This window comes from Chryseobacterium sp. TQ-BC-N36 (assembly GCF_058382295.1).
In genome coordinates this window covers 2595218-2650590 of sequence record NZ_CM178175.1, presented here as the reverse complement: position 1 = coordinate 2650590, position 55373 = coordinate 2595218, and the positions used below count along the sequence as shown (strand labels likewise).

Below are 55373 nucleotides of genomic sequence, written 5' to 3'. Positions count from 1 at the left end.
TCAAGGGCTTTGATTCCTTCCTGGGTGAGGTAAGGTTTTATTTTATCAAAAATACTGTCCAATATTTCAAGCTCGCTTTTATCCAACGGAGCTCCTACATCTCCTTCCACACAACATGCACCTTTACATTTTGTAAGGTTGCAAACAAATTCTTCGGAAAAAATTTCCTCGGAAATCAATTTATCGTCTATCTGAATCATAATTTCTTAAAATAAATCAAAAACTGTACCTGCCTTAAAGGTAAGCAGGCTAATAATAATAAGCCATACACTGGCTTCACGCATCCAGTATTTAGGTAAAAATCTCATCATTCTGCTCAGGATAATGCTTGAAGGAAATGCCAGAAGAAGCAGGTATTCATAGCTTTTATTCATGTACAGGATAATAGAAATAAGCTGTGCTACAGAAAAGACCAATAGAAAGGTATATTTATACCTGCTTATCGGACTCTTCTTATTATAATTTTTAAAATGGTCATATACAGCATAAATAAGCATCAGAACCACGGGAATTAATGGCAGAAGTTCTGTGTAATCCGTTACCGGTTTCATTTTTCCAAATGGAAAATAATCGATATTCCATGATGTGAACTGTACAAAATACATGACAGAAAAATAACTGAATATAATCAAAACAATTCCCAGCAGAAATCTGAAAAGATTCAGCCCGATCTTGGCAGAGGTGGCAATCACGTGGATGATCACAAAAACAGCCATCGGCCAGGTAGTAGGGAGAAAAATAAAATTCAAAGCTACTATAGAGCCTACCAACACATAAGATTTTTTTCTGATATCCTCATCTGCACTGGTCAGAAGAAGGATAAGAAAAGAGTTGGTAAGCAGTGAAACGGCGATTCCTATATCCAGGTTCCCGGGGTATAGCCCGAAAATAAAAAAGGTATATAAGAATAAAGGCAGATGGGTCTGATAATTAAGAGCGATACTGTGAAAACAAAAATATCCCAAAGCAATTCCCAGAAAAGTTATTCCGGCAACAATAGCTTCGTAAGTGTTGAAATTCAGTATGTTAAATATTACGACTACTAAAAGAAGAAAACCAATATAAACAGGAATTGAAAAAATATTGCTTTCTTTTGAAAGTAATTTAAACATTTTTTATAAATTTGTACAAAGTTAATTTAAAAAAGGAAAATAATGACGTCTTTCTTTCTATTCTTAAGCAAAGTTTTCAAATGGTCTTTCGGTTTCTTTGATGCTTTCGGTAATGTTTTAAACTGGATTCTGTTTATCGTTTGCTGTGTACTGTTCACTTATTGGTGTTATGTACTGGTGGTTACACTAGGTGGTGACAAAGATAAAGACTATTATTCTCCAACGGAAGGTAAGCATCCTTACTACGATCCGAATATCTACAAAAAAGAAGGTTAATTAATTGGTTATATAGTAAAAAACCGATCAAACAATATGCTTTGATCGGTTTTTTTATTACTAACGATTAAAATTTTCTTTTCTTAGTCGTGAATCGGAAGTACCAGAACAGGAATGCTTGAACTTTTCGTAATTCCTTTTGTTAAACTTCCCACGAATACATCATAGATTCCGCTTCTGCCATGTGATCCCATCACAATATAGTCTGCATTTTTTTCTTTTGCATGTTCCAGAATAATATCTTTTGCAATTCCCTGTTTCAAAAGGTGTTCACAATCAATATCATGGCCGATGATTCTTTGCTCAATTTTATTAAGCTGTACCAGCTCTTCTCTGATTTCGTTGGCTTCCACTTCCGGAAAATATTGAAATCCCATATCACCAATGGCAAAGCCGATATCTGATGGCGCTACGTGGATCAGGTAAATTCTGCCGTTAAGCTGTTTTGCAAATTTTATGGCACCGTCTACCAGTTGGTCTGTCTTGTCCCCAAAATCTACGGGTAATACAATATTTATCATAACCTCTAATTTTGTTACCTAAAGGTATGAAAAATTTGTCATATTCTGATGTTAAATACTTATAATATTCGGATATCAAGGATTTTTTCTTCTTCAAGATAAGCTTCCAGGATATCATTTTCATTTACCTTTCCAACCCCTTTCGGAGTTCCTGTGAAAATAAGGTCTCCTACTCTTAACGTAAAGTATTGGGAGGCAAAAGCAATAATGTCGTCAAAGTTGAACATCATATCTTTTGTATTGCCATCCTGTACTTTCTCTTTGTTTTTTAATAATGAAAACTGAAGGTTCTCCAGACTGAAATTTTCTTTTTTAAAGAAGCTGCTTACCACAGCAGAACCGTCAAAACCTTTGGCAAGCTCCCATGGAAGCCCTTTTGATTTCAGTTCGCTCTGAAGATCTCTTGCCGTAAAATCTATTCCCAAACCTATTTCTTCATAATGCTTGTGTGCTGTTTCTTTCTGAATATATTTTCCTCCCTTTGAAATTTTTAATACCACTTCAAGCTCGTAGTGGATATCATTTGAAAATTCAGGAATGTAAAAATCATTTCCCTTTAAAACAGCGGTATCCGGTTTCATAAAGATAACTGGATTCTCGGGAATTTCATTTCCCAATTCTTTCGCATGCTCACTGTAATTTCTTCCTATGCAGATGATTTTCATAATTCTTTTATTTTATTTTTTTTGACTTCGTCATTGTGAGGAACGAAGCAATCTTCCTTTTTATTGATACCGCTTAATGGATATTAATTTCTATTGGCTAATGGGTAAACTCATTCCCGCAATAATAACATTTGAATTTGTGACTCGTCAGAAATGAAATTCCAAAGAAACTGGTGGCACTGTCGTCCCTGTAAATATGATTGGAACCACATTTCGGGCAGACAAAGTCAAATTCAGGATCTTCAATGGTGTGTTCTACTTCCAGCGAATATTGTTCATTGTCTTTGTAATCCTGCAGAATCTGTTGGGCCTTTTCCATATCATCCTCAAATACCTGGAGCTGTATGCCACCTACCGCCTGTGAGAGAAGCCAATCCGACTGGATGAGCTGCTCATTCGCAATGAAACTGTTAATCCCGTTTTCAGCCAGGATCTGTTTGTCCCTGTTAGCTTCAAGGGCAGTTTCATAAAATTTAAAACGAACTAGGTCAGACATATTTAAAATCTGCTTGAGAGTTGAATCTTTGTAAAAATTTTCTTGGTGTACAACGGAAAGTCAGCATTCTGCAGCCATCCGAAATACCCTAAATCTTTTTGAAACACTGCTTTCACACCCTGACCTTTATATTTTCCAAAGTTGAAAACTTCTTCCATTTTCTCGTTATATCCTATAAATCCGGCAAGATCTGCATTTTTATTATGGAACGTAAATTCACTTAGTGGTGCTATCTCATTTGGTATATCGTCATATTTTCCCACCTGCGCATCCAGAACTTCGAATGTTGCCATGACATCAGCTTCTGCAGAGTGTGCATTTTCCAGTGTTTTTCCACAGTAAAACTGATAAGCCGCCCCTAAATTTCTGGGCTCTTTTTTATGGAAAATAGTCTGTGCATCTACCAGTCTGAATTTGCTCAGATCAAAATCCATTCCTACTCTTAAAAGTTCTTCAGCCAAAAGCGGAACATCAAATCTGTTGGAATTAAAACCACCCAGATCACTACCTGATATCATTTCCATAATTTTAGCGGCAATATCCCTGAAAGTAGGAGCGTCTTTTACATCTTCGTCATAGATGCCATGGATTTCACTACATTCCTTAGGAATCGGCATTTCCGGGTTGACGCGCCATGTTTTGCTTTCTCTGGAAGCATCCGGGTTTACCTTTAAGATACAGATTTCAACAATTCTGTCTTTTCCGATGTTGGTCCCTGTGGTTTCCAGGTCAAAAATACAAAGTGGTTTATGGAGTTTTAAATTCATGTTGATGATTAATAATTTGAAATGTGTTCTATTGAAATATGTTATTTTAACTGTCCCTGAAAAATAAGAGACACCAATATATAATAAATAACAAGCATCGGGATTCCTACTACCTGAAATAAAGCCAGAATAATAATTCCCCCTGCCAGTAATACAATTTTAGGGTAGTTATCTTTTAACTGTTTTGATTTGAATTTCATCGCCATCATCTTGATCGGACTGATCAGAAGCCATGATGTAATAAGAGTCAGCAGAACCAATAGCAGTTCATTGTTAAATAAAAAGCTGAAAGTTCCGGTTTCCTTAAAGGCATAATAAAGACCAAAAAGTAAAACGGTATTGGTAGGCGTGTTTAATCCCTTGAAATAATAACGCTGTTCTTCATCAAGATTGAAGATGGCAAGCCTTAGACAGGAAAATACAGTAACAATAATCCCGATGTATTTGATGTCAAATGGAAAGTGAATCCCAAGAAGTTCAGTTCCAAAAGGTTCAAGTGCTTTATACATTGTAAGGCCCGGAATCACTCCAAAGCTCACCATATCGGCAAGAGAATCAAGCTGAAGCCCAAGGTTGGAGTTTGATTTTAAAGCCCTGGCCACAAAGCCGTCAAAAAAATCGAAAATCGAAGAGAGAATAAGGCAGATTGCTGTTGTCTGATAATCTCCTAAAATAAGATGTATTGCACCTACACACCCCGCAAATAAATTCGCCAGGGTTAAGGCATTGGCCAGATTATTCTTTATAAAATCCATAAGCACAAAATTACAGTTTTTAAAAATTCTAACTCAAAATAATCTGAACTAAAAAATGCATTAAAGTGATTTTGATGTAAATTTGCCCCATGAAATTTTTAAAAGGATTTAGAAAACAGGAAGCTCTGGTATTGGTATACAGGATTTTTCTGGCCTATGTTTTTTATCAGATTGCCAGGCTTTTATTCTGGTATTTTAATAAAGATCTTATTAAAGTTGATTCCGTTTCAGAATATATAAAGCTGGCCTTTCATGGTACTGCTTTTGATACCACCGCTATTCTGTACGTCAATGCGTTATTTATACTTCTTAGTTTATTACCTTTGGTAATCAATACGAAGAACGTTTTTCAAAAAATACTTTTCTGGCTCTATTTTATCACCAATGGTATTGCCTATGCGATGAACTTCGGGGATTTTATTTATTATAAATTTTCCCAGGCGAGACTTACTTCAGCGGTATTTCAGGTAGCAGAGCATGAGTCTAACGTTTATAAAACGCTGATGATTTCTGTTGGGCAGCATCCTTTTGTGCTGATCTGGTATGTAGTGCTGATGATTCTTTGGGTTTTCCTTTATAAAAAAGTAAAAGTAGAGGAGCTGAAACCTGCCAAGCTGCTTCCCTATTTTCTGACTTCCATTCTGACTTTATGTATTACTGCTGTATTGGTGGTGGGGGGAATCAGAGGAGATTTTAAACATAGTACAAGGCCTATCAATATGGTGGATGCTACGCGGTTTGTAACAAATCCACTGCAGGGAAATATGGTGCTGAACAGTACATTCTCATTTTTCAGAACTTTAAATACCAATAATTTTAAGGAAGTTCATTTTGTGAGTGAAAAAGACATCGAAGAGTATGTACAGCCTTATAAAGTGTATGACAGAAAAGTAAAAAACCGTCCCAATATTGTTATTTTCATTGTAGAATCTTTCAGCAGAGAATATTCCGGTGCTTTTAATAAAGACAAAAATATCAAAGATTATGTTTCTTACACCCCGTTTATGGACAGTTTGGCTGGTCAGAGTCTTATTTTTCCCAATACTTTTGCAAACGGAAGACAGTCTATTCATGGGATGAGCAGTGTTTTGGCCGGAATTCCCAGTCTTACTGACGCATTTACGGGATCTCCATATTCCAATCAGAAAATTCAGTCTATTGTTTCTGTATGTAATGATCTGGGATATGATACCTCCTTTTATCATGGGGCACCCAACGGTTCAATGGGATTCCTTGGATTTGGAAATATTTTAGGATTTAAACATTATTTCGGAAAAACAGAATATAACCATGATGAAGATTTTGATGGCATGTGGGCGATTTGGGATGAACCTTTCCTGCAGTATTTTGCTAAAAATGTAGGAAAAAAACAACCTTTTATGACCACTGTATTTACCGCTTCATCACATCACCCTTTTAAAATTCCGGAAAAATATAACGGGAAATTTAAAAAAGGGAAGATAGAAATGCATGAACCCATCCAGTATACTGATTTCGCCATCAAAAAATATTTTGAAACTGCCAAAAAGCAGCCTTGGTTCAATAATACCATCTTTGTTTTTACAGGAGATCATACCAATCAGGTATATTATCCGGAGTATGAGAGAGCCATGAACCGTTATGCCGTTCCATTGATTTTTTATTCTCCAAATCCTGAATACCAGCTTAAAGGAGTCAGTCAGGAAATTGCACAGCAGGCAGATATATATCCTACCCTGGCAGATCTTATCGGATATGATAAACCCATCAGAAGCTGGGGAAGAAGTCTGGTGAGTGATAAGAAGTATCCTTTTATTGTTGTGAACTCAGACGGAAGCACGGAGCAGTTCATGATCGGAAATTATATTTACCGTTTTGATGGAAAAGAATTCATAGGCGTGTATGACAAATCTGATCTGGGTCTTGAAAAAAATCTGATCAATGAAGTTAAAAATCCTGAAGTAGAACAGGGGAAGAAAACCGCAAAGGCCTGGTATCAGGATTATATGGATAGGGTGATTAACAGGAAGCTGTATTAGAGTGAAATGGTGAAAAGGTAAAACAGCAAAAACGTATAATTGCAAAAACATAAACGGACTGATTGAAATTTAGCTTTTTTGCCTTTTAACGATTTTACTTTTTTATCCTCTTTATGCTTTGTATAATAAAAGTTTTTGTTTGTTGAAAATTAATTTATACTTTTATAAAATACGTAGACAAGAATATTGTATCAATTAAAACTATAAGAAATATGAAAAAAATATTGTTAACATTCGCGCTTTCTTTATTTAGTATGCTAACGTTTGCGCAGATAGAAGGAAAGTGGAAAACAATAGATGATGAAACAAAACAGGCAAAATCTATTGTAGAGATATTCAAGAAATCAGACGGAAAATATTATGGAAAAGTTTCCCAGCTATTGATCAAACCGGCTGAACCTAACTGTACTTCTTGTAAGGATGACAGAAAAGGAAAACCGATTTTGGGTCTTGAAATTATCAGAGGATTGAAAAAGGATGGTGATGAGTTTACCGGAGGTACCATTACTGATCCTAAAACAGGAAAAACGTACAAATGTACCATTACAAGAAGCGGAGATAAACTGAATGTAAGAGGTTACTTAGGATTATCTTTATTAGGAAGAACTCAGGTTTGGGAGAAATCTAATTAATTCAGGTTTATATAAAATTTAAAACGGCATTTCAGCAATGAAATGCCGTTTTTTTGTGAATGAAAATGTTGTGTAAAATTTTCGGAACCTGGAAAAACCATAAGTTCTAAGTAGAAAGAAGGAAAATTCATTTTAAATACAGTTAATATTATAACTTCTCATTGAAATGAGATGGCTTTTTATGATGTGTATCATAAAAAAACACTATTTTTGTAGTCTAAATTTTTCAAGAAAATATGGCAGAATATACTTTTCGTGAGGTAATTGCGCAGGCAATGAGCGAGGAAATGCGTAAAGACGAGTCCATCTACCTGATGGGAGAGGAAGTTGCAGAATATAATGGTGCATATAAAGCTTCAAAAGGAATGCTGGATGAATTTGGTCCGAAAAGAGTAATTGATACACCAATTGCAGAGCTTGGATTTGCAGGGATCTCTGTAGGAGCTGCAATGAACGGTAACAGACCTATCGTAGAATTTATGACATTCAATTTCTCCTTGGTAGGAATTGATCAGATTATCAATAACGCTGCAAAAATCCGCCAAATGAGTGGTGGACAGTGGAACTGTCCAATCGTTTTCCGCGGCCCTACTGCTTCTGCAGGACAATTGGGAGCTACCCATTCCCAGGCTTTTGAAAGCTGGTATGCTAACTGCCCGGGACTGAAAGTAGTAGTACCTTCAAACCCTTATGATGCAAAAGGATTGCTGAAAACCGCGATTCAGGATAATGATCCGGTGATCTTCATGGAATCTGAGCAGATGTATGGTGATAAAATGGAAATTCCTGAAGAGGAATACTATCTGCCAATAGGAAAAGCAGATATCAAGAGAGAAGGTAAGGATGTAACTCTGGTTTCTTTCGGTAAAATCATGAAGTTGGCTATCCAGGCTGCTGAAGATATGGAAAAAGAAGGAATTTCTGTAGAGGTTATTGACCTTAGAACAGTTCGTCCTTTAGATTTCGATACTATTTTGGAATCTGTGAAGAAAACAAACAGACTGGTTATTTTGGAAGAAGCGTGGCCGTTTGGTTCTGTATCTTCAGAAATTACTTATATGGTACAGCAAAAAGCATTTGATTATTTAGATGCTCCTATCAAGAGAATTACTACTCCTGATGCACCTGCACCTTACTCTGCAGCATTGTTTGCAGAATGGTTCCCTAAACTTGAAAAAGTAAAAGAGGAAATCAAAAAAGCGATGTACGTAAAATAGTTATAGAAAAAAACTTCCGAAAGGAAGTTTTTTCATTTATTATATTCATGAAGAAAAATTCTTGACGTCATAAAATTAGTATAAATTTGCGCCTTTAAAATAAATTAAGCTGATATGGCAGAAGTTACAGAAGATGGTTACCACTTCGATCTAAAGAAACTTTCTTTTATAGGAGTTTTAGTGTCTCTAGGAATTGTTTTTGGAGATATTGGTACCTCTCCGCTTTACGTAATGAAAGCAATTGTGAATGCGAGATCTCAGGGGAGCAATATGCCTTTCAATGAATACATAGAAGGAGCTCTCTCCTGTATTATCTGGACCCTTACTTTGCAGACCACAATAAAATATGTGATTATTGCTCTGAGGGCAGATAACAAAGGTGAAGGAGGTATTCTTGCCCTGTTTTCACTGGTAAGAAACCTTAAGAAAGGATGGCTGTATCTCATTGCGATTATTGGGGCTGCAGCCCTTATTGCAGACGGTGTAATTACTCCATCACTGACGGTAATGTCAGCTATTGAAGGTCTTGAAATTTATAACCCACATACACCGGTGGTTCCTATTACCATCGGAATTCTGATTGCTATTTTTGTGGTACAGCAGTTTGGAACCAGCTTTATCGGAAAGTTTTTCGGTCCTGTAATGGTAGTTTGGTTCTTAGTATTGGGAGGTCTTGGAGTAATGCATTTAAGCGAGAATTTTGAGATTTTAAGATCATTCAATCCTTATTACGCATATAAACTGATTGTCAACTCACCAAGTGCAATTGTTATCTTAGGGGCTGTTTTCCTTTGTACAACCGGAGCAGAAGCACTGTATTCAGATTTGGGTCACTGTGGGGCTAAAAATATCAGAGTAAGCTGGGCATTTGTTAAGATCATGCTTATTCTAAATTATCTTGGACAGGGAGCATGGCTTTTGACTAATTATAACAAACCCGGATTCTCTGTTGTTAATCCGTTCTTCGGAATTATGGAAGAATGGATGATCATCCCGGGAGTAATTTTAGCCACAGCCGCTGCTATTATTGCCAGCCAGGCATTGATTACAGGTTCTTTTACCATATTCTCAGAAGCAATGTCCCTTAACTTATGGCCGAATCAGAAAATTGATTATCCTTCAGGGGTTAAAGGACAAATGTATATCCCAAGAATCAACTGGGGACTTCTTATCCTGTGTATCATTGTCGTTCTGCATTTCAAAGAATCTGGGAAAATGGAAGCCGCTTACGGTCTTTCCATTACCGTAACCATGCTGATGACAACAGTGCTGTTGGTATTCTGGCTGCTGAAACATAGAGTAAGCAAAGTTTTGATTTTGTTTTTCGCATTAGTCTATATGGCTATCGAATTAGGATTCTTCAGTGCGAACATCATCAAATTCATGGAGGGAGGATGGATTACCGTTGTATTGGCGGGTTCTATCGGAGTTTCTATGTATGCATGGTATAACGGAAGATTAATAAAAACAAGATTTATCCAGTTTGTCAAAATAGAAAAATATGTGTCTATTCTTAAAGACATGAAACTGGATGAAACCATTCCGAAATATGCCACAAACCTGGCTTATCTGAGCAGAGCAAAAAGAAACGATGAAGTGGAATCAAAGATTATTTATTCCATCATCAAAAAACAGCCAAAAAGAGCCGACCATTATTTCATCCTGAGCATCGTAAACCAGGAAGATCCATACACGTTCAGATATACCGTAGACGAAATTCTTCCGGGAACAGTATATAAAATCAATTTCCTCTTAGGGTTTAAAGTAGACCGTAGAATCAACGATTATTTCAATATGGTATTGAAGGATTTAATGGCAGACGGAACCATTCCTTCCAGAAGCAGTCATCCTTCTTTAAGAGCCCATGATATACCGCCGGATCTTAAATATGTAATCATAGATAACACCTATATCAACGATATTCTTTTAACTGTTAAACAGAAGATTGTTCTTAACATTTACAACTTTGTGAAGTATATCGGAAGTGATGACTTTAAGGCTTGGGGAGTATCTTCTCATAATGTTGAGGTAGAATCTGCACCGATTACAGAATTAACAGTTTATGATAATAAGATCGAGCAGTCCGGCTATTTCCGTCACAACTCTTAATCCTTTAGTATTTACCATAATATCTATTTAAATAAAATTCAATAAATTTGTAGATAATTTTTTTAATGGATACAGTACAAAAAGAAAAAAATATAGCTTTGATCAAGGATGTGTTGAGAAACTACTTATTAGAAAAAGGGTTTAGAAACACTCCTGAAAGATATACGATATTGGAAGAGATTTATAATATGGATCATCACTTCAACGTTGATGATCTGTATCTTCTGATGATGCAGAAAAAATATCATGTTTCCAAAGCAACGATTTACAACACTATTGAAATTTTCCTTGATGCGGGATTGATCCGTAAGCATCAGTTTGGAGAAAAGACATTGACCTCTTCATCTTATGAAAAATCTTATTTTGATAAACAGCATGACCACCTGGTGATCTACAAAAAAGATTCTGATAAAGAAATTGAAGAAATTATTGAATTCTGTGACCCAAGAATTCAAGGAATCAAAGAAGCCATTGAAGAAGCATTTGGCGTAAAAATTGATTCTCATTCGCTGTATTTCTATGGCACTAAGAATGACTAATTAATGAGAATAGCTTTTTTTCTGTTACTCTTTATTTCTACGCTAAGCTTTGCGCAGGATAAAACCCCTGTGAAGCGAGATCCTTATTTGCAGGCTCCTTCACCCACTCAGCCTAAACAGGTGAGACCTGAAGATAAAGTAAAGATCATCCATGCGGACGAGATCAAGAAAAACCCTGAAAAATACGATGGGAATCAATATTTTACCGGAAATGTTCAGATTGAACATCAGGGCTCCATTCTTACAGCAGATGAAGTTGTTCTGTATAATGAGGAAAATTTTGTAAAAGCAATAGGCAATACAAGACTTCAAAACACAGACGGTTCTGTAATTACTGCAGGAGAAATGGAATATGATGCCAATACCCAAAAAGGTGTTGCCAGGAAAAATGTAGTTCTTACCGATCCCAAACAAACCATAAAAACAGACATTCTGTATTATGACAGATTAGCCAATCAGGCTTATTTCAATACAGGAGGGACGATTTCTGACGGCCAGAATGTAACCTATGCCAAGGTAGGAACTTATTTCCTTAATACAAGAGTCGTAGACCTTACCGGAAATGTAAAAATTGAAACCCCTCAGTATACAATAGAAGGGCCTAATATTAAGCAGAATCAAAATACGAAAATTGCTGATTTTATAGGTCCTACAACTATTACCAGCAAAACCAATCCAAGAAATAGAATCTATACTGAAAAGGGGACTTATAAAATGGATACCAAGGAGGCTTATTTAACCAAAAACTCCAGGATCTTTTATAATGAGAAAATCCTTACCGGGGATGATATGTATTATAATCAGATTTCAGGATTCGGTAAAGCAACAGGAAATGTAACCCTTGATGATCCTAAGGAAAGGAGATATATAAAAGGAGGTTACGGAGAAATTTTCGAGAAGAAAGACTCTGCCATGATGACGAAAAGTCCTTATGCTGTAAAAGTAATGGAGAAAGACTCTATTTATTTTGCAGCTGAAAAAATCATCTCTTACCAAAGACCGGATTCCCTGGATGTCAAAGTGAAGAAAAGCTACCTGAGAGCCTTTAAAAAAGCCCGTATTTATAAATCCAATGCACAGGGAAGAGCAGATTCTATTGCTTTCAATGAAACGGACGGAATTATGCACATGTATACCAACCCTATTCTTTGGAGTGGTGAAAAACAGGTAACGGGAGATAAAGTGGAAGCTTACTTCAATACCCAGACAGAAGATATTGATTCTTTAAAAGTAATCGGAAATGCCTTTGCCATCAGTAAAGTAGACTCTCTGAATCTTAAAGATGAGTTCAATCAGGTCAAAGGAAAATTCATGACGGTATACTATGAAAAGAATGCCATTAAAGAAGCAAGAGTAGTAGGAAACGCCCAATCTATCGTCTATGTGGATGATACTGATCAGGAAACCAAAAAGCCGGAAAGAATAGGGATTACGCTTTCCACCTGCGGAATTATCGGAGCATTGTTTGAAGAAAGGGCATTACAGATTATTTCATGCAGTATCGGAGCGGCTTCAGATACCTATCCCATGAGTATGATAGAACCTTCAAAAAGGAAATTCCCGGATTTTAACTGGAATACGAAAGACAGGATCAGAAAATGGCAGGATATCCTCGTAGATAGTCCCAACAACGAAGAAATACAATATACAGCTGATAATGAGCTCTTCGATAAAGCCCAGAAAGCCATTGATGATGAAAGAGCAAAAGAAGAAGCTAAAAAACCTAAACGAACAAGAAAATAATAAAATGACCAGTATTCGCTGGTCTTTTTTATGGATTAATTTTAACCTTTAATGAATCTTTTATAGCTTTGCTGAAATTTTTGGAGACAATGGAAATGCATAAAGATTTTTTTATATATCAGGCTCAAACCACAAAATTTGCGGCAGGTTTTGAAGTTGAAAAAGCAGAAGGAAGCTATATTTATGGTACAGACGGAAAAAAATACCTTGACTTTGTAGCAGGAGTTTCTGCCAATACGCTGGGGCATTCACATCCTAAGATCGTAAATGCAATCAAAGAACAGGCAGATAAATATCTTCACGTAATGGTATATGGCGAATACGCGCAGGAAAAACCTGTTGCCCTATGCAGGCTGCTTGCAGAAGCCACTCCGGAGCCTTTAGAAGTTACCTATCTTGTAAACAGCGGCGCAGAAGCTATTGACGGAAGTTTAAAGCTGGCAAAAAGATATACAGGAAGAGAGGAAATTGTTTCCTTTAAAAATTCCTATCATGGAAATACCCATGGTGCCTTAAGTGTTTCAGGAAATGAGACCCACAAAAGAGAATTCCGTCCCTTACTGCCGATGGTTTCTTTTATCGAATTTAATAACGATGAAGATCTTGATAAAATCACGGAGAAAACTGCATGTGTAATCCTGGAAACCATTCAGGGTGCTGCAGGATTTTTAGTTCCTGCCCAGGACTATCTGATCAGATTGAAAAGAAGATGTGAAGAAGTAGGAGCACTTCTGATTCTGGATGAAATACAACCAGGATTTGGAAGAACAGGAAAATTATTTTCTTTTGAACATTTTGGAATCGTTCCGGATATTCTGGTAATGGGTAAAGGAATGGGAGGAGGAGTTCCTGTAGGTGCTTTTATGAGTTCCAGAGAAATTATGGAAACCCTTTCACATTCACCAAAGCTTGGACACATCACTACTTTTGGAGGAAATCCGTTAATTGCGGCAGCAAGTTATGCTACCTTAAAAGAAGTTCTGGATAGTGGCCTTATGGATGAGGTGGATGAAAAAGAAAAGCTGTTCAGAGAACTTTTGGTTCATCCTAAAATCAAAAATATAAATGGTAAAGGATTGATGCTGGCTGTAAATCTAGGAACTCCTGAATATACGCTGGAAGTAGCCAAAAAATGTATGGAAAGAGGGCTTATTGTTTTCTGGCAGCTGTACAGAAATGAATACCTGAGAATCTCTCCGCCGCTCACCTTATCAATGGATGAAATCAGAGAAGGATGTCAGATTATCCTGGATATATTAAATGAAAATTAAAGCATAAACCTCTCCAGAAAGGAGAGTTTTTTTTATGTTTAGCATGGCAGTTTTAAGCCTTAAAACTTAGTCTGATAAAGATTTGAATCCGGTGATAAATATCATACAGATTCTTTAAAAAAGTATTTGTTTTTTTGCGTAATAAAAAAATTAATTTATATATTGCGGGACGATAAAACAAAGATTATATGGCGAAACATAAAGTCCATTACGAATTTCCAATGCACTGTTTATCAGAGATTTTATATGAATATCTGGCGACTGCAGAGGGATTGTCTGAATGGTTTGCGGATGAGGTAACAGAGAAAGGCGATGATTTCTTTTTTAGCTGGGGCGGAGGGCCTGCTGAGAAGGCCACTTTGATCAGATATAAGCCTGAAGGTTTCGTGCGTTTCAGATGGGAAGAAGATGAAGGAACTAAAAACTTCTTTGAAATGACTATCGTTATAGATGATATTACAGAAGATCTCTCTCTTAATATTACAGACTTCTGTGAAGATGGTGATGAAGATGAAAACGCAATGTATTGGGAGAATCTTATTGAAAACCTCAGAATAAAATTAGGTGCAGCTTAATACTGTACTATATTAAATGATAAAACTGATGAACGATTTATCGTTCATTATTTTTTTGTAAATAAATCATATCAAAAATTGGAAAATCAATATTTTACATCAGACGGGTTAAATGTAAAGAACAGAGCATTTCTGTGGGGTGACTCAGTAAAGGTTTCTTTCTTTGTAAGAAATGGTAGTTTGATCATGGACGAAGAATGCTATTTTTTCCTGATGGCTTCCATGAGAAAGATGAGAATGAATATTCCTTTAACGTACACGCTGGAGTTTTTTCAGACACTTTTTCATAAAGATATTATTGAAGGTAAAGGAGTGAAAAACGGAATTGTCAATTTTCAGGTATTCAGGAATAATGATGGTATTACTTTGGCAAAATCCTCTGTCTCTTACTTTTATGAAGTAACAGAAATGGAGGATGTGCTGGCTGTTCATCGAAGGCCTCTGGAACTGGATATGATCAAAGAAATTAACGTTAATAACAACCTTTTGAGCAATATCAGGGTTCACTGTCCGGAAAATATCTACGGGGAGATCTATGCTCAGGAAAACGATCTTGACGATGTAATTCTCCTTAATCCGAATAAAAGAATTGCACGTACCACTACAGGAAATCTTCTTTTTTTGGAAGGTAATGTTATCAAAATACCAAGACAGACCGAAGGTGCTTACATTTCTCCTTTAATGGAAAATTTTGTTACTTTCTTACATAAAAATAATCTTGCTGATATCCAGGAACATGAGATTATTGCCTTTGAATCGCAGAAGGCCGAGGAGATTTTAATGATTTCTGAAGAGAAAGGTATATTTTCTGTATGTAAAATAAGAAATAAGACTTTTGAAACCGCCCGTTTCTCAGAATTGGTAGCAAGCTGGAAGTCCGATTTTAATCAATAAAAAAATTGACAAACCCGGTAAACAACAAAGTTCCAGAAGTCCTTTACCGGGTTTTATTCTGAGTAAATCAGAAATTGTTTTTTTTATTTAATACTCGTTGATAATTTCAACGAATTTCTGTGCAATTTCTTTCTGCCCTTTTTCACTGGTAATATAATTCCTGTTATCAGAATTATTGATGAACCCAAGTTCTACCAATACAGCAGGTGCTTTGGTTTCTCTTAGTATATGAAGATTGCGCTCTTCAATTTTACGGGCGTTGAATTTCTTGTAAATTTTCCCGGCCAATTCTTTTGAAACATCAGAATTCTGAACATAGACTTCAAATCCGTTGTCTGATCTTTCTTTTTGTGGAGAGTTGTTAACATGGAGGGAAATAACCATTTCAGGATTCAGCTTATTGATCTGCTCTGTTCTTTCAGATAGGGTAGGATAGCTGTCCGAATCCCTTGTTAGAATAACCTCATATTTATCCTGGTTTTCATTGATCTTCTGGATTTCCTTAGCAACGCTTAATGAAATATTTTTTTCCAGCACTTCACCATACGTTGCCCCAAAATCATTTCCGCCATGCCCGGCATCTATGACAATGTATTTTTTATTGGTAGGAGTAAATGATAAAAACGCTGTAGAAAATATTGATAAAGCAAGTAATGTAATACCTTTCATATCAGTGATTTTAGTTTTTTCAAAGAACGGAAAAACTTTCTTTAAAATTGGTTAAAAGAATCTTAAAGTTTGTTAATTGTCAATTTGATACGAAAAATATACTTTTTAATTGAGTGAAATGTCTTCAGGTGAATTGGCCCAAAGGAGAAATTCTCCTCCAAGATTCTGCATGATAGATTTCCAGAGTGTCTGATCGTTGGGAAGCGTATAATCCAGATTGTAAACATCCACTACCGTCCACATTTTTCTCTGCACTTCAGTATCCAGCTGGTTAGGAGACCATCCGGAATATCCTGAAAATATTTTAATATGTTCAATATTGAGTTCACCACTCAGCACAGCATTAATGATACGCTCTATATCTTCTGTAAGATAGTATTCATCAGTAATATCTGTATAGATTTCCGTGACTCTTTTGCCTTTTACAATGAAAAAAACTTTATCATTTTCTACAGGACCTCCATCATATACTTCAATTTTAAAGTCAAAGAAATCTTTGAATTTGCTACTCATCTGGCTGTTCTTTTTATTCAATATCAAACCAAATGCACCACTTTCATTGTGTTCAATAACCAATACTACCGATCTTGAAAAAATATCGCCGGAAATGTCAGGTGTCGAGATTAATATTTTACCTTTGTATGAGTGATTCATACTCAAATTTAATAAAAAAAAATTATGGAAAACCTGCACGACAAAAGAAAAGTGTATGAGAAATCCCAACTTATTGAAAGTGAGATCAAACAAAATCCAATAGAGCAGTTCAGAGACTGGTTTTTGGACGCAAATGAGAATCCGATGATCTCAGAAGCTAATGCTATGGCGGTTTCTACAGTGGAAGAAGATGGATGTCCGAGAACAAGAATGGTCCTTCTTAAAGCCTATACTCATGAAGGATTTATTTTTTATACCAATTACAGCAGCAGAAAAGGAAAAGCAATAGAAAACAACCATAAGGCCTGCCTGCATTTTTTCTGGCCTAATCTGGAACGCCAGATTATCATTAAAGCGGATCTTGAGAAAGTGGCTGAAAATCTGAGTGACGGGTATTTTCATTCGAGACCGAAAGGAAGCCAGCTGGGAGCTGTTGTATCTCCGCAGAGCCAGGTGATTCCCAACAGGGAATTTCTGGAAGATAAGTTAAGAGAGCTTGAAAAAGAATATGAAAATACGGAAGTTCCAAGACCTGCCCATTGGGGAGGGTATCTTGCAAGACCTTATGAAATAGAATTCTGGCAGGGAAGACCAAATCGTCTTCATGACAGGATTATTTATCAGCTTGAAGATCTTGACTGGAAAATTTCAAGATTGGCGCCGTAACGGAAAAATTACGAATTGCCAATGATATCTCAATAGAAGCGGGTTTTAATCCGCTTATTTTTATGGTGCATAATGATAGAGGCTTCAGCCAAAACTTATTAAGTTTGAACAGAATAATGACAACATTTGTCATATTAGATTACCTTTTAAGTTTTGGCTAAAGCCGTGGGAATTGATATTTATTTTTAAACGGGCTAAAGCCCGTTCCTATTGAATAATGTCTTTTTCAAATGTAATAGATTCTTTTTATGGCTAAATTTATCAATAGAGGCGGGTTTTAACCCGCTTATTTTTATGGTGCATGATCTAAAGGCTTCAGCCAAAACTTAATACTTCTAAACCCCTTAAAACTTCTTAATGGTTTAATTCTCTATCATCATTTAAAATAAAAAAAGGCTGTTTCTTAGAAACAGCCCTTGAATTTTTGTAATCTGAATGATTATTTTTTCTTAGCACCTGAAACTGCGTTTGATAAATCAGCTCCAGCTTTGAATTTAGCAACTTTTTTAGCAGCGATCTTGATCGGTTTTTTAGTTGCAGGGTTAATACCTTGTCTAGCTGCTCTCTCAGCTACTGAGAAAGTACCGAAACCTACTAGAGAAACTTTTCCGTCTTTTTTCTTTAAAGTAGTAGTTACGTTACCAATGAAAGATTCTAGAGCAGCTTTAGCTGCAACTTTAGTGATACCTGCATCTTTTGCGATTGCGTCGATTAATTCAGACTTGTTCATAATTTTTAATATTAAAGTTAGTTCGTAATTATAGCAAATATAGTACTATTTTCTAATTGTGCAATTTTTTTATTAAAACTTGTACAATTTTTTTGCTTTTCAGTGAAATCAGTTAAAATATGATAATTCTAATTTTCACAGAAAATCTACGTTACGGGTTACTAAAATCATGCCAAATGCTTATGTTTATTGACTTTAGCAAAAAGTAGATATTATTTCCTCTATTTATTAAATCCTAAATTTTGTATAAACAATTAATATTTTTAACCATATGATTATTAAATCTATAAGTAATTATTATAATCCTTGTGTTTTGTAAAATTAAACCCCTGTGTTTGTGGGAGTTTTTTAATGAGAGTAAAGACCCGATTTATTAATTTTTATTAATAAATTTGCAACATGTTAATAGAAGTTTTCAAGTCCAAAATCCATAGGGTGAGAGTAACTGCCTCTGACCTTAATTATATAGGGAGTATAACGATAGATGAAGATCTTATAGAAGCTGCCGGCCTGGTAGTAGGAGAGAGGGTCTATATCGTCAATGTGAATAACGGAGAACGTTTTGATACGTATGTGATCAAAGGGAAAAGAAAATCTGGAGAAGTATGTCTGAACGGGCCTGCTGCGAGAAAAGTACAGAAAGATGATATCATTATCATTATTGCTTATGCACAGATGACACCTGAGGAAGCAAAAGATTTCCAGCCAAAAATTGTTTTCCCGGACGAAAAAACAAACCTTCTTACGTAGTACATGGAGAAAATATCAAAAAGTCCAGTAAAAACAATAATTACAATAGTAATATCGCTTGCTTTTGCAGGCTTTTTTTTATGGCTTGCTTTAAGAGGGCTTGATTTTAAAACTATTCAGAAATCTCTGGCAAAAGCCAATTATCTTTGGGTGCTGTTGGCTTCCGTATTTGGGCTTCTTGCCTATGGGTTCAGAGCGATCCGCTGGAATCTGATGCTGGAACCTTTGGGGTACAGGATTTCGAATTCCAATGCGTTGTGGTCAATATCTTTCGGTTATCTGATGAATCTTACGATCCCTAGAAGCGGTGAAGTGGCAAGAGCTACTGCTTTGTATGGAGTAGAGAAGGTGCCTGTAGACAAATCTTTTGGAACTATTATTCTGGAAAGGGTAGTAGATCTTATCTGTATGCTTGGTTTCTTAGGACTGACTTTACTGTTTAAATATGAGGCTATTCTGTCATTCTATAAAAATTCAGGAATCAATATGAACCCCAACAAGATCATGCTAGCTCTGTCAATTCTGATTGTAGGGACAGTTCTGTTTTTTGTATTTAAAAAGAAGCTTTCAGGAATTCCGTTTTTAGGAAAAGTGGTCGGTTTTATCGATGGTATTTTTCAGGGACTCACATCAATATTTAAATTAAAAGAAAAAGGAAAGTTCATCCTTTATACATTAGGAATCTGGATTTGCTATTATCTGGCTGCTTATCTTGTATGTTTTGCTCTTCCTGAAACATCTGCATTTACCTTCGCAGACGGTTTTTTTATTATCGTAGTAGGAACATTGGGAATGATTATTCCTGCCAGTGGGGGGATCGGAGCCTATAATCTTGCTATGAAATACGGTTTTATGGCACTCTTTATCTCTGTGGGGAAAAGTGCTGATTTCGGAGGTGAAATGGGACTTACTTATTCCTTTATTTCTTTACCGCTGCAAATTGTAATTATGTTGGTCATGGGCTTGATTTCTATTCCTATGCTGGCAAAAGCAAGAAATGTGGCTGTTGCAGATAAAAACTTTGAAAATTAAGGCTCAACACAATTTTTTATACTATACAAGGTTCAATTTTTAATTGGACCTTTTTTATATAATGTGGCTTAAATGGGCTGTATGGAATATTTTTTAATAAATAAATTTGGTTAATTCGTAAATCAAATCTATCTTAATGCAAAAAATAATTCATAATATAAGACACTATGGCAATTAATCTACAGAAAGGGCAAAAGATTGAAATAGGATTGACGAAAATGACTATTGGACTAGGCTGGGATCCCAATGAAGGAACCGGCTATGATTTTGACCTGGATGCTTCTGCAATCATGATTGATTCTGACAGAAAATTAGTAAGCGAAGAATATTTTGTTTTTTACAATAATCTGAAATCTCCGGATGGTGCCCTTACTCATACAGGTGACGACCCCAATGGTAAAAACAGTGATGGTGATGATGACGAAGCAATCGTTATAGATCTTGATAAAGTAGATTCAAGAGTGGAAGAGATTCTTTTCGTGGTAACCATAGAAGACTTTGAAAGAAGAAGACAGAATTTCGGGCAGGTAAGAAACTCTTACATCAGAGTTGTGGATAACCATTCAAACCAGGAAATAGCAAAATATGAACTGGATGAAGATTTTTCTATCGAAACGGGAGTGGAATTCGGAAGACTTTACAAAAGAAACGGAAGCTGGAAGTTTGAAGCCTCAGGAATAGGATACAGAGCAGACCTTGGCTTCTTCCTTGAAAAGTACTATAAGGGACAGATTATCAAATAACATCATCAAATACACAAAACGATAACTATGGCAATTAATTTACAGAAAGGACAAACGATAGATTTAAGAAAGAATGACCGCGGTGAAAGCGTTTATGATCTTTCAAAAGTGACCATCGGTTTAGGATGGGATGTAAGAAAGCAAGGGGGAGGATTCTTCGGTAAACTGTTCAGTAAAGAAGCTGAATACGATCTTGATGCAGTAGCTTTTCTTTTAGATGGAAATGGTAAAGTGGCTAATCTGGGAAGAACAGTACAGACCAACGATGGAAGACAAATGGGGCTTTACCAGGGAGATGTGGTTTTTTTTAATTCTATGCAGCATCCCAGCGGGAATGTATGGCTTACAGGAGACAACAGAACCGGAGCAGGTGATGGGGATGATGAGCAGATCATTGTAAGACTGGATCAATTGGATCAGAGTTATCAGAAAATTGTATTTCTTGTTACTATTTATCAGGGAAGAACCAATAACCAGCATTTCGGAATGATAGAAAATGCATTTATCCGGGCGGTAGATGCTACAGGAAAGGAAATTACCAAATACAGTCTCTCCGGTGATTCAAGCATGAATGGAATGTGTGCAATGGTTTTTGCAGAGGCATACCGTCACAACGGAGACTGGAAATTCCGCGCAGTAGGAGAGCCGCATCATACAGATAATTTTATAGATATTCTGAGACAGCAGTACGCTTATTCTAACTAGATTTTCAATTTTTCAACTTACATAAAAGCCGGCTAGGAAGTCTCCGACTCTCTCCGCCGGCTTCAGAATTAATACTTGTCTATAATGAGCAGGAGATTATTAGCTTATTTTTTATTAGATACTTCGGGGTCTATGAACGGAGAGCCTATTCAGGCACTGAACAATGGTTTCAATGGCCTTATCAGTATGCTTCGCGCAGACCCGCAGGCGATGGACAGCTTACATTTAAGTGTCATTACCTTTGATAGAGAGGTTAAGAATATTATACCCTTAACAGATCTGGCAAGTTTTTATCCAATGGAAATTACCTGCCCGGATAGTGGGCCTACCCACACAGGAGCAGCTTTGGAAATGGTTGCTGAATTGGTGCAGAAAGACCTTGTAAAAGAATCTGCTGATACAAAAGGAGACTGGCAGCCTCTGCTTTTTATATTTACAGATGGTAAACCGTCGGATATTCAGAAATACAGACAGATGATCCCGGTGATCAGAGGACTGGAATTTGGGGCTATCGTAGGATGTGCAGCAGGTCCGAAAGCAGACGAACAGTTTTTGAAGGAACTGACGGATCATGTGGTAAAGCTTGATACTACCGATGCTATTACCCTTTCTTCCTTTTTCAGATGGGTGAGTTCTTCCATTACACAAGGGGGGCAGTCTCATAATACAGGAGAAAACATCACATTACCTCCGCCGCCATCGGAACTTAATATTATTATTTAAAAAATTGTCTTTACAGCATGAGAAGACTGCCTATTTATTTTTTAGTGGACATCTCCGAATCTATGGTAGGAGAACCTATTGAGCAGGTACAGGAAGGTATCGCCAATATCATCAGAGAATTAAAAAAAGATCCGTATTCACTGGAAACCGTTTATATTTCGGTGATAGGTTTTGCGGGAGAAGCAGAAGTAATTACTCCGCTTCAGGACATTATCAGCTTTTATCCGCCTAAAATTCCGATAGGGAGCGGTACATCACTTTCACAGGGCTTAATTAAGGTAATGGACTGTATAGACAGGGATATTATCAAAACCACTTATGAAAGAAAAGGTGATTGGAAACCTATTGTTTTCCTTTTTACAGATGGAGTGCCCACTGATGATGCCACCAAAGCCATTGAAAGATGGAATACCAAATACAATGGCAAATCCAATACGATCGCTGTATCTATAGGAGAAAATACCAATTATAAACTTCTCGGTTCTCTGGCAGAGAATGTTTTACTGTTCAATAATTCCGATGAGAATTCTTATAAAGAATTTTTCAAATGGGTTACAGATTCTATTAAAACTACCAGCCAGAGTGTAACAGAAGCAAAAAAAGAAGGAATCAATCTGTCTAAAATTGATGCTCAGATTCTGGAGAAAGTAGATCCTGAAATGCAACAGAGATTTCCGGATAATAATTTTGTTGTCCTGAACGGGAAATGTCAGGAAACGGAAAAACTTTACCTGATGAAGTTTAAAAAGACATTTGCAGAATCCAGCATTCCGGGAATGGCTACAAGATATTACAGATTGGATGGTGCCTATAAAATTGACGAAAAAGCGTATTACAGGCTTTCTTCAAATCAGAAAACCCAACTTAAAATTAATATAGAAGAGCTGGATGGGGGCACTTCATGTCCTCACTGTGCCAATCCTATTGCATTGGCTACCTGCTCCTGCGGAGGGATTCACTGTTTAAGAGGAGAAGGATACAGTAAATGCCCATGGTGTGGAACTTCGGATTACTACGGATATTCCGGAGGAGGATTTGATATTAACAGAACTCTGGGCTGATGATGGGTAAATTTTTTCGGAAATCAGATGCTGAATCTAAACCAAAGACGATGGAACAAGCTCTTATCCATAAAGAAAAGGAGGAATTCAAAGATGCTCATTGGGTATTAAAGAATGCCAGTGCAAAGCAGTTCTATGAATTTCATCTTGACATGGAAGATTTTCCGAACATAAAAATTCAGAATATCAATGGTCTTGAAGAAACAGGACTTCGTTTTGAAAATAATATAATTTCGGGAATTCCGGTAATCAATAATATGTATCATCTGGAAGTTCAGTTTTATCATACTCATGATCAGAAGCAGGCTGAAACAAAGAAAATACAGCTGTTTGTAAACGCGGACCCGAAAGACCTGTGGAAAAATATTCCAAGCGATAAAAATGCTGCTTTTTATAAATCTGAAGAAGATGCATTCAAAGGCTCATTTTCAGACAGAAAAATTGTGGTAGCTTCCAAAAGAGGGCGATCTCATGCCCATGAAGGGAAATTTCGGGAAGATGATTTTGCCGTGCATACACTTCCTTCAGATTGGAATATTGTTTCTGTTTCAGATGGAGCGGGCTCGGCTGCAATGGCAAGGGAAGGTTCAAGACTGGCAACGGTAACGATCAATGAATTTTTCAGCTCACAGGAGACTGTCAACAAGATTGAAGAGTATATCAACCATTTGTATGCAGTTCAGGCTTCTGATGAAAATCAATCGGAAGCTGAGCAGAATATCAAAAATATTTTATCAGAAAGTGTTTTACATGTTTATCAAAGGTTGGAAAAAGTGGCATCAGAAAATGCTCTGTCTGTAAGTGATCTGCATGCCACGCTGATTTTTACTTTACTTAAAAAGTTTAGTTTCGGGTATGTAATCCTTAGTTTTGGAGTAGGAGATTGCCCGATTAATCTTATCAATCCTGATTTTTCTGAAGTGAAACTTTTGAATCTGATGGATGTAGGTGAATTTGGCGGTGGTACCCGCTTTATTACGATGAAAGAAATTTTCAATGATCAAATAGCTTCCCGCTTCAGAATTACCTGTATAGAAGATTTTGCCTATCTTGTATTGATGACCGATGGTATTTATGATGCTAAGTTTGCAACAGAAAATAAACTGGAAGATACCGATAGCTGGAAAACGTTTTTTGAAGACCTGGCCGGAAATAATGATGACCGTACAAAAACAGACTTTATCAATGATGAAAAAATTGATGAAGAACTTTTAATCTGGAGCGATTTCTGGAGCAGAGGAAATCATGATGACCGTACATTGGCAATAATCTATTAAGACCCATGAAAAAGACCATTAAGGTTGTTTCTGTCCTGGATACAGCCAAATCTTATGAATATGTAGATGAAACCCCCATCCGGGGGGGGATGAAAGATGTTTATTTTTCGCCTGATAAAGACTATGTAGTCGCTTTCTACCGGAATCCGCTGGATGAAGGACAAAAAGAAAGGATCATGAGAATTGTTTCTATCTACCTGCAGAGTATACAGAACGGAAATGCTTCCGAATACTTTTTGAACGAAATATTCCGATGGCCTTACGATATTGTTGAAAAAAATAAACTTACAGGAATTGTGGTTCCTGTTTATCACCATAAATTTTATTTTGCCAAAGGATATATCGGTTCGGATAATATCCAGGGACAGGATAAAGTGGGGAAGTGGTTTACTGCTCCTATGTTCAGAAATCAACAGTATCCCCTGAGACTGGACCAGTCGGAACTGGGAGATTGGCTGAGCTATTTTCAGATCGCGATCAATATCAGCAGAGGAGTAAAAAAGCTGCATCAGATGGGGCTGGCACACTCAGATTTATCCTATAATAATATTCTGGTAGATCCCGTTACAAAATCTGCCTGTATTATTGATATTGACGGTCTTGTTGTTCCCAAATTGTTTCCGCCGGAAGTAATAGGAACTGCAGATTTTATCGCCCCTGAAGTTTTAAAGACAAAACACTTAAGCCTTCAGGACCCAGGCCGGCATTTGCCTAATCAAAAAACAGATCTGCATGCCCTTGCAGTGTTGATTTATATGTATCTGCTGAGAAGACATCCTCTCCGTGGAGGCAAAATCTGGGATCTGGATTCTGAAAAAGATGAAATCATCTCAATGGGAGAGAAAGCATTATTTGTAGAACATCCAAAAGACCCTTCCAATCAGGTAAAAGCGGATCATCTCAGAAAATGGGATGCTTTCTGGGGAGATCCTCAGAAAATTCCTTATACGGTTACGGGTCCTTATATTTCGGAATTGTTCCGGAAAACATTTATAGAAGGATTGCATGACCCGATCAGACGTCCTACAGCCAATGAATGGGAAACCGCTTTACTGAAAACGGTAGACCTGATCCAGCCTTGCCATAATTCCGGCTGTACTGAAAAGTGGTATGTCTTTGACAATACCAGCAATCCGAAATGCCCGTTCTGCGGGACACCTCATCAGGGAACATTACCGGTTCTGGATCTGTATTTTAAATTTGATGATGAGGTTTGGAAACCGGAAAATCACAGATTGATGGTCTATCATAATCAGTATCTGTTCAAATGGCATGTTTCCAGAAAGATTATAAGAAACGAAAATCTGACCATGCAGGATAAAATGCCTGTAGGCTATTTCACCTTCCACCAGGGAAAATGGGTATTGGTAAACCAAAGCTTATCCGGAATGAAAGATATCACAGAGCAGAAAGAAATTCCGCCAGGTTCTATGGCAGAACTCACAGATGGTAAAAAAATATTACTTTCCGCAGAAGAAGGGGGGAGACTGATCTATGTGACCATAGCCAATCAATAAGCTGTTATTATATTAATAGAAACGGACTTTAGCCCGTTTAATCAAAGGAAAAATCAACGGCTTTAGTCAAAAACTTAAATATGCAATTTTCAATTATTGCCTTTCAGTTTCCATAAAATAAGAATGCTTGTCTTCTCCTACAATTTTAAAGCCCAGGCTGCTGTAAAGATGCTGTGCCTTATTGGTTTTTAAGACACTTAATGATACCGTTTTTCCTGCTAATGAAGCTTCCTCCAGGATATCAGACAAAATCCTTTTTCCAAGCCCTTTACCTTGCTGGCCGGGATCAATCTGAAGCTGCAGGACTTCAATGTTGGTAAATGTTCTGTCTATTTTTAACAGTCCTATGGGGTGATTGTCTAAAAGAATAATGTGGGCTTTATCAAACTCATGAAGAACTCTTTGCAGGGTTGTTTCCCTGTCAGTAGAAAGTCCGGAAGTTTCATAGTGGGGATTCATGGTTTTCATTCTGAGAGCCAAAAGAAAATCAAGATCCGTTTCATCAGCTTTTTTGTAACGCAGGTCAGGAATCATAGTTAAAAAGTGTTTTTATTTTAATGCAATTTTCAGTCCCATTTCTTCTTTCATATACAGCAAAACCTCAGCATTTCCTCTGGCATCATCTAATGGATTATGGGTGTGTTCAGTCTTGCGAAGATGTTTCCATTGGGCAAAAGTATCCTTTTCCAATCCGCAGTAAAGATCAGAAAGCCTTCTGGATGAAAAGCCAAAAGGGTTTCGTCTGATAAAATGATGAAAATACCAGCAGATGAACATCCAGTCGAAACCATTATTATCACTGATAAAAATAGGTCTGCCTTTGGAATTCGTTTTAATCCATTCTTCGAAGGCAAGCATTACTTTTTCAGGATCATCGAAACTCATCGTTTCTTCTCTGCTGAACCCAGAAACTGCTAAGGCCTCCGGATTGAATTGTTCAGAAATCGGTTTCAGTTTTCCATAAAAGGTAGTGTCCAGCTCTTCATTGACGAGTACTGCGCCGAAACAGACCATTGAAAAATCACCCGGAATCGGTCCGTCCGATTCTATATCAACCATGATGTAGCTCATTGGAAATAGTTTTTAACATGACGAAGATATTGAAATAAGCTGAAGAATGGAAGGGGAAAAAAGGAAGCTGGAAGTTACTTTTTATGTTGTAAAGAATCTTTGTATTTTTTAATTCAATAAATACTTTCAAAAATATCTCAATCAAAATATTCATAAGTTCCCCGTCCTAAAAAATCTCCCTCTTCCCTCTTCTGGCTTCCATCCTTATATCAACTCAAAAAAGCCTCTTCTCCCGACTTTTATTTTTGTTCCGGGGATCATTTCCGTTTCTTCATTAAGGTCTGTTATTTTAGTATTATTGATCTGAATTCCTCCGCTCAGAATCAGTCTCCGGATAGCAGACTTGCTGAGGTCATTTTTGAGATGATGACAAAGTTCAACAATAGAAATCCTGCTGTATGTACTTGCCAGGGAATCAATTGTAACAGGCTGATATATTTTCTCTTCAAAATTTTTATTCTGAAATTGACTGATAAAGAATTGTTCCGCCTGTTCTGCCGCAGTTTTATCGTGGTATTGTGTAACGATGTTCTTCGCAATCAATTTTTTGATATTCATTGGATTTTCACCTTCTGTCATTCTGGAAACAAGAGTTACCTTTTCCTCCATGGAGAAATCGGTGATCAGGTTGATGAATTCCTCAATTAAGACATCCGGAATAGACATAGTTTTACCAAACATTTCATTAGGCTCGTCCGTAAGTCCGATAATATTGTTCAGAGATTTACTCATTTTTTCTTTTCCGTCAAGGCCTCTTAGCAATGGCATACACATTATAATCTGGGCAGGCATCCGGTGAACTTCCTGAAGCTGTCTTCCCATAGTACAGTTGAAAAGTTGATCTGTACCTCCCATCTCAATATCACATTCTATTTTTACTGAATCAAAACCCTGAAGAATAGGATACACCAGTTCATGCATAGCTATAGAAGTATTCTCTGTGAACCTTTTATTAAAATCATTACGCTGCATCAATTGGGCAACAGTAACCTTTGAAAGCAGTTGGATCACCTCAGAAAAATCAAGTGCGTCCAGCCATTCGGAATTGAATACAATCTTTGTCTTCTTAACATCAATTATTTTGGAAAGCTGATTGATGTAAGTCTGTGCATTATGCTTTACATCTTCCGCACTCAAAGGTTTTCTTGCTTTATTTTTTCCGGTAGGATCACCAATTCTTGCCGTAAAGCTTCCGACAACGATGATAATCTGATGCCCCAGATCCTGAAACTGCTTCAGTTTTTTCAATACTACTGCATGTCCCAGATGAAGATCCGGAGCGGTAGGATCAAATCCCAGTTTGACAGATAGTTTTCTGTTTTCTTTTTTTGCCTGATTAAGTTTTTCTTCGAGGCCGTTTTCAGGCAGGATGATGGCCACATTTTCTTGTAATGAATCAATCATGTTGAATAGTTTTAAAATGAAAAAGCCCGGACAGGTACTGTCCGGGCTCTATATATTATAAGTTAGATTATTATTGGATTACAGATATAGAAAGTCTTCCCGAACGATAGCCCGGAGTGTAATATTCACTGAAGAATGGAAGACGTAATATACTGTTCAGATGTTTCATTGTGATGCCAATATACAGAAATTTGCTGTAAATCCAATATTTAAACCATTAAGACGCATTGCAGGGTTATAACAAGATTTGTTTTAAAAAAAACTTAACCATCCATCAGTCTTAATGGCTTAAAATAATGGTTCAAAACAATTTTACTTGCGATTTCTGAAGCTAATTTCATGCCACAAATTGGTTAACAATAAAATAGAAGATCAGGATGTAAAAAACTGTATTTTATTATTTTCCTGAGTTGCTTGTATAAGGTCAATAAGACAGGACTTATGCCCTGTTTCCAATGCATGTTTATAAAAAATTAATAATTAAGTACCTGCTCTGAATATAGATTTTTAATCTGGTCTCTCCATATGTCAAGATCCTCAGAAGAGGCTTTATCTGCTTTGTCAAAAAGTAAATGTCTGATGATTTCCAGCCCGGAATAGATGAAAATTCCATGATCAGAAGTCAGGGAAAGGGCTTTATCCATTCCTGTACGCTCATATTCTTCAGATGATTTCCCATGAGTATTGATAATGACTGTTTTTTTACCTTTCAGAAGTCCCTTTTGTATCCCCTGATCATAACGGTATGCAAAGCCATAACTGAAAACACGGTCTATATAGCCTTTCATTACAGCGGGAAGTCCTGTCCACCAGATAGGATAAATGAAAGTGATCTGCTCGGCCCATGAAATATGGTCCTGTTCTGTCTTTACATCATCCGATACTTTTCCCATGCGCTGTCCCTGCATATCATTCAGGGAAAGGACAGGATTAAAACCGATTTGATAAAGATCTCTTACCACGATCTCCTGATTACGGGACCGGAGTGTTTCAACCACCGTGTTCATAAGATGATGATTTAAACTGTTTTCGTTGGGGTGCGCGTAAATAATTAAGTGTCTCATTGTTTTGATGATTTAGATTAACGAGACAAAAGTAGAGGGATGTGCTTTTCAAAAATTGTAAGAAAACGAAACGGGGTCTTTGGACTTTAGGTGGCAGTCCGGATTTTCAGAACAGCTTTCAATCATAAAAGTACGTTTTCGAATTCCTTTGGAACTGAAATTCTGATCACGTTATATACCGGTTGTAATTCCCTCATTCAAAAGTTAAGAAAGATTTTTTGCCATTTTATAATTGGTCAAAGCAATTCCTTTGATATTGACCTCTTGTTCCTGAATCACATGAAAGCCAATTCTCTCGAAAAACGGTCTTGCGGTCTTGCTTGCATCAGCTGTTATCTGCATTTGATGATGCAATCGTACTTCTTTTTCAACTTCATTGTAAAGGATTGAGGCTATTCCTTTTTGCTGGTAATCTTTATGTACAAAGAGCAGGTCGATATAATTTCCCTGATCAAGAGTACAGAAACCTGCGATCTGATTTCCGGATACTGCAACCAAAACATACTGATCTCTGATCACTTTTATCCATCTTTCTTTGTTGTCTGCTCCGGATTTCCATGCTTCGAGTTGATGCTGGTCATAGTCTTTTTTGCAGACTTCATCTATGCTCGTTTTGAACAAACTCAACATTTCCGGAAGATCAGTCTCGTTCCCTTTTCTGATTGTAATATTTTGGTTATCGGATATATTGTTGTTCATAAAGTTTTTGCTGTTCTTTATTGAGAAGTGGATAAAAAAGATTCATCTGAAGAAGTGTATAATGCTGTATTGCTTCCTGGGAGCTGAGTTTTAGAACAAGCCTGTTGTGGGTCAGCCAGTTGTCTGCAATAATAAAAATCTGTTCTGTAAGGCAGTCTACAACAAAATGAGGAATATCTTTCTTAAAAATATTGCTCTTCTGGAGATCTGAAAATATCAATTGAAACTCTTCTTTTCTGTTGAAATTAATGCCTTTATATCTAGATTCTATTTCAGGAATTTGATTCAGGATATCTATAAAACTGATGAATATAAAACGGTAGGAATAAAAAATTTCAGAAGTAGAAAACGTAAACTGAAAAAGATCTTCCAGGGTTTTATGTTCCTTTTTTTTCATCTGATTCAGAAGTTCATCCATTTTCAGGGTAAGCTCTGAGAAAAGAATTTTAATAATGTCTTCGGAATGCCTGAAATGATAATGCAGATTCCCTGCACTGATACTGAGCTCAGCTGCAATATGCCTGGTGGTAATATTATTATACCCTTTATCATTAAATAATTCCAGTGCTTTGGACAGAATCTTATCCTTGGTCTTCATAGTTCAAAGATAAGAATATAAGAGTGGATATAAATCATATTTTTAAAATTAGAGCAAATGTTCTAATTTAATATATTTGTACCATAAATCTTATCAAAATGGAAGGAAAACAAAAATTCGATTACGAATCAGCAGAAAATACTGGAAAAGAGAATAGAACAGATCCACAGGAAGTTATATCAAAAATACTGCAGGTCCTTCTTGGGATTATCATGGCAGTACTGCATATGTAATGGAAAAAAGAATTTCATACTGGTTTCTGCTGGGTCTGATTGCCTGGGGAATCATTATTCTGCTGAGGCGAAACGGAATCTTTATTCCTGTTATCAATGATTATTTTACAGATGGTATTACCGTTCCCATGTATTGCTACCTGATAGAGTACATCATGAATACTGTTTTAGGGTATCACTGGAAATGTGACCTGAAATTTGTACTGACTTCAGTACTTTATCTTTCTCTTCTGTTTGAAGTGCTTTGCCCTAGGCTATCCGGAGATTTTACAGGAGATTTTTCCGATGTACTTGCTTATTCTACCGGAGGAATATTGTATTACTTTATAAAAGTGAGGCCTTTGATAGCCGGTAAATAAAAAGCCGGCATATCCAGATCGTAAGGAAACTGCCGGCGGTGTTATCGTTTTTATCCTGTTTTGGTAATAGATCTACAAGGCTTAGTTGCTGCCACCTGCCCGGTTTGATTCTTCAAATTTTACCTGCTTGGTAGCTCCTTTCACATTATTGTTCCCAAATTTATAGGTAAGAGAAAGGTGAACATTTCTGGTAATTCCTTTGTACTGAAAATCGATATTATAAGAAGGGTAATATTCTATTCCTTTTTCCCGGTTGCTATTCAGAATATCGTTAAGATAGAGGTTAACCAGCAGTTTTTTTTCCATAAATGCCAGTTTCATACCCGTATACAATGAAGAACTGTTGTAATAATATGAATTTCCAACCCTGTTAGGAAGACTGCCCCAGAGTCCCAACATAAAAGTGACTGTTTTTTCTTTATTAAGGAAAAAGCTGTTGTCGATATTAAGATTGGCACTGTATCCGGCAGGAGCCGGCAGAATCTGGGGATCATAAGATTTGGATTTCGTATAATATCCGTTTACAAATACCGTAGATTCCAGCCATTTCAGCTTGTTGTAGTTATAGCTGATATTGATACCCGCCTGATCTTCATTGTAGAAGTTTTTGGCCACTGTATATCTGTAATCACCATCTACCATTTGGATCCTGTCCCAGTTGTCCTTATTGTAATTGTAATATAGGGTGATATTAAGATTATTGTTCAGCACATATCCAAATTCAAAATTATCTGAAAACGATGGTAAAAGATAAGGGTTACCTGTGCTGTATTCATACTCGGAAGTATAATATTTGAACGGATTCAGGTTACCAAAGTACGGACGTGAAATTCTTCGTGAGTAGTTGAGAGAGAATGAATGGTTTTCATTGGGCTTATAACTGATGTAAGCAGTAGGAAAAAATTTTCCATAATTGATCTTTGCAGAAGTATCATCATTCATGGAAATCCCCTCCAATGTAGTGTATTCATAACGGAGCCCAGCCTTTGCGTCCCATTTTTCACTGATTTTAAAATTGGTAGAAAAGTAAACGGCATAGTTCTCTTCATTATAAAAGAACGTATTGGTTCTGCCCGTGTTCAGGTCATACTGCCCGTTGTTGATATTGAAGAAATTAAATTCAGAATCATTTTTGATCTTAGTATATTTTATACCGGATTCTGTCTTGATTTTAGCAAAAGTTTTTTCAAGATCAGCCTGCCCTGAATAAATCCGGTATTTACTGATGGGATTGGCCATTGTAGAAATCGTTTCAGAAGTAATGGTATTGGAAAAATTTCTGGCATTGGAATTATTAAGCATCAGATTGGCCGTAATGTTTAGTTTACCTCCAGCACTGTCCAGTTTTGTTTCATAAAATGCTGTAGCGTTATGAACATCTCTGCTGTTCCGGTTCCTGAAATTGGAAAGGATATTCAGCAATCCTTCATCATTGAACCTTGCAGATTGGCTTTCTCCCTGTTCCAATGGATTACTGTGGGAGTAGTTATAATTGATTCCGATAAGATTTTTGTCATTGATCTTGTATTCTGCCTTTGCATTTCCTCCTTTATATTTGTAGTTATTAAGGTTTTGAGTATCCCGGTTCCAGTAATCATTGCTGCTGTTGGCGGAAAGATAATTATATGTGGTGTAATACCAGTAATTATCCCCCACGGAAAGGTTGGTACTCAGAGACAGCTTTTCTCCCTGATAATTAAAAGTAGCCCCACTTCTTGCCGATACCGTGGGCCTGCCCCAGAAATAATTACCTGAAGTCTGAATAGATCCGTTCCAGCCCAGATTGGCGTTCTTCTTGAGAATAATGTTGATCAGTCCGCTTTTTCCTTCTGCATCATATTTTGCGGGTGGAGTGGTGATGACTTCAATTTTAAGAATATCATCAGATCGTAATGTTTTCAGATAATTGATAAGCTCCTGGCCATTAAGATTCAGCAGTCTGTCATTGATCATAACAGCAACATTACTTTTTCCGGCAATGCTTATCGCATCATCACTGGTTTTTACCATTGGTGTTTTGGCAAGTGCTTCTATGGCATCAATGCCCTGTGAGGCGACAGAATTTTCAACATTAAAGACCAGACGGTCTACTTTTCTTTCGAATAATTTTTTCTTTGCCGTAACGGTTACCCCTTCTATTTTCTGTTCGGCAACCGGTGCTTCCTTGATTTGCAGATCTTTTCTGTGCGTTCCCTTGACTGTAATTTTTTCACTATTGGTTTTTACCCCGTCTTTTATGACTTCAAATAAATATTCTCCGTCTTCTTTCAATGGAATTTTAAACATCCCTTTATCGTCTGTGATGGCTGAAAACTTCACCTCGTTTTTAGTAATCAGTACTTCAGTTTCCGTCGCCGGCTTATTGTCTTTGTCTGTGATCACCCCTTCAACACTCTGTGCAAAAATAAAAGATGAAGAAATAAGGCTTAAAAGAATAGTAATCTTCCGATTCATATTTTAGCTTTTTATACAAGACAATTATTCTGGCGGAGCTATTACATCTGGTGGTGAAGAATCTTTTTACTGTTCATCAGATATTGAGGTTTTATTTTGGTATTTTTGTATTTGACTCAACAGATATTTATTTTCAATGCACGACAAGCTTTTACAATATATCCGCTCAGGACATGAGTTTACCCAGGAAGAGGCAGAAGCGGTCAGACAATATTTTGAGCCTGTCACATTTTCAAAAAATACCATAGTAGAAGAAGCTGGTAAAGTTCCTTGTTATCTCTATTATATTGTGTCAGGGTATCTCCGTATTTTTTATACTGATCGTAATGGAAATGAAGTAACGACCCATATCAACTGCCCTCCGGGATTTTTTACTTCCTATCAGGATTTTATTAATGGTACTGTCTCCGAAAATAATGTGGAAAGTATCACAGATTCTGAACTTCTCAGAATTTCAAAAGATAACCTGGATGCTCTGATCAGAGAAAGCCAGGCAATGAAAGACTTCAGTATTTCGGTTTTTCAGCAGTCGATAGCCTATAATGAGAACCGTTCCAGAGAACTGTCAGTCCTAAATGCTGAGCAGCGCTATCTCAAACTTATGAAAGATTATCCGGAAATCATTCAGAATGTTCCTGTACAGTATATTGCTTCATTTTTAGGAATGAAGGCGGAAAGTCTCAGCAGGATCCGGAAAAAAATAATTAACTAACAAAAGTCAAGTGGTTCCGGTAAAGAGAAGGTGAACTTTGCTGCATTAAAATGAATGCAATGACAAAGAATAATATAAGCCTTGTTTCCGGGGCAAACGGACATCTTGGAAATAATTTAGTCAGATTTTTATTGAAACAGGGAGTGCCGGTACGGGCTGCCGTAAGGAATATCAACAACAGAAAACCTTTCGAAGGGCTGAACTGTGAATTGGTTCAGGCTGATATAACAGATAAAGCTTCTTTTGTAAAAGCTCTGCAGGGAGTGGAAACCTTTTATTCGGTAGGGGCTGCTTTTAAATTATGGGCTAAAGATCCTAAAAAGGAAATCTATGATGTAAATATGCGAGGTACCCGCAATACCATCGAAGCAGCTGCAGAAGCGGGGGTGAAAAGAATAGTGTATGTAAGTTCTATTGCGGCGCTCGATTATACCCATCTGCCTACCAGAGAAAGTAATGGTTATAATCCTGACCGCAGGGATATGTATTATAATTCCAAGAATGATGGTGAAAAGTTAGCCTTTGAGCTGGCTGCAAAAATGGGTATAGAGCTGGTTTCTGTAATGCCATCTGCCATGATTGGCAGTGAAGCATTTTTACCGTTAAATGTTTCTTATGGAATACTGAAGCTTATCCTGAACAAAAAAATTCCTGTAGATACCAGAATTACCCTGAACTGGATAGATGTGAAAGATGTTGCAGAAGGATGCTATCTGGCTGCTGAAAAAGGACGTTCTGGTGAACGTTATATTCTCGCCAATGAAAAATGCATGACTATTACTGATACGACAATTCTGGCCAACAGACTTTATCCGGAACTGAAGCTGGAAGTTCCACGTTCCGTACCTAAGGGAGTTCTGTTTGCCATTGCTGCCCTTATGGAATTTACAGCCAGGCTGAGCGGTAAGCCACCGGTCCTTACCCGAAAAGATATTGCCATGTTTTCAGGATTACAGCAGGATTTTGATATTTCTAAATCCCGGAATGAGTTAGGATTCAATCCTAAAGGCCCTGAAAAGGCTGTAAAAGAAGCATTAGATTATCTCATAAAAAATCCTGAAATGCTGAAAGAGGTCTGAAAAGCCTCTTTTATTGTTGTTCCAGTTTGATGATAGGACCTTTATAAAACCGGGTAAGATCATACAGATCAGTAAAATGATGCTGAAGATCAGGGATGATTTTACCGTCAAATTCCTTCAGGCTGCATTGGTCTTCTGCAAGCAGATATAAAGATTGATTATCCGGTTTCAGATATTCACAAAGTATATTATCCTGATGCTGTTCTTTATTGAGGATTTCTGTGAGAAAGATCCCATAGATCAGGAACTGATTAAAATTCCTGGAATCCACAATATAACTCATATCCTGCTTCAGGAGTTTTTCGTAATCAGAAAGAATCTGAAGAAAATTTTCCGCATGAACAGTTGTCGGAATTTCATAAAAAAGATCAATACCATTAATGAAAAGCTGTGTTTTGGCTTCTTCGTGATCCGAGGAATAAACTTTGGTAAACCATTGAAAAATAAGTAAGAGTTCCTCCTGAGTAAGTTCTTCAACAGAATCTTTTACTTTGTTTTTAATATTCTCAAGGGTATGTACTGCATCGGAAGGTAGGTGTTTCAGAATATTCTCTTCTTCACGGCTGAGCTTATTGTACAAATTAATTTTGGCAACAGTTGGATTGGTTTTGATGAAATACAGTTCTTCTGCCATAGTTATTTACCAGATAGTCTTTTAAAATGGTTATTTAAAGATACAAAATATGCCACAACTTTATTAAAAAAATAATATGCACTGAATGGTACGGATATTTTACTCTTTCATGTTGTACAGTAAAATTTTTTATCTGTATTAAAAAATAGATAGATTTATCTATTTTTTTAACTAGATTTGTAAAAATTTTCAGGATGAAAAAAGAAAAAGTACGCGAAAGGATTATCAGGGTTGCTTCAGATTTGTTTTACAGGCAAGGCTATAATTCTACGGGAATCAATCAGATTATTGCAGAGTCTGATATAGCCATTGGTTCGCTTTACAACCATTTTTCCTCCAAAAATGATCTCCTGCAGGCTTATTTGATCAAAGAGGAAAACAATTGGTTTGAAGGATTTGAAAACAGTACATCCAAAATCTCAGATCCGAAAGAAAAACTTTTAGCTCTTATTGATTACAGGAAAAAACTGCAGCAGACTTCAAAGTTTGCCGGATGCCATTTCATTAAAATTGTTTCTGAAATAGGAGATAGTAATCCTTCCATATCCGGTTTTTCCCAACAGCATAAAGAGAAGCAAAAGAATTTGATTACAGCGCTTGTAAAAGAACATGGAATGCAAAAACAGATTTCAGACCCGGATTTGTTAGCAGAAAATATCTTTTTATTAATAGAAGGTGCTGTGGTTACCTCCACGATCAGAAGACAAAATGATTCTTTTGACCAGGTAAAAAAAATTGTTGAGGGATTATTGCCTTAATTTTTTTGATTATTTAAAAATAGATATATCTATATAAAAATGAAATATAAGTATTTGAAATTATTGGTGATACTCTTGGGGCAATTATTGACAATTATGGATATTTTTATCATCAATGTTTCCATTCCTTCTATCCAAAGGGATCTTCATGCCGGTAACGGGGAAATTCAGTTTATGATTGCTGCCTATCTCATCGGATTTGCCTCTTGTCTGATTACCGGCGGCAGATTAGGGGATGTGTATGGGAGAAAGAAGATCTATATGATCGGATTGGCAGCTTTTACGTTGAGTTCAGCAGCTTGTGGAATTTCTGTGGATGCGGGCCAGCTGGCTGTTTCAAGGTTTATTCAGGGGGTAAGTGCTGCCATGATGGCACCACAGGTGCTTTCAATGATACAGATCCTGTTTCCAGATCATCGTGAACGTACGAAAGCGATGGGATGGTATGGGATTACCATTGGAACAGGAACTATTCTGGGACAGTTCCTAGGTGGATACTTTTCTTCCTTGACAATAATAGAAGAACCCTGGAGGCTTATCTTTCTGATGAATATTCCGGTATGTTTGCCAGCCATTTTTCTCAGTCTGAAAGTACTGAACGAATCCAAAATTCCGGTGAAACAGTCTTTTAATATAAGTGGTGTCTTAATGCTTTCTGCCGGATTGTTTTGTGCTGCCTACGCTTTAACCATGTCTGAACATGAGGGAATTCATTTCAAAAATGTTTCATTGATGATGATTTCAGTAATCATTATACAGGTTTTCATTAAAAACCAAAAGAAAAGAATCAAAAATGAACGTTCTTACCTGATTGATTTTAAATTATTCCGGTATAAAAATTTTAATCTTGGAATTGTGGCGGTTTCTTTCTTTTTCATCATGCTGGATTCTTATTTTTATATTCTGTCTGTTTTTTTTCAGAACGGATTAAAAATAAATCCGCTAAAAGCAGGTGAGATTATAGTATTTCAGGGATTGGGTTTTATACTGTCATCCATTATTTCTGTAAAGCTCATTTTAAAATATGGAAAAAAAGCCATGGTCGCAGGGCTGGTCTTTATCATTATGATTCTGGTTCTTCAGCTGTTCTTATTCGAGAAACAGGCGGATTTTCTCTTTTTTTGTCTGCTGCTGTTTTTGCATGGGGTGGGAGTTGGTTCAATCATTCCTACGCTGGCCAATATTGCTTTATCCGGGATCCCTGAAAAGCTGATAGGAAATGCATCCGGAGTATATAATACGTTTCAGCAGATCGCTGCCATCATTGGAATTGTTGCTGTGGGAAGTATTTTTTATTATTTTCTCGGAGAAAACCCTACAGTACAGCATTATCAAAAAGCTTTTTCTGTGACATTACTGATCAATATTCTCTGTTTGATTCTGGTCATTCTTTCAGTGTTTAAAGTTCCGGATCATGTTCTCCCGGAAATGGATAAAAAATAATATTGGGTTATTTCACAATTGCTGAATACTATTATAGATGTTCACGGGAATACTGTAATGTGATGTTATAAAAATCGATATGAATTACTGTATTTTTTTTGTATTTAATCTGACACCTGTTGAAATGATCATTAAGCGGTATTGCTGATCTTTATCACTCAAAAACTGATATCCATCCTCAGATTCTGGGTTATCAAAAAAAGAGGTCTGGGATTCCGGATAGATTTTAGTTCTCTCCCCATCTTTATCAAGAATATACAGGAAATGATTTTCCAGAATAACAGTAAAAACCTGTGACAGATCGGCTTCAAGGGCAAATTTTCCGGTGTATTGTTTGAGAATTTCATCAGATACTTCAATTGCTTTTCTGCTTACCTTTTGAGGAAAACGATAAGGCTGGCCATTCAAAAGGTTAATGATATCTTCAGTCACTTTCTGAAAAGGAATATCTGTGAAATTTGATGTAAAAATGAAGGTGATTCCCGATTTTAAATCCTGATAATAATAAGCCCTGTAGCCTGGTCTGCCTCCAGCTTGTATCAATTGGCTGTTTTGTCCGAACATTTTAAGAGCAAGGTCCTTCCTGATATTTTTTCCGGAAGTAAGCTGTTGGCTAAAGTTGTATAAATCATCAATGGTCGAAAAATAATTTCCTGTTTCAAACCGGTTGATGCTGATTTGGGGCACAGGAACAATTTTACCACCTTCAGCAGAAAATCCATAAGCGAAATCAGACAATGATTGGGAAGAATTAAACTCACCTGTATTTTTTAAATGGTATTTTTGGATGATTTCTTCCCGGATAAAATGCCAGTATCCCTTATCAGACAATTTGTCAATAAGATAGTGCAGAATAAAATATCCCACATTGGAATATAAGGTCTGGGTTCCAGGTTTGAACTGCAAAGACTCCTGCTTTGACAGCTCTATAGTCTTTTCAAGGCTGAGGTGATCATACTTTTCGTAATCTTTAATTTCTCTTGGAAGTCCGGACTGATGAAATAACAGATTTTCAATAGAAATTTTTTCTCCGTTTGGAAAATCAGGAATGTATTGATTAAGGTGATCTGACAGTTTAAGTTTTCCTTGTTCAACCAGTTTCAGTATTCCATATTTTACAAATATTTTTGAAACTGAAGCAATAATAAATTTACTGTTCTTATTGATCTGTAATGCCTTGTCTTCACCAGAAATATTATAGGTTTTGTCAAGAAGAACTTTATTGTCTTTAGCAACTTTTACATTTCCGTTAAAGTTTTTCAGATCTATGAGGGCTGTAAAGTAATGATCAAGCTCTTCACTGTATTGTTGGGCTGAAAGATTTAATGATAAAAAAATGAAGAAAAAGGTCAAAAGCTTCATAATCTGTTATTTGTGATGGTACAAATATACATTTTAAACACTGACATCGTTTTAAGTTTATTGCCTTGCACCTTTTTCAAATTATTTTTCAACGGAGATCAACAGCATCATCGGTCTGCGAAGTTCTTCCTTCATTTCCGGAATTTCTTTCAGCATCTCCTGACTGGGCTCAGGTTCTGTGACCGCTTTGATTGTGAAGCCATTTTTTAATAAAGTATTTAAATATGATGTTAAAGTACGATGGTATTTGATAACATTTTCTCCCAAAAAAGTAGTATTCCTTTTTCCTTCCAGAAAATAGCGGTCCACGGGCCAGCTGATTTTTTCTCCGTTTTTATCATATATCCAGTCCTGGCTTCCTTCTGCTGTAAAAACAGGATGTTCTACGGAGAAAATAAATGACCCGCCGGGAGTAAGCCATTGGTAAATATTATGGATCAAGCTATCGAATGATTCTACATAATGCAATGTGAGCGAACTCAATATAATATCAAATTTTTCAGCAGGATAATCAACATCTTCCAAAGCTTTCCTTTCATATTGAATTCCTGCCATATTGTTGATTTCTTTAGCTTTGGATAACATTCTTTCCGAAAGATCAATTCCGATTACGGATTCTGCACCATTTTCCATTGCATAACGGCAGTGCCATCCAAAACCGCAGCCGAGGTCAAGAATTTTCTTTCCTTTAAAATCAGGCAGCATATTTTTCAATGCATGCCATTCTCCGGCGCCCTCCAATCCGATCTGTGAACGGAGCATTTTTTCATACTGATCAAAAAATGCAGGATTGTCGTATTTATTTTCTTTCATAACTTCAAAAAATTGTGGTTCTTAATTAAAGTCATTTTGACTTTTTATTTAGCTTATCATTTATCCATGTCAAGGTTTTAAACCCTGACATGGATAAATGTTCTTTCTGATATTCAACTCAGATATTTCAGGCTTTGAAATGTAAATTTACAACAACAATATCAGAGTTCAGAGATTCCTGATACCTGAAAAGAAAAAGCTGAATGTAAAACATCCAGCTTTATAGCAATACTTTTAATTAGCTTCCGCATATTTTTTAAAATTATCAAGGATAGCCTGCCAGCCGCCTTTCTGCATTTCTTCAGGATTTTGGTTTTCTGGGTCGAAAGCTATATCCACATGGGTCTGTCCGTTATTTTCTTTAAAGTCAACATGTACCTGTCTTCCGTCAGGCATAGTATATGTAAAGCTTTTACCCTCATTTATTTCATTATAAACCGCTTCAAAGTCAAAACCGAAACTTCCGTCTTTTGCCTCCATTCTGGCGGCATATTTTCCTCCGACTTTCATATCATTGGAAGCAGAAGGACACTGCCATGAAGGGTCGGCGAAATTCCACCGGATGATATGCTCCGGCTGGTTGTAATAGTTCCATACTTTTTGTGCATCTGCATTGATGATCGCAGAGACTGTGATTTTGTGTCCCATTTTTATTGATTTAGTGTTAATAATAATTCGTCAAGTTTTTCCAGGGTAGCTATCATTCCCTGCTCCATACCCATTTCGATAATGGTTTCCAGATCAGTCAAAGATTGGTAGCTCACAATGGTTTCTACAAGAGTATTTTCATTTTTATCTGTGAAAGTTACCGTCCATTCTGCCTGAGGAAGAGTGGTGTTGATCTCTCCTTTTTCGTTACAGAAAGCATCGCTTGAAGTATAGGAATCAATAGGATTGATCTTATGATAGCTTACCCAGCCCCAATACTCTGTTCCATTGGGTTCTACCATAGCATAATGCCAATGTCCTCCTTCACGGAATTCCATTGATTTTGTTTTGGTGGTCAAAGGTTTCGGAGCAAACCAGCGGTCAAGAAGTTCGCTCTTTGTATAGCAGTCCCAAACCAGTGGTCGGCGGGCCATAAATTCACGTCTGATAGTCAGGGTGTTCTTTTCCTTGTCTGCAAGAAAATCGAACTGAAGATGATGTTTCATAATAGTATTTTTATAGTTTGTTCTGGATTAAAATGTTGAAAAACCTTTGGTTTTTATGGGGTTAAATTTTATTTCTGCTGGCTTTTAAGTGTTGCCAGTAAAGTGTCAAGCTGCTCGAAACGGCTTTCCCAGATCTTTCTGAACTGTTCCAGCCAATGATCTATTTCCTTCATTTTATCAATTTCTAACAGGTAATAAATTTCTCTTCCCTGGTGATTTTGAGTTACCAGTTCGCACTCCGTCAGGATTTTCAGATGCTTTGAAACAGCCTGTCTTGTGGTGTCAAAATGCTCTGCAATGGCATTGGGTGTCATTGCCTGTACAGCGATCAGCGCAATGATGGCCCGGCGTGTGGGATCAGCTATAGCCTGAAAAATATCTCTTCTCATAAACAATGATTTTTAAGTGAAACCATATGGTTGCAAATATATGCGCAACTTTTCGGTTTCGCAAATTTTTTTTGAAAAATTTACAAATCAGAAATTAAAAAATGATAAAATAAATTGCGTAAATATTTTACAATCAGAAGTTTAGGTGTTGAAAAGTTATTTTTTGTTTTGCCTCATGGCTTTAATCAATTTGTCGGTTCGCTTATCAGCTCTTTCATTTTGTAAAGAAAGCACAGCCCATATTGCGGCAGGGAGCCAGCCGATCAGAGTGATCTGTAAAATCAGACAGATAATTCCTGTAAAAATTTTTCCACGGACAATAAAAGATAAGAAGGGAAGTAAGATAGCCAGTAACATGATTTAAGTTTTAATTGAACTGATTTTTTAACGCGATTGAGGATCAAAATAGGCTTTAAAAGTGAGAGGATCTTCCGTTTTATCCTCGGCTTCTTCAAGGTATTCCAGATACTCTTCCTGATGTTTTCCCATATAAACAAGCACAATGGAAAGGTTGATAAACAGGTTTTTGTCTTTAGAACCCAGACTTAATGCCGTCTTTAAGTACTCCAGAGCTTTTTCATTCTCACCCATATCAGAATAAACAGCACCCATATTGATTAAAGCTGAAGTATTTTCAGGCTCAATAAGAAGAATTTCTTCCAGCTCTCTGACCAGCAGATCGTTCAAAGCATCCCAGTGATCTTCATTTTCCCATCTTTTAGCCTGAAGTTTTTTTACGTTTTCTAATCTTAGTGTTATCCTGTTCATTATTAAAAATTAGAGAATGGATGTTTTCTTTGCTATACCAATTAAATTTCTACTGGTAGAACATTCATTTACCATCTTTCGTTGTATTAATTAGGTCTGATAACAGGGCTCGAACCTGTGTCCTCCCGGTCCAAGAGCCGGGTGCTCTGCCACTGAGCTATATCAGATATCAGGATAGGTGCAGGGCTCGAACCTGCGTCAACCCGGGTGAAGAGCCGGGTGCTCTGCCACTGAGCTAACCTATCCTTTATTTTTTTCAGATTTTTCCTGAAAAATATTTATTCTGTTTTAAAACCTTTGCTAAAAAAGGATTTGAAACCGTTACACCATGCACCAGTTCAGGAGTGGGCCTGAATGGGCTTACTCCATGAGTACGGGGTGCAATCCATCCTGACTTTTCAGGATCTAAGCCAGCTTTTTTACAAGCATTGACAATGGTTTCCTTATTACAGAAAACTTTTTCCTGAAAAACTTCCCACGGCAAAGGTACATTATTCCATACTTCTGTGTTGGGATCAATCTTACCACCGGAAGACAAGTGCCATGCAATAACATCAGCAGCCATCAGACGCATCACTTTCCCAAAGCAAAGATCATCAAGAACAGAATCGAGCCCTAAGGCATAAATCAAATTCATCCAGTTATCTCTGGCTTTATTCCAGGCTCCGGCGGTATTATTCCAGGTGGTGGAATCATTCCCTTTTTTGACAGCCATGGTTTTCCGGTAGATATCATTTTCATTCCAAAGTGTTTCCAGAAATTCTGAAATTTCTTCAAGAATAACAGTCCATCTTCCTAATAAATTCCCTTTCTGTTCATCTGTCAAATGCTGTAAAACTTCTTTAGAGGAATAGATATAGGAAATAGCTGACCAGTTTGTTTCTGACGGATTTTGTTTGCATCGGCTGAAAAGCATCTCACATATTTCATCGAAAGGTCTGTCCTGGCTTTGATTGGTAAAGGTGCTTCTCAGATTGCTGCGCGCATTGAAGTAAGCGATAAAGCAGGCTGTATTCAGATCACCGGAAAAATCTTCAAAACTGATCGTGTGAGAAAGACCGTGCTTGGCCATTTTCTGAAACTCAATTTTTTTTGATTCTTGAATAAATTTCTGGAGTCTGATCTCAATCCGTTTAAGCAATCTCCATTTTTTATTGTAATTCCGCTTGGAAATATCCAGTCCGGCCAACTTCCTCAGATCTCTGTTAAGGCGATCACTTCTGAAATCATTTTGTCCTATATTTTTGTGAATAATCGGAGACACTTCTTTTAGAAAAGCTTCAATTTCATCTACATTGTTATACCCTGAATTTTCTTTTTCATTGATTTTAAAAATCTCAGTCGCTTTTTTGATCTGCTTTCCTGCTCCGATGGCTGTTCCAAAAGTTTCCAGCATCGAGGTATATCCATAGAAATTTTTATTCAGCGAAAGGTTGGCTGCTTTAGTTAAAATAGCATGTTCCTGAATTTTCAGATCGCTTTTCAAGACATCAACGATCATTTCTGCAACATCTTCTGGACGTCTGCGTTCATCTAAGGTTGTATAAAGCTGGGTGATTATGGTCATAAAGACAAAGTTAAAAGATATTTTTATTCGGAAATATATTATTTAAGACCATCCTTTATTGCCGCTTTCAGGATTTCAATGTTGATATCTTTCAACGCTTTGAATTTAATGCAATATCCGGTTACGCTGGCTTTACCTAATTTTTCACCATAAGTTTGAGATAAATAGGTTTTATCATTGATATTCATAATGTATATTGAGATTCCGGAAGTATTGCCACTCATTCCGATCTGATAAAAATCTTTGGTTTTTCCACCAGTATATTGTATGGTGTAGAATCCATATCCGATATTGGGATTGGAAACGGTTTTATTTTCACTGTTTTTACCATCAAGAAACCACAGCCGACACTTCGGCATAAGTCCGAGGATGATGCGGTGGAGTTCCTGCATGTCATTGTGTTTCTGTTCTGGCTGACTGTTGATATAGTCTTTGATTTGTTCCTGGATGGTCATATAGAATTTAAGGTTACTCAAACGACTAATTTATCAATTTTTAAGATATGGGATGTATGATCATCAACAAAAAAGAACAGCAATTGCTGTTCTTTTGTACTTATCTTTTTGATTTACTGAATCAGTTCTTCCATTGTTTTATCCGTTTTCATCAGCTCACCATGAGGGATCTGATGATGAAGATAAGTGAAAAATAAATTGGTTACCCAATTGTTTTCAATCTGATGGATATAGTAAGAGCAGATTAATCCAAAATCATCAGAAATATAAGCAGGTAACTCAGAAGAACCTGTAGTTCTGAAGATTGATATAAAAATCTCCTTTCTGATATCACTGATTTTATCTTCCGTTTCCTCACCAGCAGACTTTTCTTCAATGGTGTGATAGGCTTTCATCCATGCCTCTGAAAACTCAGCTGAATCTCTGTTATCAAGTATTTCATCAATCTTTTCGGGAGTAATACTGATAAGAGCTGTTTTTAAGAAATCATTAAAAATGACTTCCAGCTTATTGATTTTTTCTGTCATCATTGAACCTGTATTCTACCCGAACGCTCTTTTCAATAAACTCTCCACTTTGGGCTCACTGCCTCTGAACGCTTTATATAATTCCATTGGATCTTTGGTTCCGCCTGAAGAAAGCAATACTTTATATTTGGCTGCGATTTCAGGATTGAAGATTCCATTTTCCTTGAAATACTGGAAAGCATCAGCATCCAGAACTTCCGCCCATTTGTAAGAATAATAACCTGCAGAATATCCTCCCTGGAAGATGTGTGAAAAACTCGGACTCATAGCTGTTTCTGAATTGGAAGGATAAAGGCTTGTTGCTTTGGTATATTTATCTTCGAACTCCTTAATACTTTCATTTTCCAATTCTTTAACTTTAGTATGATAGTTCATATCCAGAAGTCCAAAGCCTAGCTGTCTTAGCGTCTGGTAGCCTTCCATGAAGTTTTTAGACTTCTCGATTTTTTCAATCTTCTCGTCTGGAAGTACTTCTCCGGTCTTATAATGTTTTGCAAACGTTTTTAAGAATTCCGGCTCATAGCAGAAGTTTTCCAGAAACTGTGATGGAAGTTCTACAAAGTCCCATTTCACAGAAGTTCCTGACAGCGTAGGATATTGAGTATCTGCCATCATTCCGTGAAGTGCATGTCCAAACTCGTGGAATAGAGTAGTCACCTCCTGGAAAGTAAGTAAGCTGGGTGTATCTTTTGTAGGTTTGCTGAAGTTGCAGACAATTGAGATATGCGGACGCGAATTTTCACCATTTTGCTTATACTGATTTTTATAGCTGGTCATCCATGCGCCAGCTCTTTTCCCTTTTCGTGGGAAATAATCAACATATAACAGTGATTTATAATTTCCGTTCTCTTTTACTTCATATACTTTTACATCCTCGTGGTATTTCGGAATATCGTTTCTTTCCTCGAAAGTCAGCCCAAAAAGTTCTCCTGCCAGTCCGAATACGGCATCCTGTACCTGGTTTAACGGGAAATATGGCTTCAGTTCTTCATCATTAAGATCAAATTTTGCCTTACGAAGCTTTTCTGCATAGTAGGCGTGATCGTAGCTTTGCATGTCTTCGATTCCGTCAGCTTTGGCTAAAGACTTTAATTCTTCAATTTCTTTATCCGCATATGGTTTTGCTTTGGTTAAAAGCTCATTCAAAAAATCAAAAACTTTTACCGGAGACTTAGCCATTCTTTCTTCCAAAACGTAGTCAGCATAGTTTTTATATCCTAAAAGCTCGGCTTTCTGCTGTTTCAGATCAAGCAGTTCCTTGATCAGATTCTGGTTATCAAATTCACCGCCATCAAAAGACTTTTTACCGTTGGCAAGCGCCAGTTCCTTTCTCAGTTCACGGTTTTCTGCATAGGTCATGAAGGGGATATAGCTTGGATATTGTAGTGTCACTACCCAGCCTTCAAGATCTCTTTCTTTAGCTTCCTCAGCATACTGATCAATGATAGCCCCGGGGATTCCTGCAAGATCTTCTTTGTTGGTGATATGTTTAAAATAAGCATTCGTAGAAGCCAGTACATTCTGCCCAAACTGTAAAGACTTTAAAGAAAGATCCATGCTGATTTTCTTTAATTTTTCTTTGTCTTCCTCATTCAGTAAAGCTCCGCTTCTTACAAACCCTTTGTAGGTTTCATTCAAAAGCATTTGTTGCTCTTCATTGAGGTTATATTTTTCCTTTTCATCATATACTTTTTTGATTTTGTTGAAAAGGGCTTCGTTTTGAGATATTTTTGAAGAATATTCTGTTAAGATCGGCGAAACTTCCTGGGCGATCTGCTGAATCTCGTCACTGGTTTCTGCTGAGTTTAAATTGAAAAAAATATTCGAAACCACATCCAGCTGTTCCCCCGAATAGGCTAATGCTTCAATAACATTTTCAAAAGTGGGTGTTTCAGGATTGTTGACAATAGCATCGATTTCTGCTTCAGATTTTTGGATCAGCTCTTTAAATGCCGGAAGATAATTTTCATTTTTAATGTCACTGAACGGAGCCGAATGATATGGAGTGTTAAATTGTTCTGTTAAAATATTCATTTTTCGATTTTTATTATAAAGTAAATTTAATGATTCACGGAGAATCACAGCTGAAATGCTCAAAAATAATGCCTTACTGACAAGTTATGACAAAAATACCTTATCTTTAAATAATCTTGTCATATGGAAAGAAGGAGTGATGTGTGAATATTTAATTTTGGGAACAGATTTAAAATCATCATTAAATAATATAACCTTAAATATATAGACTATGAAAACACTCTTAAAAATTATTGGTATCATCATTGTGCTGATTCTTATATATGCTGTAATTGCTGTACTGGCTTTCAGTAAAGATTACCACTATGAAAAATCTGTTGTTATCAATGCACCGCAGGATAAAATATGGCCTTATGTAGGCACATTAAAAGGATACAATCAGTGGGATCCTTTTTCCAAGGCTGATAAAAACATTGTCATTACCTATTCAGGAAACGGGGATAAAGTAGGGGATTCCTATCATTGGAAAGGAGATAAAAATGTAGGAGAAGGAGAGCAGGCTATTACGGAGCTGGTTCCCAATCAGAAAATGGCTACAAAACTTCACTTTATAAAACCTTTTGAAGGAGATATGAAGGCCAATTTCGTTATGGCTCGTGAAGGAAGCGGTACCAGAGTGACCTGGATGATTGATAATGAGCTGACGCCTATGATGAAGATTATGAAACCTCTGATGAACGGTAATATGGACAAAATGTTTAGCCAGGGTCTGGGTGATCTGAAGAAACTTGCTGAAAAATAAAATGAAAGCCCTGTAAAATCTACAGGGCTTTTTTAGTATAATTCTTTTTTATTAATCCCGTTGATTGAGAAGAAGAGTTATTTTATGCTAAGTCATTGAAATATTATTCTAAAAATATTATCTTTATATAAAGAATCGATTGTATGGAGAAGATTGTATTTGAAAAAAGTGATATCAGAGACTTTGTGAAAATGACTATCGCAGAGAAAATAGAAAAGCTTAAAAACTTTATCGAATTTACCCTGGAAGCAAGCCGTGACATCAAAAAAACTCCTAAATATGACAGCATGAGAGAAGAGATGCAGGAGGAGATTTATCAGATGCAGCGTCAGCTGGGTGCTTTGAATGATCTTAAAAGAAATATGGCAAAAGTCCTGAATACAGCTACAGAAAGGGTACAGCTGGGTTCATTGGTTATTACCAACAAGGCCAGGTTTTATATTTCAGTGTCATTGGGAGAATTCTTTTTTGAAGGAGACCGGTTTTATGCTATTTCTCCTGAAAGTCCTATGGCCAAAAAAATGATGGGAATGAAACCCGGAGATGAGTTTACTTTAAATAAAATCCATCAGAAAATTGTAGAGGTACTTTAAAAGAGATTCAGCAATATCTCTTTTTCCACGAATAGTTATTCATCTTTATAAGGATTAACTTCAGGTTTATATTTGAAGTTTTGTTTTTATTTAGTACCTTGCTATGCAAAATACTATACTATGGAATTTGAAAAATTAAGAACAGGCAGAATTAACCAGTGGGTCATTATTCATCTTCGTTATCTTGTAGGATCTGCTTTTTTTCCATCGGGTTTAATAAAGCTTATAGGAGAAAGGTTTACCAGAATTTCAACCGATAACCCGATCGGATATTTTTTTGAAGCTTTATATCAATCCGGATTTTATTGGAATTTTTTAGGACTGGCACAGGTGACGGCCGGAATTTTACTGATGACACAACGCTTTGCAACACTTGGAGCACTAATGTTTCTGGCTATATTGAGTAATATCTGGGTGATTACCCTCAGTCTTTCTTTTACAGGGACCTGGATAATCACCTCCTTAATGATGATTGCTGTACTGATATTGGTTATTTGGGATCAACATAAACTGCTTCCTCTTTTTAATTACAATGAAGCAAGTACGGTGAGGGAATATCCTGATCCTGGTAACAGATGGGTTATTGCCGGGGTAGTATATTCCATAAGTTTTATTGCGTTGTTTATGCTGAATCCTGCAAAAGGCGAGGTCTATGAAAAATGGCTGAGTATTCTGATTGCTTTGATCATCGCAGCAACATTTATCATAAGCAATTATCAGGCGTATAAAAATCGTAAACTGGCTGTAAATCCTTAACGTTTTAAATGAGAAAGATTGAATTCCATGTTGTAAATTTGCAGGTATGAATAAAGCAACCATTTTAAAAGAAATCATAGAGGAGAGAAAAAGTATTTTCCCTAAAGATTATACTGACACAGAAATTCCACAGGAAATTTTGGCGGAAATTTTACACGCTGCCACGCTGGCTCCTAACCATAAACGTACCAAGCCATGGCGTTTTGAAATATTCAAAGGCGAAGAAAAAGCTAAGCTGGCTGCAGAAATGCAGGCAATCTATAAAGCCACTCAACCCGAACAGCTTTTCCTGGAAAAAAAATACAATGACATCGGTTTCAAAATCAATAAAGCTGATGTAGTGGTTTCCATTATTGTTAATTTCAGCGGAATGGTTCCTGAATGGGAAGAAATAGCAGCTACCTCAATGGCTGTTCAGAACATGTATCTTACCTGTACCGCCAACAATATCGGGTGCTACTGGAGCTCTCCCAAGATTGTTGATCATTTGAAAGATTCCCTTACTATTGAAGAAAACCAGAAATGTCTTGGATTGTTTTACATGGGAGCTGTATAATTTTTAATGTAGCAATCTGAAAATTTACCAATGTAACAATGGTTTGAAAACAAATTAAATATTGTTATACTTATTAATTGTTCAATTAGAATTTTTGTGTATCTTTGCACTCTTAAATATTTAACTGGGACGAGTTCCCGTAAAATTCAAACATTATGTCAGTAAAAATCAGATTACAAAGACACGGTAAAAAAGGAAAGCCTTTTTTCCACATCGTGGTTGCAGATTCTAGAGCTAGAAGAGATGGTAGATTCATCGAGAAACTAGGAACTTACAACCCAATTACTAATCCGGCAACTATCGAATTGAACGTTGATTCTGCTGTAAAGTGGTTAAACAACGGTGCTCAGCCTACTGATACTGCTAGAGCTATTCTATCTTACAAAGGTGCTCTTTACAAAAAACACTTACAAGGTGGTGTAGCTAAAGGTGCTTTTGACGAAGCTGAAGCTGAAAAAAGATTCAATGCTTGGGTAGAAGCTAAAGATGCTAAAGTTCAAGGTAAAGTAGATGGTTTAGCTACTGCTAAAGCTGATGCTAAGAAAGCTGCTTTAGAAGCTGAAGTAAAAGTAAACGAAGCTAGAGTAGCTGCTGCTGCACAAGCTGAAGCTGATGCTAAAGCTGCTGAAGAAGCTGCAAACGCACCTGCTGAAGAAGTTGCTGAAGCTACAGAAGGAGAAGCTCCTGCTGCTGAAACTGAAGAAAACACTGAAGCTTAAGAACAAACCCTGTTATGCGTAAAGAAGATTGCTATTTTTTAGGAAAAATCACACGCAGACATGGACTTGCGGGTAACGTAATCCTCAAACTGGATACCGATCAACCCGAGCTTTACAATAAATTGGAATCAATATTCGTTGAAATCAACGGATTATTGGTTCCTTTTTTTATTGAAAAATCATCATGGAGCAAGCTTGATGCTCTGAATCTTGCATTCAAAAACTCTTCTGAAGCCATGGTAGACCAGGTGTTGGGTAAAAGCGTTTACCTTCCGCTTGCTACGCTTCCAAAGCTTTCAGGAAAACAGTTCTACTATCACGAAATTATCGGATTTGAAATTTTTGACCAAAATGATAACAACTGTGGTGTGATCAGATCCGTAAACGATCAGACAGCACAGGTATATTTCATTACAAATCTGGATGGAAAAGAAGTGGTTATTCCTATGATCAAAGACTGGATTCTTGAAGTTGACAGAGAAGAAAGAATCATCAAAATGGAACTTCCTGAAGGTCTTATTGATGTTTTTCTGATTCCTTCGAAGAAAGACGAATAGTTTTGCAATAAGCTATTCTTTCTCACTTTTCTCATTATTCATTTCATTACTGATTATTCATTACTCATCTTTAAGGCGGGTAAAAGATATTCCTGTACTATTTTATCGGCTTGCTGATGAGCATAAGGTTTGTTATATGCCCTGGCTGTAATCACAATCACAACCGGAATCTCAGTAAACATAATGATTTTATTTCCGCCATTTCCGCTGGATTGAAATGCTTCAAAGCTTCTATTTCCTGCAGTGTAAACTTTTCTCCAGAATAAATATCCGTAGCCCTCAAAATCAGAATGATCTGTAAAATAATTGGTGAACGACTTCTTAACCCACTCTTTATCCAGAATAGTCTTTCCATTCCAGATTCCATTATTTTTATACAGCTGCCCAAACTTGGCAAAATCAAGCGCTCTCATCCGTAATCCTCCTGCCAGCGAAGGTTTTTGCTGAGGAGTGAATTGCCATTGATAACGGATGATTCCAAGAGACTGAAACAACTTTTTGTCTGCATAATTTTTTAAACCTTCAGGAACTGTTTTATCCAGAATATCTCCGGTTACCACGACTCCGGCTGTAAAATAATTCCACCTTTTTCCTGCTTCACTCTCAGTCATTGGCAGATCCAAGGCAAACTTTACCCAGTTTTCGGTCGGGTACATATTTTCTTCATTTCCGGGAGATTCCGGATCATCATCATTTCCTTCAAAACCCGAGCTCATTGTCAGTAAGCTCTTTATAGTGACATTGTCTTTTTGAGCAGAGTAATTTTTAAACTGTTTTAAATCATAAAACTCTTTTAACTGTTGATTTTCGTTTTTTAGAAATCCATCTTTGATCGCTATTCCTGTCAAAGCTGAAGAAAAAGACTTGCCTACTGATCTTGTATCCTGTAAAGAATCTCTTCCTGAACCGTTAAAATATTCTTCCAGAAGCAGTTTTCCGTCTTTTATCATCACAATTCCGGTAAGATCTTTAAATCTTTTTTCGGCAATTTTCCTATTCAGGATCCTAATGACTTCGGTATTGATTTTTTCTTTGGAAATCTTCCAGCCACTGTTGGGCAGGATAGACTGAACAGCCATCTGTTTTTCAGGAATGTTTTGGGAAGGAACAGTAAGGTTGATCTGTCCTTCTGCAATGACGGGTCCTGTTTTGATGTGGGTAGCCTTCAGATAAGGACGGATTTCAAGTTTTAAAATGTGATTTCCTGCAGTCAGCGCGTCGATTCCGTCATGAGCCATGTAAAAACGCATCCATAAATATCTGCCCCATGAGTCTTCATTCTTACTGCTGATAAGAGGGATCCGTAATGCTGTTTTGAACTTTTTATTTTCCGGAGTACCAGCTCCAGTGTTAAGATTTTCTGTGTAGATCAGTTTTCCGTCAACATAGAATGAAAACTGGTAATTGCCGTTTTTCAACAACTCATCTACAGTCCAGCTGGGTTCAAGCTGATGAAGATCATTAACAAGTGAATTGTTGAAAAAAGCGTAGATACCCAGATCATCATTTTCCTGAAATACAGAGGACGTAACAATATCCGTATCTTTCAGGTTTTCCAGGGAGATGGTTTTATTGAGAAAAACAATTTTTCCGGAATATTTTTTCTGGAGGAGATTTTCAATTTTTTCAGGATTGACAATATTACTGTTTTGCCCCTGGTAAAGACAAAATATAAAAATAAAGATCAATAATAGAAATGGTTTCATCTCAAAGAAGTATTTAAACAAAAATAATAAACTTCTTTAGGTTAAAATAGAATGAAATTAACATTACTATGGATAATACACTTCAAAATGATAGTTAATTGAAAAGCTTCCTGAATTCTCCTGGTGACTGATTCGTTTTTTGTTTAAAAAGTTTACTGAAAGACTGCGGATGCTCAAATCCCAGCTCATAAGCAATTTCACTCACAGACAGACCCGTTGTGCTCAGACGTTCTTTAGCAAGATCTATTAATTTATTCTGAATATGCTGCTGCGTGTTTTGCTGGGTATGAAGACGAAGCAGTGTCCCAAGATAATTAGGCGAAATATTCATCTCCTCGGCGATACATTTCACTGATGGAATACCGTTTTCAAGAAGATTTCCGTTTTCAAAGTATTGGGAGAGAATGTCTTCAAATTTATACAGCAGTTCATGACTCGATTTTTTTCGGGTAAAAAACTGTCTTTCATAAAAGCGGTCCGAATAAATCAACAATAATTCAATCTGGGCAACAATCAGATCCTGCGTGAATTTATCGATATTAGCCATGTATTCCCGTTCGATATTTTTGAGGATATCAACAATGACGATCTCTTCTTTATCTGAAAGAAAAAGGGCTTCCTTCACCTGATAACTGAAGAAGTCGTAGGATTTTATTTTCTTTGTCAACGAGGTATTCCACAGAAAATCAGGATGGATCAACAGTAAGTAACCGGTGGGTTCAACTTCAACATCCGGATCAATCTCCAGGCTTAAATACTGCTGTGGAGATACAAAACAAAGCACTCCCGAATCGAAATCATACTGCTGCTGTCCGTAATTGAATTTCGGACTGACGTTTTTTTTCAGACCAATAGAGTAAAAATTCTGAATCCATTTCAGTTCTTCATTTTCCACAACATAGCGGACCTTGCTGTAATCTATCAGGCTGATCAGCGGATGCTCAGGATTCGGAAGTCCGCAGAAAGCATGAAAATCTGAAATAGAATTAAAACGAACAGGCTGTTTCATATAGCTAATTTAGTTGTTTTTGTAAAAAGGTTAATGCATTATGTATGAAAGTCTTCGGCTCTGCTTAATCAAAACAGAGCCGAAGGATATCATCGTAAAGTTAGATTGCGGTTGAAACCGTCAGATTTTCCCATTTCTCAGCATCTTTCTTTAAAATATCAATCTTATTGTTCAGAAATTCCATCGTTCCTACACCCAATAATAAATGTACCGGAGGATTTTTCTCCTTACTGATCTGAATCAGAACATCAGCTGCTTTTGCGGGATCATTCGGCTGGTTTCCATTGATCTCATTAAGATGAGCCTGCTCTGAAGTTCTTGCTGCTTCATAAGCCTGGATAGGATTGGCAGGGGTTTTTACAGAATCTTTATTTAAGAAATCTGTACGGAAATATCCGGGATAAACAACGGTAGCATGAACACCGAAGTCTTTTACTTCTTCAGCCAGTGCTTCTGTAAATCCTGCAACGGCAAATTTTGTGGAACAGTAAATCCCCCAACCCGGAAAGTTTCCTGAATATCCGCCGACCGATGAAATGTTGAAGATGTTTCCTGATCTCTGCTCACGAAGATATGGCATTGCATTTCTGATTACATTTAATGTTCCGAAGACATTCACAGCATAATTTTCTCTGGCTTCTTCATCGGTAAGTTCCTCAAGCGTTCCGATCTGTCCGTACCCGGCATTGTTAACAATCACATCGATCTGTCCGAAATAGTCTACTGTTTTGGCAATAGCAGATTTGATATCGTTGTTATCTGTAATATTGACGCTGAGAGGAAGGAAGTTTTCTGAAGTTTCTCCGATTGTAGCGATCAGGGATTCAACGGTACGGCTTGTAGCAGCAACCTGAAATCCTTCGGACAGTAATTTTTTTACCAACTCGAATCCTAAGCCTTTTGAAGCTCCTGTCACGAACCATACTTTTTTTGTTTCCATTTTTAAATATTTTTTTGTTTAAATGATGGTACAAAGATGAAAACTTACAGATGGGAAAATGTAGCCGAATCGGGGAATGATGTATCCAAATCGTGAATGGT

Annotated in this window: 63 protein-coding genes and 2 tRNA genes (1 of these 65 cut by a window edge); 31 read left to right on the top strand and 34 right to left on the bottom strand. The window is 36.8% G+C overall.

All coding sequences use genetic code 11. From position 1 onward, the window contains the following. Both AC3FI7_RS11880 and AC3FI7_RS11875 read right to left on the bottom strand, forming a co-directional pair. Positions 1-200, bottom strand: partial view of a DUF3109 family protein gene (locus AC3FI7_RS11880; RefSeq protein WP_142724972.1) — the beginning only. The gene continues 385 nt to the left of window position 1, outside the view; 200 of the gene's 585 nt are visible here — the first part of the coding sequence; its start codon is at positions 198-200; its stop codon lies beyond the left edge, outside the window. A 6-nt stretch (positions 201-206) separates the two neighbouring features. After that, entirely contained in the window at positions 207-1112 is a 906-nt protein-coding gene (locus AC3FI7_RS11875; RefSeq protein ID WP_142724970.1) for a DUF6427 family protein, read from the bottom strand. A 42-nt stretch (positions 1113-1154) separates the two neighbouring features. On the opposite strand from AC3FI7_RS11875, the gene AC3FI7_RS11870 reads away from it, so the two are divergent. Then, a complete protein-coding gene (locus tag AC3FI7_RS11870) occupies positions 1155-1388 on the top strand; it encodes a DUF6341 family protein (RefSeq protein WP_002976854.1) in 234 nt (77 codons plus the stop codon). A gap of 83 nt (positions 1389-1471) precedes the next feature. On the opposite strand, the gene AC3FI7_RS11865 is transcribed toward AC3FI7_RS11870, so the two are convergent. The 5 genes from AC3FI7_RS11865 to AC3FI7_RS11845 all read right to left on the bottom strand — a co-directional run bounded on the left by AC3FI7_RS11865 (position 1472) and on the right by AC3FI7_RS11845 (position 4592). Then, a complete protein-coding gene (locus AC3FI7_RS11865; protein ID WP_142724969.1) occupies positions 1472-1909 on the bottom strand; it encodes a universal stress protein in 438 nt (145 codons plus the stop codon). A 59-nt stretch (positions 1910-1968) separates the two neighbouring features. Next, positions 1969-2574 carry a fumarylacetoacetate hydrolase family protein gene (locus AC3FI7_RS11860; protein ID WP_491462081.1) on the bottom strand — a complete coding sequence of 202 codons (606 nt, stop codon included), beginning with the start codon at positions 2572-2574 and terminating at the stop codon, positions 1969-1971. Between the two features lie 97 nt (positions 2575-2671). Further along, the gene (locus AC3FI7_RS11855) at positions 2672-3070 is read right to left on the bottom strand and encodes a putative signal transducing protein (protein ID WP_291899257.1); all 399 of its coding nucleotides are present in this window, start codon (positions 3068-3070) and stop codon (positions 2672-2674) included. 2 nt (positions 3071-3072) lie between these two features. After that, positions 3073-3837, bottom strand: a complete 765-nt coding sequence (locus AC3FI7_RS11850; RefSeq protein WP_131435691.1) for a 3'-5' exonuclease — start codon at positions 3835-3837, stop codon at positions 3073-3075. Between the two features lie 41 nt (positions 3838-3878). Beyond that, positions 3879-4592 carry a CDP-alcohol phosphatidyltransferase family protein gene (locus tag AC3FI7_RS11845; protein WP_142724964.1) on the bottom strand — a complete coding sequence of 238 codons (714 nt, stop codon included), beginning with the start codon at positions 4590-4592 and terminating at the stop codon, positions 3879-3881. Positions 4593-4681: 89 nt separating this feature from the next. On the opposite strand from AC3FI7_RS11845, the gene AC3FI7_RS11840 reads away from it, so the two are divergent. From AC3FI7_RS11840 to AC3FI7_RS11800, 9 genes are all read left to right on the top strand, one after another. Further along, a complete protein-coding gene (locus AC3FI7_RS11840) occupies positions 4682-6610 on the top strand; it encodes an LTA synthase family protein (RefSeq protein ID WP_491462080.1) in 1929 nt (642 codons plus the stop codon). A 212-nt stretch (positions 6611-6822) separates the two neighbouring features. After that, positions 6823-7242: a DUF2147 domain-containing protein gene (locus tag AC3FI7_RS11835; RefSeq protein ID WP_142724961.1), complete on the top strand. Its 420-nt coding sequence runs from the start codon at positions 6823-6825 to the stop codon at positions 7240-7242. Between the two features lie 236 nt (positions 7243-7478). Further along, positions 7479-8459, top strand: coding sequence for a pyruvate dehydrogenase complex E1 component subunit beta (locus AC3FI7_RS11830; RefSeq protein ID WP_101239556.1), 981 nt, complete (start codon positions 7479-7481; stop codon positions 8457-8459). 114 nt (positions 8460-8573) lie between these two features. Next, a complete protein-coding gene (locus tag AC3FI7_RS11825) occupies positions 8574-10568 on the top strand; it encodes a KUP/HAK/KT family potassium transporter (protein ID WP_142724959.1) in 1995 nt (664 codons plus the stop codon). 65 nt (positions 10569-10633) lie between these two features. After that, positions 10634-11107, top strand: coding sequence for a Fur family transcriptional regulator (locus tag AC3FI7_RS11820; protein WP_027374694.1), 474 nt, complete (start codon positions 10634-10636; stop codon positions 11105-11107). Between the two features lie 3 nt (positions 11108-11110). Beyond that, positions 11111-12850 carry an OstA-like protein gene (locus tag AC3FI7_RS11815; protein ID WP_343659579.1) on the top strand — a complete coding sequence of 580 codons (1740 nt, stop codon included), beginning with the start codon at positions 11111-11113 and terminating at the stop codon, positions 12848-12850. Positions 12851-12945: 95 nt separating this feature from the next. Next, positions 12946-14121, top strand: coding sequence for an aspartate aminotransferase family protein (locus AC3FI7_RS11810; protein WP_491462094.1), 1176 nt, complete (start codon positions 12946-12948; stop codon positions 14119-14121). 188 nt (positions 14122-14309) lie between these two features. Next, positions 14310-14696 carry an START-like domain-containing protein gene (locus AC3FI7_RS11805; protein ID WP_002976884.1) on the top strand — a complete coding sequence of 129 codons (387 nt, stop codon included), beginning with the start codon at positions 14310-14312 and terminating at the stop codon, positions 14694-14696. A gap of 78 nt (positions 14697-14774) precedes the next feature. Continuing rightward, positions 14775-15590 carry an aminotransferase class IV gene (locus AC3FI7_RS11800; RefSeq protein WP_491462079.1) on the top strand — a complete coding sequence of 272 codons (816 nt, stop codon included), beginning with the start codon at positions 14775-14777 and terminating at the stop codon, positions 15588-15590. A gap of 87 nt (positions 15591-15677) precedes the next feature. On the opposite strand, the gene AC3FI7_RS11795 is transcribed toward AC3FI7_RS11800, so the two are convergent. Both AC3FI7_RS11795 and AC3FI7_RS11790 read right to left on the bottom strand, forming a co-directional pair. Continuing rightward, the gene (locus AC3FI7_RS11795; protein WP_142724955.1) at positions 15678-16259 is read right to left on the bottom strand and encodes an N-acetylmuramoyl-L-alanine amidase family protein; all 582 of its coding nucleotides are present in this window, start codon (positions 16257-16259) and stop codon (positions 15678-15680) included. Positions 16260-16364: 105 nt separating this feature from the next. Continuing rightward, positions 16365-16913 carry a YqgE/AlgH family protein gene (locus AC3FI7_RS11790; protein WP_142724954.1) on the bottom strand — a complete coding sequence of 183 codons (549 nt, stop codon included), beginning with the start codon at positions 16911-16913 and terminating at the stop codon, positions 16365-16367. A gap of 24 nt (positions 16914-16937) precedes the next feature. Here AC3FI7_RS11790 and pdxH point away from each other — a divergent pair, with 24 nt between their 5' ends. Further along, positions 16938-17579, top strand: a complete 642-nt coding sequence (pdxH, locus tag AC3FI7_RS11785) for a pyridoxamine 5'-phosphate oxidase (RefSeq protein ID WP_142724952.1) — start codon at positions 16938-16940, stop codon at positions 17577-17579. A gap of 439 nt (positions 17580-18018) precedes the next feature. On the opposite strand, the gene AC3FI7_RS11780 is transcribed toward pdxH, so the two are convergent. Continuing rightward, positions 18019-18309, bottom strand: coding sequence for an HU family DNA-binding protein (locus AC3FI7_RS11780; protein ID WP_002976900.1), 291 nt, complete (start codon positions 18307-18309; stop codon positions 18019-18021). 399 nt (positions 18310-18708) lie between these two features. Between AC3FI7_RS11780 and panD the strand changes: the two genes are divergently transcribed. The 8 genes from panD to AC3FI7_RS11740 all read left to right on the top strand — a co-directional run bounded on the left by panD (position 18709) and on the right by AC3FI7_RS11740 (position 26117). Further along, positions 18709-19059 carry an aspartate 1-decarboxylase gene (panD, locus tag AC3FI7_RS11775; protein ID WP_002976902.1) on the top strand — a complete coding sequence of 117 codons (351 nt, stop codon included), beginning with the start codon at positions 18709-18711 and terminating at the stop codon, positions 19057-19059. Positions 19060-19062: 3 nt separating this feature from the next. After that, entirely contained in the window at positions 19063-20091 is a 1029-nt protein-coding gene (locus AC3FI7_RS11770; RefSeq protein WP_491462078.1) for a lysylphosphatidylglycerol synthase transmembrane domain-containing protein, read from the top strand. 167 nt (positions 20092-20258) lie between these two features. Beyond that, the gene (locus tag AC3FI7_RS11765; RefSeq protein ID WP_142724950.1) at positions 20259-20834 is read left to right on the top strand and encodes a TerD family protein; all 576 of its coding nucleotides are present in this window, start codon (positions 20259-20261) and stop codon (positions 20832-20834) included. A 27-nt stretch (positions 20835-20861) separates the two neighbouring features. Further along, complete coding sequence (locus tag AC3FI7_RS11760; protein ID WP_142724949.1) at positions 20862-21539, top strand: TerD family protein; 678 nt, start codon at positions 20862-20864, stop codon at positions 21537-21539. 84 nt (positions 21540-21623) lie between these two features. Then, positions 21624-22262, top strand: a complete 639-nt coding sequence (locus tag AC3FI7_RS11755) for a vWA domain-containing protein (RefSeq protein WP_142724948.1) — start codon at positions 21624-21626, stop codon at positions 22260-22262. Between the two features lie 17 nt (positions 22263-22279). Next, a complete protein-coding gene (locus tag AC3FI7_RS11750) occupies positions 22280-23323 on the top strand; it encodes a TerY-C metal binding domain-containing protein (protein ID WP_142724947.1) in 1044 nt (347 codons plus the stop codon). A 50-nt stretch (positions 23324-23373) separates the two neighbouring features. Then, the gene (locus tag AC3FI7_RS11745) at positions 23374-24600 is read left to right on the top strand and encodes a PP2C family serine/threonine-protein phosphatase (RefSeq protein WP_491462077.1); all 1227 of its coding nucleotides are present in this window, start codon (positions 23374-23376) and stop codon (positions 24598-24600) included. A 5-nt stretch (positions 24601-24605) separates the two neighbouring features. Further along, on the top strand, positions 24606-26117 hold the full coding sequence (locus AC3FI7_RS11740; RefSeq protein WP_491462076.1) for a helix-hairpin-helix domain-containing protein: 1512 nt from the start codon (positions 24606-24608) through the stop codon (positions 26115-26117). A gap of 93 nt (positions 26118-26210) precedes the next feature. Here the strand turns inward: AC3FI7_RS11740 and AC3FI7_RS11735 are convergent, their stop codons facing one another. From AC3FI7_RS11735 to AC3FI7_RS11710, 6 genes are all read right to left on the bottom strand, one after another. Next, positions 26211-26651: a GNAT family N-acetyltransferase gene (locus AC3FI7_RS11735; RefSeq protein ID WP_142724944.1), complete on the bottom strand. Its 441-nt coding sequence runs from the start codon at positions 26649-26651 to the stop codon at positions 26211-26213. Between the two features lie 15 nt (positions 26652-26666). Continuing rightward, positions 26667-27188 (bottom strand): 3'-5' exonuclease, encoded by a 522-nt coding sequence (locus tag AC3FI7_RS11730; protein WP_491462075.1) that lies wholly within the window; start codon positions 27186-27188, stop codon positions 26667-26669. 204 nt (positions 27189-27392) lie between these two features. After that, on the bottom strand, positions 27393-28592 hold the full coding sequence (tyrS, locus tag AC3FI7_RS11725) for a tyrosine--tRNA ligase (RefSeq protein WP_491462074.1): 1200 nt from the start codon (positions 28590-28592) through the stop codon (positions 27393-27395). 473 nt (positions 28593-29065) lie between these two features. Continuing rightward, complete coding sequence (locus AC3FI7_RS11720; RefSeq protein ID WP_491462073.1) at positions 29066-29656, bottom strand: NAD(P)H-dependent oxidoreductase; 591 nt, start codon at positions 29654-29656, stop codon at positions 29066-29068. A 204-nt stretch (positions 29657-29860) separates the two neighbouring features. After that, positions 29861-30355, bottom strand: a complete 495-nt coding sequence (locus AC3FI7_RS11715) for a GNAT family N-acetyltransferase (protein WP_491462072.1) — start codon at positions 30353-30355, stop codon at positions 29861-29863. Continuing rightward, positions 30333-30953, bottom strand: a complete 621-nt coding sequence (locus AC3FI7_RS11710) for a TetR/AcrR family transcriptional regulator (RefSeq protein ID WP_142724938.1) — start codon at positions 30951-30953, stop codon at positions 30333-30335. The genes AC3FI7_RS11715 and AC3FI7_RS11710 overlap by 23 nt, the downstream gene beginning before the upstream one ends. Positions 30954-31051: 98 nt before the next feature. Between AC3FI7_RS11710 and AC3FI7_RS11705 the strand changes: the two genes are divergently transcribed. Then, positions 31052-31186: a hypothetical protein gene (locus AC3FI7_RS11705; protein WP_262711793.1), complete on the top strand. Its 135-nt coding sequence runs from the start codon at positions 31052-31054 to the stop codon at positions 31184-31186. After that, on the top strand, positions 31186-31545 hold the full coding sequence (locus tag AC3FI7_RS11700) for a hypothetical protein (RefSeq protein ID WP_343659556.1): 360 nt from the start codon (positions 31186-31188) through the stop codon (positions 31543-31545). Before AC3FI7_RS11705 ends, AC3FI7_RS11700 begins: the two co-directional genes overlap by 1 nt. Positions 31546-31626: 81 nt before the next feature. Here AC3FI7_RS11700 and AC3FI7_RS11695 read toward each other — a convergent pair whose 3' ends face one another. Next, a complete protein-coding gene (locus AC3FI7_RS11695) occupies positions 31627-33999 on the bottom strand; it encodes a TonB-dependent receptor (RefSeq protein WP_491462071.1) in 2373 nt (790 codons plus the stop codon). 136 nt (positions 34000-34135) lie between these two features. On the opposite strand from AC3FI7_RS11695, the gene AC3FI7_RS11690 reads away from it, so the two are divergent. Together AC3FI7_RS11690 and AC3FI7_RS11685 are read left to right on the top strand one after the other, a co-directional pair. Further along, complete coding sequence (locus AC3FI7_RS11690) at positions 34136-34711, top strand: Crp/Fnr family transcriptional regulator (protein WP_491462070.1); 576 nt, start codon at positions 34136-34138, stop codon at positions 34709-34711. 59 nt (positions 34712-34770) lie between these two features. Further along, positions 34771-35790 (top strand): NAD-dependent epimerase/dehydratase family protein, encoded by a 1020-nt coding sequence (locus AC3FI7_RS11685; protein WP_491462069.1) that lies wholly within the window; start codon positions 34771-34773, stop codon positions 35788-35790. Between the two features lie 10 nt (positions 35791-35800). Here AC3FI7_RS11685 and AC3FI7_RS11680 read toward each other — a convergent pair whose 3' ends face one another. Next, a complete protein-coding gene (locus AC3FI7_RS11680; protein WP_491462068.1) occupies positions 35801-36424 on the bottom strand; it encodes a hypothetical protein in 624 nt (207 codons plus the stop codon). 194 nt (positions 36425-36618) lie between these two features. On the opposite strand from AC3FI7_RS11680, the gene AC3FI7_RS11675 reads away from it, so the two are divergent. Continuing rightward, positions 36619-37182 (top strand): TetR/AcrR family transcriptional regulator, encoded by a 564-nt coding sequence (locus AC3FI7_RS11675; RefSeq protein WP_491462067.1) that lies wholly within the window; start codon positions 36619-36621, stop codon positions 37180-37182. A gap of 39 nt (positions 37183-37221) precedes the next feature. Further along, positions 37222-38625, top strand: a complete 1404-nt coding sequence (locus tag AC3FI7_RS11670; RefSeq protein WP_491462066.1) for an MFS transporter — start codon at positions 37222-37224, stop codon at positions 38623-38625. Positions 38626-38709: 84 nt separating this feature from the next. Here AC3FI7_RS11670 and AC3FI7_RS11665 read toward each other — a convergent pair whose 3' ends face one another. The 13 genes from AC3FI7_RS11665 to AC3FI7_RS11605 all read right to left on the bottom strand — a co-directional run bounded on the left by AC3FI7_RS11665 (position 38710) and on the right by AC3FI7_RS11605 (position 47694). After that, complete coding sequence (locus AC3FI7_RS11665; RefSeq protein WP_491462065.1) at positions 38710-39987, bottom strand: serine hydrolase domain-containing protein; 1278 nt, start codon at positions 39985-39987, stop codon at positions 38710-38712. 81 nt (positions 39988-40068) lie between these two features. Next, a complete protein-coding gene (locus AC3FI7_RS11660) occupies positions 40069-40800 on the bottom strand; it encodes a class I SAM-dependent methyltransferase (protein ID WP_491462064.1) in 732 nt (243 codons plus the stop codon). Between the two features lie 234 nt (positions 40801-41034). Next, positions 41035-41448: an SRPBCC family protein gene (locus AC3FI7_RS11655; protein ID WP_142724927.1), complete on the bottom strand. Its 414-nt coding sequence runs from the start codon at positions 41446-41448 to the stop codon at positions 41035-41037. Between the two features lie 2 nt (positions 41449-41450). After that, positions 41451-41954: an SRPBCC family protein gene (locus tag AC3FI7_RS11650; RefSeq protein ID WP_142724926.1), complete on the bottom strand. Its 504-nt coding sequence runs from the start codon at positions 41952-41954 to the stop codon at positions 41451-41453. 68 nt (positions 41955-42022) lie between these two features. Continuing rightward, entirely contained in the window at positions 42023-42343 is a 321-nt protein-coding gene (locus tag AC3FI7_RS11645; protein ID WP_142724925.1) for an ArsR/SmtB family transcription factor, read from the bottom strand. Between the two features lie 156 nt (positions 42344-42499). Then, positions 42500-42700: a YqaE/Pmp3 family membrane protein gene (locus tag AC3FI7_RS11640; protein ID WP_228451271.1), complete on the bottom strand. Its 201-nt coding sequence runs from the start codon at positions 42698-42700 to the stop codon at positions 42500-42502. 27 nt (positions 42701-42727) lie between these two features. Next, positions 42728-43111, bottom strand: a complete 384-nt coding sequence (locus tag AC3FI7_RS11635; RefSeq protein ID WP_142724923.1) for a tetratricopeptide repeat protein — start codon at positions 43109-43111, stop codon at positions 42728-42730. A gap of 94 nt (positions 43112-43205) precedes the next feature. Further along, positions 43206-43278 (bottom strand) — tRNA-Lys (locus tag AC3FI7_RS11630). A gap of 4 nt (positions 43279-43282) precedes the next feature. Continuing rightward, a tRNA-Lys gene (locus AC3FI7_RS11625) sits at positions 43283-43357 on the bottom strand. A 10-nt stretch (positions 43358-43367) separates the two neighbouring features. Next, the gene (locus AC3FI7_RS11620) at positions 43368-44678 is read right to left on the bottom strand and encodes an Ntn hydrolase family protein (protein WP_142724922.1); all 1311 of its coding nucleotides are present in this window, start codon (positions 44676-44678) and stop codon (positions 43368-43370) included. A 38-nt stretch (positions 44679-44716) separates the two neighbouring features. Next, positions 44717-45154: a DUF1801 domain-containing protein gene (locus AC3FI7_RS11615; protein WP_491462063.1), complete on the bottom strand. Its 438-nt coding sequence runs from the start codon at positions 45152-45154 to the stop codon at positions 44717-44719. A gap of 92 nt (positions 45155-45246) precedes the next feature. Next, complete coding sequence (locus AC3FI7_RS11610; protein ID WP_343659544.1) at positions 45247-45663, bottom strand: immunity protein PIM1 family protein; 417 nt, start codon at positions 45661-45663, stop codon at positions 45247-45249. 12 nt (positions 45664-45675) lie between these two features. Then, positions 45676-47694 carry a M3 family metallopeptidase gene (locus AC3FI7_RS11605; protein ID WP_491462062.1) on the bottom strand — a complete coding sequence of 673 codons (2019 nt, stop codon included), beginning with the start codon at positions 47692-47694 and terminating at the stop codon, positions 45676-45678. 211 nt (positions 47695-47905) lie between these two features. On the opposite strand from AC3FI7_RS11605, the gene AC3FI7_RS11600 reads away from it, so the two are divergent. The 6 genes from AC3FI7_RS11600 (at position 47906) to rimM (ending at position 51617) form a co-directional block, all read left to right on the top strand. Then, positions 47906-48436: an SRPBCC family protein gene (locus AC3FI7_RS11600; RefSeq protein WP_142724918.1), complete on the top strand. Its 531-nt coding sequence runs from the start codon at positions 47906-47908 to the stop codon at positions 48434-48436. Positions 48437-48579: 143 nt separating this feature from the next. Next, positions 48580-49029, top strand: a complete 450-nt coding sequence (locus tag AC3FI7_RS11595) for a hypothetical protein (protein ID WP_291899083.1) — start codon at positions 48580-48582, stop codon at positions 49027-49029. 120 nt (positions 49030-49149) lie between these two features. Then, positions 49150-49785: a DoxX family membrane protein gene (locus AC3FI7_RS11590; protein ID WP_142724916.1), complete on the top strand. Its 636-nt coding sequence runs from the start codon at positions 49150-49152 to the stop codon at positions 49783-49785. 46 nt (positions 49786-49831) lie between these two features. Further along, positions 49832-50341, top strand: coding sequence for a nitroreductase family protein (locus AC3FI7_RS11585; protein ID WP_491462061.1), 510 nt, complete (start codon positions 49832-49834; stop codon positions 50339-50341). A gap of 155 nt (positions 50342-50496) precedes the next feature. Then, complete coding sequence (locus AC3FI7_RS11580) at positions 50497-51060, top strand: 30S ribosomal protein S16 (protein WP_332385051.1); 564 nt, start codon at positions 50497-50499, stop codon at positions 51058-51060. Positions 51061-51074: 14 nt separating this feature from the next. After that, positions 51075-51617 carry a ribosome maturation factor RimM gene (gene rimM / locus AC3FI7_RS11575; RefSeq protein ID WP_142724913.1) on the top strand — a complete coding sequence of 181 codons (543 nt, stop codon included), beginning with the start codon at positions 51075-51077 and terminating at the stop codon, positions 51615-51617. Between the two features lie 53 nt (positions 51618-51670). Here rimM and AC3FI7_RS11570 read toward each other — a convergent pair whose 3' ends face one another. From AC3FI7_RS11570 to AC3FI7_RS11560, 3 genes are all read right to left on the bottom strand, one after another. Continuing rightward, on the bottom strand, positions 51671-53323 hold the full coding sequence (locus AC3FI7_RS11570) for a serine hydrolase domain-containing protein (RefSeq protein ID WP_491462060.1): 1653 nt from the start codon (positions 53321-53323) through the stop codon (positions 51671-51673). A gap of 94 nt (positions 53324-53417) precedes the next feature. Then, the gene (locus AC3FI7_RS11565) at positions 53418-54332 is read right to left on the bottom strand and encodes a helix-turn-helix domain-containing protein (protein WP_142724911.1); all 915 of its coding nucleotides are present in this window, start codon (positions 54330-54332) and stop codon (positions 53418-53420) included. Positions 54333-54432: 100 nt separating this feature from the next. Continuing rightward, positions 54433-55272 (bottom strand): SDR family NAD(P)-dependent oxidoreductase, encoded by an 840-nt coding sequence (locus tag AC3FI7_RS11560; RefSeq protein WP_491462059.1) that lies wholly within the window; start codon positions 55270-55272, stop codon positions 54433-54435. Positions 55273-55373: the final 101 nt, after the last annotated feature.

What these genes read in the sequence shown, in the direction of transcription:
- AC3FI7_RS11650 (WP_142724926.1), bottom strand. Translation starts at nt 41,954, where the DNA reads ATGAAACATCATCTTCAGTTCGATTTTCTTGCAGACAAGGAAAAGAAC.
- AC3FI7_RS11645 (WP_142724925.1), bottom strand. Translation starts at nt 42,343, where the DNA reads ATGAGAAGAGATATTTTTCAGGCTATAGCTGATCCCACACGCCGGGCC.
- AC3FI7_RS11680 (WP_491462068.1), bottom strand. Translation starts at nt 36,424, where the DNA reads ATGGCAGAAGAACTGTATTTCATCAAAACCAATCCAACTGTTGCCAAA.
- AC3FI7_RS11620 (WP_142724922.1), bottom strand. Translation starts at nt 44,678, where the DNA reads ATGACCATAATCACCCAGCTTTATACAACCTTAGATGAACGCAGACGT.
- AC3FI7_RS11595 (WP_291899083.1), top strand. Translation starts at nt 48,580, where the DNA reads ATGGAGAAGATTGTATTTGAAAAAAGTGATATCAGAGACTTTGTGAAA.
- AC3FI7_RS11635 (WP_142724923.1), bottom strand. Translation starts at nt 43,111, where the DNA reads ATGAACAGGATAACACTAAGATTAGAAAACGTAAAAAAACTTCAGGCT.
- AC3FI7_RS11735 (WP_142724944.1), bottom strand. Translation starts at nt 26,651, where the DNA reads ATGATTCCTGACCTGCGTTACAAAAAAGCTGATGAAACGGATCTTGAT.
- AC3FI7_RS11685 (WP_491462069.1), top strand. Translation starts at nt 34,771, where the DNA reads ATGACAAAGAATAATATAAGCCTTGTTTCCGGGGCAAACGGACATCTT.
- AC3FI7_RS11830 (WP_101239556.1), top strand. Translation starts at nt 7,479, where the DNA reads ATGGCAGAATATACTTTTCGTGAGGTAATTGCGCAGGCAATGAGCGAG.
- AC3FI7_RS11795 (WP_142724955.1), bottom strand. Translation starts at nt 16,259, where the DNA reads ATGAAAGGTATTACATTACTTGCTTTATCAATATTTTCTACAGCGTTT.
- AC3FI7_RS11600 (WP_142724918.1), top strand. Translation starts at nt 47,906, where the DNA reads ATGAAAACACTCTTAAAAATTATTGGTATCATCATTGTGCTGATTCTT.
- AC3FI7_RS11610 (WP_343659544.1), bottom strand. Translation starts at nt 45,663, where the DNA reads ATGATGACAGAAAAAATCAATAAGCTGGAAGTCATTTTTAATGATTTC.
- AC3FI7_RS11850 (WP_131435691.1), bottom strand. Translation starts at nt 3,837, where the DNA reads ATGAATTTAAAACTCCATAAACCACTTTGTATTTTTGACCTGGAAACC.
- AC3FI7_RS11875 (WP_142724970.1), bottom strand. Translation starts at nt 1,112, where the DNA reads ATGTTTAAATTACTTTCAAAAGAAAGCAATATTTTTTCAATTCCTGTT.
- AC3FI7_RS11860 (WP_491462081.1), bottom strand. Translation starts at nt 2,574, where the DNA reads ATGAAAATCATCTGCATAGGAAGAAATTACAGTGAGCATGCGAAAGAA.
- AC3FI7_RS11865 (WP_142724969.1), bottom strand. Translation starts at nt 1,909, where the DNA reads ATGATAAATATTGTATTACCCGTAGATTTTGGGGACAAGACAGACCAA.
- rimM (WP_142724913.1), top strand. Translation starts at nt 51,075, where the DNA reads ATGCGTAAAGAAGATTGCTATTTTTTAGGAAAAATCACACGCAGACAT.
- AC3FI7_RS11805 (WP_002976884.1), top strand. Translation starts at nt 14,310, where the DNA reads ATGGCGAAACATAAAGTCCATTACGAATTTCCAATGCACTGTTTATCA.
- AC3FI7_RS11590 (WP_142724916.1), top strand. Translation starts at nt 49,150, where the DNA reads ATGGAATTTGAAAAATTAAGAACAGGCAGAATTAACCAGTGGGTCATT.
- AC3FI7_RS11820 (WP_027374694.1), top strand. Translation starts at nt 10,634, where the DNA reads ATGGATACAGTACAAAAAGAAAAAAATATAGCTTTGATCAAGGATGTG.
- AC3FI7_RS11720 (WP_491462073.1), bottom strand. Translation starts at nt 29,656, where the DNA reads ATGAGACACTTAATTATTTACGCGCACCCCAACGAAAACAGTTTAAAT.
- AC3FI7_RS11730 (WP_491462075.1), bottom strand. Translation starts at nt 27,188, where the DNA reads ATGAGCTACATCATGGTTGATATAGAATCGGACGGACCGATTCCGGGT.
- AC3FI7_RS11855 (WP_291899257.1), bottom strand. Translation starts at nt 3,070, where the DNA reads ATGTCTGACCTAGTTCGTTTTAAATTTTATGAAACTGCCCTTGAAGCT.
- pdxH (WP_142724952.1), top strand. Translation starts at nt 16,938, where the DNA reads ATGGAAAACCTGCACGACAAAAGAAAAGTGTATGAGAAATCCCAACTT.
- AC3FI7_RS11845 (WP_142724964.1), bottom strand. Translation starts at nt 4,592, where the DNA reads ATGGATTTTATAAAGAATAATCTGGCCAATGCCTTAACCCTGGCGAAT.
- AC3FI7_RS11605 (WP_491462062.1), bottom strand. Translation starts at nt 47,694, where the DNA reads ATGAATATTTTAACAGAACAATTTAACACTCCATATCATTCGGCTCCG.
- AC3FI7_RS11770 (WP_491462078.1), top strand. Translation starts at nt 19,063, where the DNA reads ATGGAGAAAATATCAAAAAGTCCAGTAAAAACAATAATTACAATAGTA.
- AC3FI7_RS11710 (WP_142724938.1), bottom strand. Translation starts at nt 30,953, where the DNA reads ATGAAGACCAAGGATAAGATTCTGTCCAAAGCACTGGAATTATTTAAT.
- AC3FI7_RS11660 (WP_491462064.1), bottom strand. Translation starts at nt 40,800, where the DNA reads ATGAAAGAAAATAAATACGACAATCCTGCATTTTTTGATCAGTATGAA.
- AC3FI7_RS11755 (WP_142724948.1), top strand. Translation starts at nt 21,624, where the DNA reads ATGAGCAGGAGATTATTAGCTTATTTTTTATTAGATACTTCGGGGTCT.
- AC3FI7_RS11670 (WP_491462066.1), top strand. Translation starts at nt 37,222, where the DNA reads ATGAAATATAAGTATTTGAAATTATTGGTGATACTCTTGGGGCAATTA.
- panD (WP_002976902.1), top strand. Translation starts at nt 18,709, where the DNA reads ATGTTAATAGAAGTTTTCAAGTCCAAAATCCATAGGGTGAGAGTAACT.
- AC3FI7_RS11790 (WP_142724954.1), bottom strand. Translation starts at nt 16,913, where the DNA reads ATGAATCACTCATACAAAGGTAAAATATTAATCTCGACACCTGACATT.
- AC3FI7_RS11810 (WP_491462094.1), top strand. Translation starts at nt 12,946, where the DNA reads ATGCATAAAGATTTTTTTATATATCAGGCTCAAACCACAAAATTTGCG.
- AC3FI7_RS11715 (WP_491462072.1), bottom strand. Translation starts at nt 30,355, where the DNA reads ATGAACAACAATATATCCGATAACCAAAATATTACAATCAGAAAAGGG.
- AC3FI7_RS11815 (WP_343659579.1), top strand. Translation starts at nt 11,111, where the DNA reads ATGAGAATAGCTTTTTTTCTGTTACTCTTTATTTCTACGCTAAGCTTT.
- AC3FI7_RS11655 (WP_142724927.1), bottom strand. Translation starts at nt 41,448, where the DNA reads ATGGGACACAAAATCACAGTCTCTGCGATCATCAATGCAGATGCACAA.
- AC3FI7_RS11695 (WP_491462071.1), bottom strand. Translation starts at nt 33,999, where the DNA reads ATGAATCGGAAGATTACTATTCTTTTAAGCCTTATTTCTTCATCTTTT.
- AC3FI7_RS11560 (WP_491462059.1), bottom strand. Translation starts at nt 55,272, where the DNA reads ATGGAAACAAAAAAAGTATGGTTCGTGACAGGAGCTTCAAAAGGCTTA.
- AC3FI7_RS11750 (WP_142724947.1), top strand. Translation starts at nt 22,280, where the DNA reads ATGAGAAGACTGCCTATTTATTTTTTAGTGGACATCTCCGAATCTATG.
- AC3FI7_RS11565 (WP_142724911.1), bottom strand. Translation starts at nt 54,332, where the DNA reads ATGAAACAGCCTGTTCGTTTTAATTCTATTTCAGATTTTCATGCTTTC.
- AC3FI7_RS11705 (WP_262711793.1), top strand. Translation starts at nt 31,052, where the DNA reads ATGGAAGGAAAACAAAAATTCGATTACGAATCAGCAGAAAATACTGGA.
- tyrS (WP_491462074.1), bottom strand. Translation starts at nt 28,592, where the DNA reads ATGATTGATTCATTACAAGAAAATGTGGCCATCATCCTGCCTGAAAAC.
- AC3FI7_RS11760 (WP_142724949.1), top strand. Translation starts at nt 20,862, where the DNA reads ATGGCAATTAATTTACAGAAAGGACAAACGATAGATTTAAGAAAGAAT.
- AC3FI7_RS11665 (WP_491462065.1), bottom strand. Translation starts at nt 39,987, where the DNA reads ATGAAGCTTTTGACCTTTTTCTTCATTTTTTTATCATTAAATCTTTCA.
- AC3FI7_RS11690 (WP_491462070.1), top strand. Translation starts at nt 34,136, where the DNA reads ATGCACGACAAGCTTTTACAATATATCCGCTCAGGACATGAGTTTACC.
- AC3FI7_RS11700 (WP_343659556.1), top strand. Translation starts at nt 31,186, where the DNA reads ATGGAAAAAAGAATTTCATACTGGTTTCTGCTGGGTCTGATTGCCTGG.
- AC3FI7_RS11840 (WP_491462080.1), top strand. Translation starts at nt 4,682, where the DNA reads ATGAAATTTTTAAAAGGATTTAGAAAACAGGAAGCTCTGGTATTGGTA.
- AC3FI7_RS11570 (WP_491462060.1), bottom strand. Translation starts at nt 53,323, where the DNA reads ATGAAACCATTTCTATTATTGATCTTTATTTTTATATTTTGTCTTTAC.
- AC3FI7_RS11740 (WP_491462076.1), top strand. Translation starts at nt 24,606, where the DNA reads ATGAAAAAGACCATTAAGGTTGTTTCTGTCCTGGATACAGCCAAATCT.
- AC3FI7_RS11745 (WP_491462077.1), top strand. Translation starts at nt 23,374, where the DNA reads ATGGAACAAGCTCTTATCCATAAAGAAAAGGAGGAATTCAAAGATGCT.
- AC3FI7_RS11580 (WP_332385051.1), top strand. Translation starts at nt 50,497, where the DNA reads ATGTCAGTAAAAATCAGATTACAAAGACACGGTAAAAAAGGAAAGCCT.
- AC3FI7_RS11765 (WP_142724950.1), top strand. Translation starts at nt 20,259, where the DNA reads ATGGCAATTAATCTACAGAAAGGGCAAAAGATTGAAATAGGATTGACG.
- AC3FI7_RS11835 (WP_142724961.1), top strand. Translation starts at nt 6,823, where the DNA reads ATGAAAAAAATATTGTTAACATTCGCGCTTTCTTTATTTAGTATGCTA.
- AC3FI7_RS11870 (WP_002976854.1), top strand. Translation starts at nt 1,155, where the DNA reads ATGACGTCTTTCTTTCTATTCTTAAGCAAAGTTTTCAAATGGTCTTTC.
- AC3FI7_RS11585 (WP_491462061.1), top strand. Translation starts at nt 49,832, where the DNA reads ATGAATAAAGCAACCATTTTAAAAGAAATCATAGAGGAGAGAAAAAGT.
- AC3FI7_RS11640 (WP_228451271.1), bottom strand. Translation starts at nt 42,700, where the DNA reads ATGTTACTGGCTATCTTACTTCCCTTCTTATCTTTTATTGTCCGTGGA.
- AC3FI7_RS11675 (WP_491462067.1), top strand. Translation starts at nt 36,619, where the DNA reads ATGAAAAAAGAAAAAGTACGCGAAAGGATTATCAGGGTTGCTTCAGAT.
- AC3FI7_RS11825 (WP_142724959.1), top strand. Translation starts at nt 8,574, where the DNA reads ATGGCAGAAGTTACAGAAGATGGTTACCACTTCGATCTAAAGAAACTT.
- AC3FI7_RS11780 (WP_002976900.1), bottom strand. Translation starts at nt 18,309, where the DNA reads ATGAACAAGTCTGAATTAATCGACGCAATCGCAAAAGATGCAGGTATC.